The organism is Ancylobacter sonchi (genome assembly GCF_018390695.1).
Classification (GTDB): domain Bacteria; phylum Pseudomonadota; class Alphaproteobacteria; order Rhizobiales; family Xanthobacteraceae; genus Ancylobacter; species Ancylobacter sonchi.
This window is the reverse complement of sequence record NZ_JAHBGF010000031.1, coordinates 1-49,745: the sequence shown is the minus strand read 5'-3', so window position 1 is coordinate 49,745 and position 49,745 is coordinate 1. Positions and strand designations below refer to the sequence as shown.

The window sequence follows — 49,745 nt, the reverse complement described above, 5'->3', positions numbered from 1 at the left end:
CGGCTCATGATCGCCGCGCCGCCGTCCGCCAGCCGAAAACCTCCTCCGGCCCAAACTCCGCCCGGTCATAGCCCGACGCACAGAACGTCCCACCCTGATAACGCGCCGAGACTTCGTCGGTCTCTGCCGCCCCCGGCACTACCGCGTCGGCATAGGGCTCGGCATCGTCGAGAGGTGCCCCACCCATCGCCTCGTCATGGCGTACCCACCATGAGCGCGCGTTCGCCGATACGCCCCACGCAATCCGGCACCCGAGCGCAGCAGTCGACAACCCCGCTTCAACCAACCGAACCAAATCCCCATAACTCTGCCACGTCGACAAATGCCGGATATCCGTCGGCCGCTCGATGCAGCTGCCGATACGGATCGACAGGCTTTCCAGCCCGTGCTTGTCCCAGTAGAGCCGGGCCAGCAACTCGCCATAGGCCTTGCTCAATCCGTAATAGCCGTCCGGGCGCAGGTCGCAGTCCTCGTCGAGCATTTCACCTCGGCGATGAAAGCCGATGGCGTGGTTCGAGGAGGCGAAGATTACCCGCGCCCGGCTGGCACGGGCGAGGTCGAAAATGTGATGCGGACCGAGGATGTTAGGTCCGAGGATGTCCTCGAAATCCCGCTCGGTCGATGCCGCGCCGAAATGCAGCACCGCGGAAAAATCCGCGCCGAGCCGGATGACCGCTGCGCGATCGGCGAGGTCGGCGGCGATGAAGCGCGTATTCTCCGGTAAATCATAAGCCGGCTCGATAATATCGCTGAGCACCAGCGGGCGGTCGGGTCGTGCCAGCTTCCCGGCGAGCATGCGGCCAAGCGCGCCGGCGGCACCGGTAAGGAGCAAGGGACGGGCGTCGGCGGGCTCGGTCATCATGCGTCCTCGAACAGGCCGACGGGCACGCCGGCAACTGGGAATTCCAGCGCCAGCACGCCGCCGGAAGCGGGCGCGGCGGCCAGCTTCTCTGCCGGAAGGCCCTTGCGTAAGCTGGTGAGATATAGCGTCGTCAATCCCGCGCCGGCAAAGCAGGGCATGGTGGGCGCCGGCAGCGGCAGCGCGATCTTGCGCACCAGCCGGCCGTCGCCGTCGAAGCCGTTCAGGCAACCGGCGGAGACGCCGCAGCTCCAATAGAGCCCGGCGATGTCGCAGGCGCCGCCATCCGGCCTTCCTTCCGCTTCCGACAGATAGCGCAGGCGGCGGCGGCCGGACAACGCGCCGGTTGAGGGATCGAAGTCCCAGCGGTCGATCCACGGGCCGCGCGAATCGGTATGGAACAGCGTGCGCCCGTCCGCCGTCCAGGCGAGGCCGTTGGACACTTTCAGGCCGTCGATCTTGCGGTCGACCCGCCCATCGGCATTCACCCGGTAGAGCGATGCCTCCGGCCGCTGTTCGCTCGGCGCGACGTCATGCATCGAGCCGACCCAGAAGGCACCGTCCGGTCCGACCTTGCCGTCGTTCAGCCGGAACTCCGGGAAGCGTGGCTCCACCGTCGCAAGTCGCTGCCGCGCATCGGTGTCGACGTCCAGCAGGATCACGTCGCCGCCGACCGCTACCAGGAACCGCCCCGACCGGGCGAGGCCGAGGCTGCCGACGGGCGCGTCGAACTGCCAGCTGCGGGTCGCGCCGGTCGTGACATCCAGCCGGAACACCGTGCCGGCGGGAATGTCGACGCAGTACAGCGCCTGCCGCGCGGCATCCCACAGTGGGGATTCGCCGATCTCGCAGCGACTATCGATCACCAGCCGGGCCTGCATCTCGTTATCCTCGGCCATTCTCAGCGCGCCAGCCAGCCGCCGTCCACCGGCACCACCGTTCCCGTCACATAGGAGGAGGCGGGGGCGGCGAGGAACAGTATGGCGGTCTTCAGATCGTCGGGAACCCCCCAGCGCCCGGCCGGGATACGCTCAAGTATTTGCCGGCTACGCACCGGATCGGCGCGCAGCGCCTCGGTGTTGTCGGTCTCGATATAGCCGGGGGCGATGGCATTGACGGTAATGTGCTTGCCGGCCAGTTCGTTGGCCATCAGCCGGGTGAGGCCGACCACGCCGTGCTTGCTGGCGGTATAGGACGGCACGCGGATGCCGCCCTGGAAGGAGAGCAGCGAGGCGATGTTGACGATGCGCCCCTCGACGCCGTGGGCGATCCAGCTGCGCGCCACCGCCTGCGAGAGGAAGAACAGGCTCTTGAGGTTGATCGTCATCACCGTGTCCCAGTCCGCTTCGGTGAAGTCGACGAAATCGGCGCGGCGGATGATGCCGGCATTGTTGACGAGGATGTCCGGAGCGCCGAAGTCCCCGGCGATCTCGGCGAGCATCGCGGCGAAGTCGCCGCCCTGTTCGAGGTCGCGGATCACCTCGTGAAAGCGCACGCCCTTCTCTTCCACCGCCCGCCGGGTTTCCGGCATGGCGCGCGAGCCGAGGCCGATAACGTCGGCACCGGCCTCGGCCAGCGTCTCGGCGAGGGCGCGGCCGATACCGGTGCGCGCGCCGGTGACGAGGGCGATGCGCTCGTGCAGGTCGAACAGCGACGCCACGCTCACTTCAGCTCTCCCATCGGCACGAAGTCCATGTCGGCGAAGGACTGGTTGTCGCCGGCCATCGCCCAGATGAAGGCATAGGAGCCGGTGCCGGCGCCGGAATGGATCGACCAGGGCGGCGAGAGCACAGCCTGCTCGTTGCGCACCACCAGGTGGCGGGTTTCCTCCGGCCGGCCCATCAGATGCAGCACGAAGCTGTCCTGGGGCACCTCGAAGTAGAAATAGGATTCCATGCGCCGGTCATGGGTGTGGGCCGGCATGGTGTTCCACACGCTGCCACCTTCCAGCCGGGTCAGGCCCATGACGATCTGGCAGGTGGGCAGCACGCCGGGGTGCAGATATTTGAAGATGGTGCGCTTGTTCGAGGTCTCCAGCGCGCCGAGCGGCTGCGGCGAGGCCTCGGCCTGGCGCACCACCCGGCTGGGGTGGCGCTGATGCGCCGGGGCGGAATTGGCGTAGAGGCGTCCGGGCCGCGCCGGATCGAGGTTCTCGAACTTCACCTCCCGGTAGCCCATGCCGAGATAGAGCGCCTCCTGCGGCGCGACGACGAAGCTCTCGCCGTCGGCGACCACCTTCAGCGGCCCGGTGCCAACATTGATGCCGCCGAGCTCCCGCCGCTCAAGGAAATGCTCGCTGCCGGCCACCTTGGCGAGTGTGGCGTCGAAGGCGAGCGCTGCGCCCGCCGGTGCGATGCCGAGCACGATCATCCGATCATAATGGGTATAGGTGGCGCGCATCCTGCCCGCCTCGAATACGGTGTCGATCAGGAAATGCCGGCGCAGGCCGGTCGTGTCGAGGGCTTCGGCCTGATCCGGATGGATGGCGTGGCGAAGATCCATGGCTCTCTCCCTGGCGTGGTCGGGCCGTTGGCCGGCCCTGTCGGAATGGGTCAGATGAACAGGTCGGAATGGGCGGCGCGCACCTGCGGCAGGGCCTTGAGGATCTCCGACAGATGCGCCTTCAGTTCCGCCTCGGCGCGGTCGGGCGCGCGGGCGTCGATGGCGGCGAGGATGGCGCGGTGCTGGTCGACCAGCTGCGGCAGCGCCGTCGCCGAGGGGAGGGTGAGGTGGCACACCCGATCCATATGCGCCTTGATGTCGTCGATCACCGACCAGGCGGTCGGGCAGCCCGCCCCCTCGGCGAGCGCGGCGTGGAAACGCTCGTCGGCGCGCTGGAACTCGTAGTGCCGGCCGGCCTCGGCGGCGACCTGCTGTGCGTCGAGATAGAAGTCGATGCGGGTGCGGATGCGGGCGTCGAAGCGCTCGCAGGCGCGGCGCACGATGCCGGCCTCCAGCGTCTCGCGGATGAAGCGGGCCTCCAGCATGCGGTCGAGCGAGATCTTCACCACGAAAGTGCCGCGGCGCGGCAGGATCTCGACCAGTCCGGCGCGGGCCAGCGCGATGAAGGCCTCGCGCACCGGCTGGCGCGAGACCTGATAGCGCTCGGCGATCTCCTGCTCGGACAGCGGCGCGCCGGGCAGGATGTCCAGTGTGATGATCGCCTTGCGAATCTCGCGCTCGATGCGCCGCGCGCTCGATTCCGCGACCTCGCCGGTCTCCACGTTCACCTTGGGCTACTCCTGGCTGCGGGGGTCGATTGCTGCTTGACGTTCTACCATACTAGAGGCAGTATCTACCATACCAAAAACGATGCAAGCGTCTTGGGGAGCTTTAAATGCCCAGCACGGCAGAGGAATTTGTCGCGGCACGGCGCGAGGCGCGCGCGCTGGCGGGGTTTCCGGGCGAGCTGCCCGCCAGCCTCTCCGCGGCCTATGCGGTGCAGGAAGAGGTGCTGCGGCTGACCCCGCGCCGCCTCGCCGGCTGGAAGGTGGCGGGCATCGCGCCGGGCTTTCGCGAGCGCTACGACGCGCCGCGCCTCGTCGGGCCGGTGTTCACCGATGCGGTGCAGGAAGTGCCCGACGGCGGCAGCGTCGACGTGTTCGTCTATGCCGGCGGCTTCAAGGCCATCGAGGCGGAATTCGTGGTGCGGCTCACCGCCGATGCGCCGGAAGGGCCGGTCTCGGCCGCGGACATTGCCGGTTTCGCCACGCTGCATGCCGGCTCGGAGATCGCCTCCAGCCCGCTCGCCAGCATCAACGATCTCGGGCCGGGGGCGGTGATCGCCGATCACGGCAACAATGCCGGCGCCCTCATCGGTCCGGCGATCCCACCGGGGACGGCCGGCGACTGGGAGCGCCTCGTCTCCCGCACGCTGATCGGCGGCGTGCTGGCGGGGGAAGGGAACGCGGCGCGCGTCGCCGGCGGTCCCTATGAATCCGTCGCCTTCCTCATCGCCCAGCTCGCTTCGCGCGGCCGCTCCCTCAAGGCCGGCGACATCGTGCTCACCGGCATGACCACCGGGGTGCATGACGTGCGCATCGGCGAGGAGGCCCGCATCGAGTTTCCCGGAGTCGGCGGCTTCGATCTGCGTGTTGTCGCTTGGGAGCCGCAAACCATCGCGGGGGACCAGTCGGTCCTCGTGTGAGGACCAGCCTTGGGGTTCCCGCCTACCCGCAGACCAGTGCGGTGACATACGATGAGGCTCGTCGCGAACTCGTTGCAGTGGGTCTCCGGCAGGGATGTGCATGCATCCGGGATGCAGAGTTTCGATAGATCAATAGCTCTTCAAGACCACTGTTTCCGGCAATTGACACCACTAATGCATTAGCGCTTTAGTTCGATACCAACGACGTCGCCAGCCCCGCAAAAAAGCGGGCGGCGGCGGTGCAGGCCGCCTCGAGCGGCGGGCATCGTCGACCGTACGAGCGATCTCACAAGGAGGAAACCTGATGAATACGCCACGCATTCTGGGGCTGGCTGCAGCTCTGGCCCTGTCCTGCTCCGTCGCCACCGCGAGCGCCCAGACGGTGCTGCGCTCCGCCGACATCCATCCTGACGGCTACCCGACCGTCGAGGCGGTCATCTACATGGGCAAGCTGGTGAAGGAGCGCACCAACGGGCGGCTCGACGTTCAGGTGTTCAACAACGCCTCGCTCGGCAGCGAGAAGGACACCATCGAGCAGACCCGCTTCGGCGTCATCGACATGAACCGCGTCAACACCGCGCCGTTCAACAATCTGGTGCCGCAGACCCAGGTGCTCGGCCTGCCGTTCCTGTTCCGCTCGGTCGATCACATGCACAAGGTGGTGGACGGGCCGATCGGCGACGAGATCCTGGCCGCCTTCGAGCCGCACGGTCTCGTCGGTCTCGCCTTCTACGATTCCGGCGCGCGCAGCTTCTACACCACCAAGAAGCCGGTGAAGTCGGTGGCCGACCTCAAGGGCATGAAGATCCGCGTGCAGCAGTCGGATCTGTGGATCGCGATGATGAAGGCCTTCGGTGCCAATGCGACGCCGATGCCGTTCGGCGAGGTTTATTCCTCGCTGGAGACCGGCGTGGTTGACGGCGCCGAGAACAACTGGCCGTCCTACGAATCCTCGCGGCATTTCGAGGTGGCGAAGAACTACACCCTCACCGAACACTCGCTGGCCCCCGAGGCGCTGGTGATCTCCAAGGTGAGCTGGGACAAGCTGTCGCCGGAAGACCAGAAGATCGTCCGCCAGGCGGCGAGGGAATCCGTGGCCAAGATGCGCGAGCTGTGGCTGGCGCGCGAGAAGGCGTCGGAGGAGAAGGTCCGCAATGCCGGCGTGAAGGTGTTCACCGTCGACAAGACGCCGTTCATCGAAGCGATGAAGCCGGTCTATGACAGCTTTGTCACCGATCCGAAGATGAAGGATCTGGTGACCCGCATCCAGGCCGTCCAATGAGCGCGCCGCTCTCGCCGGCGAAGGCCGGCTGGCCCGCCCCCGCCAATGGCGCGGTGCGGGCCGGAGCGCCCGCAAGCGAACCGGAGGCCGGAGGCACGATGCAGGCTCTTCGCGTGGTTCGCCGGGTGCTCGGCGTCTTGTCCACGGTGTCGCTGTGGATCTCGGGCACCCTCCTGGTCATCATGACCGCCGTGGTCGGCTGGCAGGTGTTCGGCCGCTACATACTGAACGACACGCCCAATTGGGCGGAGCCGCTGTCGCTGCAGTTCATGAGCTGGTTCATCCTGCTCGGCGCCGCCGTCGGCGTGCGCGACAGCGTGCATCTCGGGCTCGACCTATTCCATCACATCTCGCCGCCCTGGGCGCAGCGGACGATGGACCTGGTCAACCTCGCCTTGGTGGCGGCCTTCGGCATCGCCATGGCCTGGTACGGCGCCAAGCTCGCCATCGGCACCTGGACCGCGACCATCCCGGTGCTCGGCTGGCCGGGCGGCGTGGACTTCTTCCCGCTGGTGCTCGGCGGCATCCTCATCGCGCTGTTCGCCGCCGAACGGCTGGTCGACACGCTGCTCGGCGTCGAGATCGCCGCCGATACCGCGACCCCGGAGGTGGTGTGATGGCGCATTTCGTCCTGTTCGGCTCGTTCGTCGCGCTGATGGCGATCGGTACCCCCATCGCCTTCTGCCTCGGCATCTCCTCGCTGGCGACCGTGCTCTATCTCGGCCTGCCGCCCATCGTGGTGTTCCAGCAGCTGAATTCCGGCATCAACGTCTTCGCGATGATGGCGATCCCGTTCTTCATCTTCGCCGGCGATCTGATGGTGCGCGGCGGCATCGCGCTGCGACTGATCCGCTTCGCCGCCGGCCTGGTCGGCCATCTGCGCGGCGGGCTCGGCCAGGTGAACATCGTCGCCTCGACGCTGTTCGGCGGCATTTCCGGCTCGGCGGTGGCGGATGCCTCGGCGGTGGGCGGGCTGATGATCCCGCAAATGGCCAAGCGCGGCTACGACCGCGACTACGCGGTGAACGTCACGGTGAACGCGGCGATCATCGCGCTGCTGATCCCGCCCTCGCACAACATGATCCTCTATTCGATCGCCGCGGGCGGCAATGTCTCGGTGGCGGACCTGTTCACCGCCGGCGTGGTGCCGGGCCTGCTGCTGGCGCTGTCGCTGATGGTCACCGCCTGGTGGGTGGCGAAGCGCCGCGGCTATCCTTCCGAGCCGTTCCCCGGCTTCGGCAAGCTGGGCTTCTACCTCCTGTCCTCGATACCGGGGCTCTTGCTCATCGCCATCATCTTCGGTGGCGTGCGCTCGGGCGTGTTCACCGCGACGGAGAGCTCCTGCATCGCGGTGCTCTATGCGCTGCTGGTGGCGGTGCTGGTCTATCGCGAACTCGACTGGTCGGGCTTCGTCGAGGCGACGCTGGGCGCGGTGCGCACCACGGCGATGGTGCTCTTGGTGATCGGCGCGGCGGCGTCGTTCGGCTGGCTGATGGCCTATCTCCAGGTGCAGCAATCCACCATCGCGCTGATCCGCTCGGTTTCCGAAGACCCGATCATGGTGCTGCTGCTGATCAATATCGTGCTGCTGTTCCTCGGCACCTTCATGGACATGGCGCCGATGATCATCATCTGCACGCCGGTGCTGCTGCCGGTGGTGAAGGCGTTCGGCATCGACCCGGTGCATTTCGGCGTGGTGATGATCCTCAACGCCGGCATCGGGCTGAACACGCCGCCGGTCGGGACGGTGCTGTTCGTCGGCTGCGCGGTCGGCGGCATCAGCATACGCGAGGCGATGCGCACCATCTGGCCGTTCTTCGGGGCGAGCGTGTTCGTGCTGCTGCTGGTCACCTATGTGCCGGCGCTGTCGCTCTGGCTGCCGGCGATGTTCCGCTGAGGCGGCGCCGGCTCATCGAAGAGATCGAGGGGCCGCCTATTCGGCGGCCTCTCCCGTTTGAACGCAGGCCTTGGCGGTGCCGTGCTCCTCGATCACATGCCGGCGCAGCGAATCGCGCACCGAGGCGAGGATCTCCTCGGAAAGCGCCTGGTCGGTCGAGGACAGGCCGCGCGCCAGAGTGATGGCGCCGACCATCGAGGCCATCAGCGTGATCGAATCGGCGTGCCGCTCTTCCGGCGTGCCGCCGGGAGGCAGCAACTCGGCGATCCGCCCGAGCTGATGGCGCAGCCCGTCGGCATATTGGCTCTGCACATGTTCCGGCTGCCGGGCGATCTCGGCGCCGAAGGCCGACATCGGGCAACCCTTGGACGGGGCGTCGCGGTGGAGGATCGAGACATAGCGCTCGATGATCGACCACAGGCTGGGCACCGCGCTCCATTCGGCGCGGCTCTTCAGGAAGGCGTCGCGGCAGGCTTCCTCAGCCAGATGCGCCTTGGAGCGAAAATGGCCATAGAAGGCGCCGTGGGTCAGGCCGCTTGCCTGCATGATCTCGGCAACCCCGACATCGCCGAAGCCGCGCTCCCGAAACAGCCGCGAGGCGGTATCGAGGATTGCGCGCCGATGCTCGGCGACCTTTTCCCGGGTAACACGCAATTTAACTTCACCTCCGTCGGGTGTGCCGACCCCGCTGGCTCCGCCCGCTCTCTGTAAACACCATTTTTTATTCATGATGCAAATCAGAGATAGCCGGGCCGGACCATCGGGGCGGCGCGCTGCCCGCCGAAGCGTTGCCGTGACTGGTCTCACACCGCCTGCGCGGCGGTCGCGTCGGCACGCCGGTCGAGCACACCACTCCATATGGTGAGCCCGAGCGCCACCGCCACCAGCCCGGCGCCGACAAACGGCGTTGCCTCCAGGCCGAAGGGCGAGGCGACCACCCGCCCGCCGACCCAGGCGCCGATGGCGATGCCGAGGTTGAAGGCGGCGATGTTCAGCGCCGAGGCGACGTCGACGGCACCGGGCCGGTACAGCCGGGAGAGCTCGACGACATAGATCTGCAGGCCGGGCACATTGGCGAAGGACAGGAAGCCGAGCGCGACGAGGGTCGCCAGCGCCGCCAGCGGCGCCGACATGGTGAAGCCGAACAGCGCCAGCACCACCGCCTGCGCCGCGAACAGCCCGGTCAGCGCCTTGACCGGATCGCGGTCGGCGATGCGCCCGCCGATCAGGTTGCCGGCGGCGATGGCGGCGCCGTACAGCACCAGGATCAGGCTGACCGCGCCGGCATCGAAGCCGGTGACGGTCTCGAGGATCACTGCCAGATAGGTGAAGGCGACGAAGGTGCCGCCATAGCCGAGCGCGGTCATGGCGAAGACGATGAGCAGGCGCCCGCTCGCCAGCACCTTGAACTGGTCGGCAAGCCTGGCCGGCTCCGGCCGGGACAGCTTGGACGGCAGCAGCACGGCAATGGCGAGGAAGGCCACCGCGCCGAGCACCGCGACGCCGGCGAAGGTGGCGCGCCAGCCGAAACTCTGGCCGATGAAGGTACCGAGCGGCACGCCGGTGACGATGGCGACCGTCAGTCCCATGAACATCATGGCGATGGCCGAGGCGCGGCGATTGGGAGCGACGAGGTCGGCGGCGATGGTGGCGCCGACCGAGAAGAACACGCCATGGGCGAAGGCGGAGATCACCCGCGCCACCAGCAGGCTGGCATAGTCAGGGCTCAGCGCCGCGCCGGCATTGCCGGCGATGAACAGCGCCATCAGGCCGAGCAGCAGCGCCTTGCGCGGCGCGCGGCCGGTCAGCGCGGTGAGCACCGGCGCGCCGAAGGTGACGCCAAGCGCGTAGACGGAGACGATCAGGCCGGCGAGCGGCAGGTCGATATGAAGGTCGGCGGCGACGGTCGGCAGCAGGCCGACAATGACGAATTCCGTGGTGCCGATGGCATAGGCCGCCACGGTAAGGGCGAAGAGGGCGATGGGCATGGAACAGCTCCGGGTGCGTCCGCCGGGCGGCGCGCGAAAGGGTCGATGACGTTGCCGGAACTATGGGGTCTGCATTCCCTCTTATTTATTCCAAGATCATGATCAGGATCTGTGAAGCTGTTTCATGAGTGGGAGGGGCGCCATGGATAATCGCGCCGGCGAGATGCAGGTGCTGGTCGAGGTCGCCGATCGCGGCAGCTTCTCCGCCGCGGGGCGGTCGCTCAGGCTGTCGCCCTCGGCGGTGTCGAAGATCGTCGCCCGCATCGAGGCGCGGCTCGGCGTGCGGCTGCTGGTGCGCTCCACCCGGGCGCTGGTGCTCACCGCCGAGGGCGAGGCCTATGTGGCGCGCGCCCGCGCCATCCTCGCCAGCATCGAGGAGGCGGAGCGCCAGGTGGCGGGCGGTGCCGCCGCCGAGCCGCGCGGGCGGCTGCGGGTGTCCGCCTCGGTGGCGTTCGGCGAGCATTATCTGGTGCCACTGGTGCCGCAGTTCCTGGCGCTCTATCCGCGGGTCTCGCTCGACCTGTCGCTGACCGATAGCGTCATCGACCTGCTCGGCGAGCGCACCGATCTCGCCATCCGCATCGGGCCGCTGCGCGATTCCACCCTGAAGGCGCGGCGGCTCGCTGAAAGCCGGCGGATGATCGTCGCCGCGCCGGCCTATCTTGAGCGCCACGGCGTGCCGGCGACGCCGGCGGATCTCGACCGTCACAATTGCCTGCGCTTCAATTTTCGCCGCAGCCTCGACGACTGGCCGTTCCGTGACCCGGCCACAGGCGCCTGGTTCACCCGGCCGGTCGGCGGCAATTTCGAGGGCAATAGCGGCGCCACGGTGCGGCGGCTGGCGCTGGAGGGGCTGGGGCTGGCCCGCATCGGCGCGTTCCACATCCGCTCCGATATCGCGGCCGGCCTGCTGGTACCGGTGCTGGAGGAGTACAATGCCGGCGATGTCGAGCAGATGAGCGCGGTTTATGTCGGCCACGCCCATCTCGACGCCCGTATCCGTGCCTTCGTCGATTTCCTCGCCGAGCGGATCAGGGCCTGAGCGGCGGGCCGAGGAACTCGACTCCCCATTTCTCGCCGAAGCCGGCGAGGGCGGCCCGGTCCGCCATGCCGTGGCGCATCACCTCGGCAAGGCCGGTGAAGAAGCCGACGGCATCGAGGCCGGGCAGGATGAGGATGAATTGCCGCGCCGGCGCTTCGCCAATGTTGACGAAGCCATGGGCGCTGCCGCCGGGAATGGTCACGACGTCACCCGCGACCGCCTCGAAGCGGTGCCCGTCGCATTCGTAGAGATAGCGGCCTTCCAGCACCCGGAAAATCTCGGTTTCGCGGTGGCGATGCAGCGGCGGGCCGAAGCCCGGGGCATTGACGGTCTCAATGGCGGTGACGCTGCCGTCGCTCGAGGTCGGCGGCAGCGGCACGCGCAGGCTCAAGCCGATCGCGGGAATATCGATCGGCGCCTGGTCGGCGGAGGCGTGCAGAAAGGCAAAGCTCATCGGCGGGAACTCCGGTGTTCCCGGTAGTCCAGCCCGAGCTCGGCCTTTCCGCAAGCACGGATCAGGCGAACGCCTTGAGATAGGCGCGCGCGCTGGTCGAGGGACGGCCAGCCAGCAGCGCGACGTCGCCGGAGGTGGCGGCATATTCGCCGGCGCCGAGCGCGGCATAGAAGCTGCCCACCCCGGTCGCCACCCATTCCGGCAGGCCCATGGCGCGGAACTGGTCCTCGAAGGCGGAGACGGGCACGTCGAGCGCCTTGATCTCCTTGCCGGTCAGCTCGGAGAGCAGGGCGGCGAGCTCGACCGCGCTCCAGGCCTCGCCGCCGGCGATCTCATAGACCTTGCCGGCGTGGCCGGTGCCGGTCACCGCGCCGACGATCGAATCCGCCACGTCCTCGTGCGAGACATAGGCGACCTTGGCATCGATGCCGGGGAAGGGCAGCACGCCGCTCGCCTTGGCATTGGCGAAGAGCGGGTCGTTGTTCGAGAAATAGGAATTGTCGCGCAGGATGGTCCAGGCGAGGCCGGAGGCCTTCAGCTCGGCCTCGGTCGCCTCATGTGCCTTCGCCCAGTCGAAGAGGCTGGCGCTCACCGGGTTGGTGGCGCTGGTATAGACGATGCGCGTCACCCCAGCCGCCTTGGCGGCCTCGATGACGTGGTGATGCTGCACGGTGCGGATGTCGTTGGTGCCCGCGCCGGAGATGAGCACCACGGTTTCCGCGCCGGCGAAGGCGGCCTTCAGGCTGGCCGGGTCGTCATAGTCGGCGGCGACCACCTCGAAGCCCTCGGCCTTGCGGGCGGCCAGCTTGTCCGGCGAACGGACGGCGAGCCGCACCTGTCCGGCGAGGCCCTTGGCCTTGAAGGCATCGGCGAGCGCGGTGCCGAGCTTGCCGCTGGCGGCGGTGATGACGATCATGATGCGTAGTCCCTGCATGGACGCCAGAGGGCGATGACGCCGACGGGCTGTCCTTGGTTACGGAATGAGAGTAACATGCCCTTCTGCATCGAAGGCGCAAGAAGGCATCTTGCCGTGCCTCGGTATGCCGGCAGTAACCAATGGCGCGGGCCTCGCTCGCCGAAGGGAGCAGGTGATGGCTGGAATGATGAAGGCGGAATGGCTGGCACTCGGTGATGCCTGCCCGGTGCGGCTGCTGCTCGACCGCATCGGCGATCGCTGGAGCGTGCTGGTGCTGACCGAGCTGGACCCCGGCGTGCGGCGGTTTTCCGAACTGCGCCGGTCGATCCCGGACATCTCGCAGCGCATGCTGACCCAGACGCTGCGCTCGCTGGAGACCGACGGCTTCATCTCACGCACGGTGTTCCCCACCGTGCCGCCGCGCGTCGACTACGAGCTGACCGATCTCGGCCGTTCGCTGATGGTGCCGCTCGGTGGCCTCATCGACTGGGTGAAGGCCAATGACACCACGGTGCGGGGCGCGCGGCGTCAGCCGACGACGATGCCGGGCGAACCCGCCTCCAGCCGGCCGACGATGGCCGCCGCCGGATAGCCGGCGGCGCGGATCTCGGTGAGGAGCGCCTCGGCCGCTTCCGGCGCCACCGCCACCAGCAGGCCGCCGGAGGTCTGCGGGTCGGTGAGCAGGTGCCGCCGCCAGTCGGGAAAGCCCTCCGGCAGGGTGACGCCGTCGCCATAGCTCGCCCAGTTGCGGTGCGAGGCGCCGGTGACAAAGCCCTGCTGCGCCAGCGCCTCGGCCTCCTTCAGCGCCGGCAGCGCGTCGGCATCGAGGCGCAGCGTGAGGTTGGAGCCGCGCGCGACTTCCAGCCCGTGGCCGAGAATGCCGAAGCCGGTGACGTCGGTGATGGCATGCACCGCGCTTCGCTTGCCGAGCTCGGCGCCGATGCGGTTGAGCCTGGTCATCGAGGCGACCATCTCGGCATAGCCGGCCGGCGAGAGCGCCTCCTTCTTGAACGCCGCCGAATACAGGCCGACGCCGAGCGCCTTGGTGAGGATCAGCACGTCGCCGGCCCGCGCGGTGCTGTTGCGGCGGATCTGTTCCGGCCGGGCGGTGCCGATCACCGCGAGGCCGTAGATCGGCTCGGGGCTGTCGATGGAATGGCCGCCGGCCACCGGGATGCCGGCCTCGGCGGCGATGGCCTGCCCGCCGCGCAGGATGTCCCGCACCATCGGGGTCGGCAGCTTGCCGAGCGGCATGCCGAGAATGGCCAGCGCCAGCAAGGGCTTGCCGCCCATGGCGTAGACATCGGAAATCGCGTTGGTGGCGGCGATGCGGCCGAATTCGTAGGGGTCGTCCACCATCGGCATGAAGAAGTCGGTGGTGGCGATCAGGCAGGTCTCGTCGTCAAGCTGGTAGACCGCGGCGTCGTCGCCGGTCTCGGTGCCGACCAGCAGCTTCTCGAACGGCCCACCCGGCGCCTGCTCGGACAGGAGCTCGCGCAGCACCGAGGGGGCGAGCTTGCAGCCGCAGCCGCCGCCATGGGCGAGGCTGGTGAGGCGGAAGGGGGCGGTATCGTTCGGCGTGTCGAGCATGGTCGAGAGTCCCTTTCTCAACCTTTCCCCAACGGGAGAGGGAGTTACCGGGTTGATCTGCAATCTCTACCCCGGAAAGGCGTTTGATCCGGGCAGGCAAACGTTTGGACAGGGGCGATCCCGGCCTTGCGCTGAGCCAAGGCCGGGACCTCTGTGTCAGGCCGAGATCTCGCTGGCCTTGATGGTGTAGGTGAAGGCGTCCGGGTCGAGGCAGTCGTGGCGCAGGCTGGCCACCTCCGCCTGCGGGTACATCAGGAAGCCGAGCTTGGGGCCGTTCGAGCCGGGCAGCGCGATGTCGTGGCCGTCATTATAGGCGAGCCAGTTGCCTTCCCAGGCGCCGAACAGCGCCTTGCGGGCAGCGACCACCTTGGCGTCGTCGAGGGCGTTCTTCCCCGGCGGCTCCTCCAGGACGACCTTGCGCACGTCCGCGGGATCGACGCCGACCCAGCCGAAGCCCTCCAGCCACACCTCGGCGCGGCAGTGCTGCGCCTTGGAAATCACCGGGGAATTGGCGCCGAGGCTCTTGTAGCCGAAGGCCGAGGGCGCGACGCGGATGCCGTAGAGGTCGCGCGCCGGGATGCCGGCGGCACGGGAAAGTCCGACGAACAGCGCGTTGAGGTCGGCGCATTTGCCGCCGAGATTGCCGCTCGCCAGCAGCGAGGCGATGTCGCCGGTGCCGCAGCCACGGGTGGCGGCGTTGCGATAGGTGTTCTCCACCACCCATTCATAGATGGCGCGGGCCTTCTCGACGTCGGTGGTCTTGCCGGCGACGATCTTGTCCGAGGTCTGCTTGACGAGCCCGTCGGTCGGGATGAGGTCGGTCGCCTTGAGGAACAGCGCCCGGTCCTGCGCGGAGAGCGGCGCGGCGCTGCCGGGCTTGGAAAGGTCGGCGGCGCGGTCGCGGGTGGCGAATTTCGAGGTGATCTCCACCTGCGGCTTGTCCTCGCCCTCGGCCCAGGTGAGGTGCAGCAGCTTGGCCCCGTAGTGCGGATCCTGCACCACTTCGGCGGTCTTGGCATTGGTCTTCCAGGTGCTCTCGCCGGGCTTGAACCAGTCCTCGGCGGCGTAGGAGGGCAGCGGCACCCAGGCCTGCGCCGGCCCGGCCTTGCCTTCCACCGGCGCGACGTTCAGCGTCGTCACCACCTCGAAGTTGCGCCAGCTGCCGGGCTTCGGGGCGAAGGTCGCAGCCGCGGGGGCGGCAGCGGTGGCGGCGGCCTGGGCGAAGGCGGAATGGGGAAGGGCGGCGGCGGCCGCGAAGGCGGCGCCGGCTTTCAACAGATCGCGACGGTTTGTCATTGTTGCTTGCTCCCGGAGTTTTCAGGCAAGGCGGGCAGAGTGAGGGTGGGCAGGTCGAGGGCCGCGCGCGGCGGCGCCTCGGCGAGAAGGCTGTCGAGCACCGCGAGGGCACGCGCGTCGGTCCAGTCGACCGGGCCGGCGGCCTCGGCACGCACCGCGTGGCCGGCGTCGAGCACATAGCTGGTGGGCAGGAACGCGACCTTCCAGGCCTTCATGGCGGCGCGATCCTCGTCGATCAGGATCGGGAAGGGCGGTGGCCGGTCGGCGAATTCGCGGGCGAGGAAGCGGCGGACACGGGTGGCGGGCTCACCGACATCGACGGCGAGAATCACCGGACGCGACTGCTGCGGCAGCTCGGCGAGGCGCTCGGCGAGCTGGCCGAGCCCGGTCATCTCCTCCCGGCACGGCTCGCACCATGTCGCAAAGAAGTGAACGACGACCGGGCGTCCCCGCAGCGCGGCAAGGTCCTGCGGACCGTGATCGAGCGAGTTCAGTACCAGCGGCGGTATCGGGGTGCCCGGCGCAAAAGCCGGCTCAGCCCGCAATTGCGCACTCGCGTCCAGTGAAAGTGACGCAAGGGCAATCAGCGTGGCTGGCAAAAGCGAGGATGCGAAGCCCCGACACGCGGGAGCCGAATGATCGAGCACGCCACAATCCTGCCGACAGTCGGGCTGCCGCGTCAATCGTCCGCCTGTGGAGGGTGGGCGGATTGTGCGCCGCAGCAGTGCAATTGCGAAATCGCACGACGGAAGCGTCTGGAAAAACAGTCTTTTTCGCCACGGGTCGACTTTAGGTGATTTGACATTGGACAAGCTAAAAAATAGCGTCACCCAATTGGATTACCCTATCGAGGGATAGGGAGAACGACGGCACCCCAAGCCGGGAGAACATTGCGATGAACATGGAGCTCTCGCGTCGCGCATTCTTGCGCACGTCGGGTGCGGGACTGGCGGGCTCGACGCTCGGGGCCTTCGGCTTCGGCGAGGCGGAAGCGGCAGTGGCCGCCTACGTCAAGCCGTTCCACCTGGCCAACACCGTCGAGGCCCGCAACACCTGCACCTATTGTTCGGTGGCCTGCGGCATCATCATCTTTTCCAAGGGCGACCTCCGGAAGGGTGAGAAGGCCGACATCGTCCATATCGAGGGCGATGCCGATCACCCGACCAATCGCGGCACGCTGTGCCCGAAGGGCGCGGCGCTCAAGGACATCGTGAAGTCCGAGACGCGCCTGACCCAGCCGATGGTGCGCAAGCCGGGCTCCGACAAGTTCGAGCCGATCGCCTGGGACGCGGCGCTCGACAAGATCGCCCGCGCCATGAAGGACGATCGCGATGCCAACTTCATCGCGAAGAACAAGGACGGCGTCACCGTCAACCGCTGGCTGACCACCGGCTTCCTGGCGGCATCGGCGACCACCAACGAAACCGCGTTCGCCACCTACAAGGTGGTGCGCTCGACCGGCATGCTCGGGTTCGACAACCAGGCACGCGTCTGACACGGCCCGACGGTGGCGAGTCTCGCCCCAACATTTGGCCGTGGCGCAATGACGAATTCCTGGACCGACATCCGGAATACCGATCTCGTCGTCATCATGGGCGGCAATGCCGCCGAAGCCCATCCGTGCGGATTCAAGTGGGTCACTGAGGCGAAAGCCAACCGTGGCGCCAAGCTGATCGTCGTCGACCCGCGCTTCAACCGCTCGGCGTCGGTCGCGGACTATTATGCGCCGATCCGCCAGGGATCGGACATCGCCTTCCTGCTCGGCCTGATCAACTGGTGCATCCAGAACGACAAGGTGCAGTGGGCCTATACCAAGGCGTTCACCAACGCGTCCTTCATCGTGAAGGAGGGCTTCACCTATCAGGACGGCCTGTTCACCGGCTATGACGAGGAAAAGCGCGACTACAACCGCGACAGCTGGGACTACGAAGTCGGCCCGGACGGCTATGCGGTGGTCGACGAGACGCTGCAGCATCCGCGCTGCGTGTGGAACCTCCTGAAGCAGCACGTCTCCGTCTACACGCCGGAGATGGTGGAGCGCATCTGCGGTACGCCGAAGGAGAAGTTCCTGCACATCGCCGAGATGATCGGCGAGTGCTCGTCGCCGACCAAGACCATGACCTCGATGTATGCGCTCGGCTGGACCCAGCATTCCAAGGGCGCGCAGAACATTCGCGGCATGGCGATGCTGCAGCTCATCCTCGGCAATATCGGGGTGCGCGGCGGTGGCATGAACGCGCTGCGCGGCCACTCCAACATCCAGGGGCTGACCGATATCGGGCTGTTGTCCAACATGCTGCCCGGCTATCTCAACCTGCCGATCGAGAAGGAAGCCGACTTCGCCACCTACATGTCGACGCGCGGCTTCAAGCCGCTGCGGCCGAACCAGATGAGCTACTGGCAGAACTACAAGAAGTTCTTCGTCAGCTTCATGAAGTCGATGTATGGCGACGCCGCGACGGCGCAGAACGACTGGGCCTATGATTACCTGCCCAAGCTCGACGTGCCGAACTACGACATCCTGCGGATGTTCGAGCGGATGAAGAAGGGCGAGGTGAACCTCTATTTCTGCCAGGGGTTCAATCCGCTGCAGGCCTTCCCCAACCGGGCGAAGCTTGCCGAGGGACTTTCCAAGCTCAAGATGCTCGTGATCATGGACCCGCTCCAGACCGAGACCGCGCGCTTCTGGGAGAACCACGGCGTCTTCAACGATGCCGACACCGCCAGCATCAAGACCGAGGTGATCCAGCTTCCCACCACCTGCTTCGCGGAGGATGAGGGCTCGCTGGTGAATTCCGGCCGCTGGCTGCAATGGCATTGGCCCGGCGGCTCGCCTCCGGGCGAGGCGCGCACCGATGCCTGGATCATGGCGCAGATCCATCTGCGGCTGAAGGAAATGTATCGCAAGGAGGGCGGCGCCTTCCCGGATCCGATCGTCAATCTCAACTGGTCCTACAAGAACCCGGAGGACCCGTCGCCGGAGGAGCTGGCGAAGGAGATGAACGGTTCGGCGCTGGTGGACGTGTTCGACCCCAATGATCCGACCAAGAAGATCCTGGAGGCGGGCAAGCAGCTGTCCGGCTTCGGCCTGTATCGCGACGACGGCACCACGGCCGGCGGCTGCTGGATCTATGCCGGCAGCTGGACCGAGGCGGGCAACATGATGGCGCGCCGGGACAATTCCGACCCGGACGAGACCGGCGCCTATCTGAAGTGGTCGTTCGCCTGGCCGGCCAACCGGCGCATCATCTACAACCGCGCCTCCGCCGACCTCGACGGCAAGCCATGGGATCCCTCGCGCAAGCTGATCGAGTGGGACGGCACGAAATGGACCGGCTACGACGTGCCGGACATCGCGCCCACCGCCAAGCCGGGCGATGTCGGTCCGTTCATCATGAACCCGGAAGGCACGGGACGCCTCTTCGTGCGCAAGATGATGCGCGACGGGCCGTTCCCGGTGCATTACGAGCCGTTCGAGAGCCCGGTCGCCAACGTGATCGCGCCCAAGGTGCGCGGCAATCCGGTGTCGCGCGTCTTCGCCGACGACTGGAAGCAGTTCGCCGATATCGGCGATCCCAACTTCCCCTATGCCGGCACCTCCTACCGGCTCACCGAGCATTTCCACTACTGGACCAAGAACAACCACGTGAATTCGGTGCTGCAACCGCAGCAGTTCGTGGAGATCTCGGAGGAGCTCGCCAGGGAGAAGGGCATCGTCAAGGGCGGCTGGGTGCGGGTGTGGTCGAAGCGCGGCGAGATCTTCGCCATCGCGGTGGTCACCAAGCGCATCAAGCCGATGACGGTCGACGGCAAGACGGTGCATGTGGTCGGCGTGCCCATTCACTGGGGCTTCGTCGGCGCCGCCCGCAAGGGCTTCCCGGCGAACGTGCTCACCCCGTTCGTCGGCGACGCCAATATCGAGACGCCGGAGTTCAAGGCATTCATGGTCAACATCGAGCCCTCGACCGGGCCGGTGGCGTAGGGAGGCGGCGCGATGTTTCCCCCAATTCCCAACCCGTCCGTCGACCCGTCCGCGGTCACCCCGCGCTTCGGCGAGAAGGACATCGTGCGCCGCTCGGCCTCCACGGTGGAGCCGCCGGCGCAGCGGCTCACCGAGGTCGCCAAGCTGATCGACGTGACCAAGTGCATCGGCTGCAAGGCCTGCCAGGCCGCGTGCCTGGAGTGGAACCAGCTGACCGAGGAGATCGGCATCAACCACGGGGTCTACGACAACCCCATGGACCTGACCGAGAACACCTTCACGCTGATGCGCTTCACCGAGTGGGAGAACCCCGAGACCGAGAATCTCGAATGGCTCATCCGCAAGGACGGCTGCATGCATTGCGAGGATCCGGGCTGCCTCAAGGCCTGCCCGTCTCCCGGCGCCATCGTGCAGTACTCGAACGGCATCGTCGACTTCCAGCACGCCAACTGCATCGGCTGCGGCTACTGCATCAAGGGCTGCCCGTTCAACATCCCGCGTATCTCCAAGGTCGATCACACCGCCTACAAGTGCACGCTGTGCTCGGACCGGGTCGCGGTCGGCCAGGGCCCGGCCTGCCAGAAGGCGTGCCCGACCCAGGCCATCGTGTTCGGCACCAAGGAGGAGATGAAGGGCTGGGCGGATTTCCGCATCAAGGACCTGAAGTCGCGCGGCTTCGAGAATGCCGGTCTCTATGACCCGCAGGGCGTGGGCGGCACCCATGTCATGTATGTGCTGCACCACGCCGACAAGCCGTCCATCTATGCCGGCCTGCCCGACAATCCGCGCATCTCGCCGATCGTGGAAACCTGGAAGGGCATCACCAAATATATGGGCATGGCCCTGATGGGCGTGGCGGCGGCCGCCGGCGTGCTGCACTACCTGGTCGCCGGGCCCAACAAGGTCACGGAGGAGGACGAGGAGAACGCCGAGAAGCTGACCAGCGGCGCCGCGGTGCCGCCTCCGGCCGGCCCGGCGGGCAATGAGGGGAGGCCGACATGAGCGCGCACGACCCGAACTCTCCGGTGCCGACGCCGGCCGATGACGTGCAGTCCGGCGACGCGGTGCATCCCGGCCACCCGGTGACGGTGGACCGCTACACCCTCGCCGCGCGCATCAACCACTGGATCACCGCCGTCAGCCTGGTGCTGCTGGCGTTGTCGGGCCTCGCCTTGTTCACGCCGCGGCTGTTCTTCCTCACCGGCCTGTTCGGCGGCGGGCAGAATACGCGGATCCTGCATCCGTGGATCGGCGTGGTGCTGTTCTGCTCCTTCGCGCTGCTGTTCATCCGCTTCTGGCGGGCGAACCTGCCCAAGCGCGTCGACGCGGAATGGCTCGCGCGTTCCGGCGACATGCTGGCCGGGCGCGAGGAGAAGATGCCGGAGGTCGGCAAGTACAATGCCGGCCAGAAATTCGTGTTCTGGTCGATGTCGGCGCTGATCCTTGTGCTGATCACGTCGGGCATCGTGATGTGGGACCAGTATTTCTACCCCTACACCACCATCGAGCAGAAGCGCATCGCCATCCTCGTGCATTCGGCGACGGCGATCTTCGCCATCTGCGTGTGGATCGTGCATGTCTATGCGGCGATCTGGGTGAAGGGCACCTTCAGCGCTATGACGCGCGGGCGTGTCACCGGCGGCTGGGCGTGGCGCCATCACCGCAAATGGCTGCGCGAGCTGGTCGGCAAGCCGACGACGACGCCGACCAGTCGCGGCACCGGCACGCCGGCGGAATAGCCGTCGCGTCGCCCGATGCCTGTCTCGACAGCCCCGCCGAGGTGCGCCACCGGCGGGGCGTCTCGCAAGCCACCCCGCAGGGGCGTGCTATCCTTCATCCGGCTCAAGGCGCTGCCGGCGAGTTCTTTGCCGGACCTCCGTTCGGGCCGCTGTCCGAAACGTGTTGCTGAGCCCGTTGCCTGAGCGTGCCGGTTTTACATAACCACGTGGCCCGTGCGGTTCGTGAGGAATCCTATGTCGACTGATCTCCATCCTGATCCCACCGTCATCGGCGCCGTCTCGACACCGCCCTTCGCGGTGGTTCCCGATCCCGCGACGCTGTTCCCGATCCGCGCCAAGCGCCTGCGGGCCTATGCGGCGGTGAGCCCGGCCAAGCTCTATCTCGATTTCGTCGCCGGCATCGTCGACGCGCAGGCCGAGACGGTGGCGTTGGCCCCGGCGCCCGCACCGATCCCGGCGGAGCAGGTGGCGCGGGCGAGCGAGTTCGGCATGCCGCCGCTGGACCGTTCGGCGCTTGCCGCCGACCCCGCCTTCCAGCCGACGCTCGACATCTTGTTCGACGCCATCGCCAAACGGCCCATGCCGGAGCCGGCCGCCGCCGCGCTGGCGCGGGTGCGGCAGGCGGGTGGCGCGGAGCGCGCCGAGATCGCCGCCAATGTGCTGGCGCACGCCATTCCGATGGAGGCGCTGGCCGAGCATGCCTTCGTCGCCGCGGGGCTGGAGGTGCTCGCCACCCGGCTCGCCGCCACGCTCGATGCCAAGGCCTTGCGGCCGGTGAGCGAGACAGCGGTGTGCCCGGGCTGCGGCGGCCCGCCGGTCGCCTCGCTGATCGTCGAATGGCCGACCGCGCATGGCAACCGCTTCTGCGCTTGCGAGCTGTGCGCCACGCTGTGGAACTATGTGCGCATCAAATGCGTGTCCTGCGGCTCCACCAAGGGCATCGGCTATCAGGAGGTCGAGGGCGGCCCCGGCACGGTGAAGGCGGAGACCTGCGACGAGTGCCGCACCTATGTGAAGGTGCTGTACCAGAACAAGGACGTGTCGATGGAGGCGCTGGCGGACGACATCGGCTCGCTCCCCCTCGACATCATGATGCGCGACGGCCCATATCGCCGTGCCGCCTACAACCCGTTCCTGATCGGCTACTGAGGAGGCGCGCCATGGATGCGGAATCCCGTCCGTCGCTGCGCGACCTGCCGTCGGTCGACCAGGTATTGAAGACGCCGGCCGCGCTGGAGGCCGCCGGCCGCTTCGGCCGCGCGCCGCTCACCGCCGCCATCCGCGCCGCGCTGGAGGAGGTGCGGGCCTGCGTGCTTGCCGGCCAGCTTGCCAGCCTGCCCTCGTCGGATCACGTGGCGCTGGCGGCGGCCGAGCAACTGGCGCTCGCCTCCCGTTCCTCGCTGCGACCGGTGTTCAATCTCACCGGCACGGTGCTGCACACCAATCTTGGCCGCGCGGTTCTCGCCGAGGTGGCGGTGGAGGCGGCGAGCGCCGCCATGCGCTCGGCCGTCGCGCTCGAATACGATCTCGATACCGGCAAGCGCGGCGAGCGCGACGACCATGTCCGTGCCCTGCTCATCGAGCTGACCGGCGCCGAGGACGCCACCGTCGTCAACAACAACGCCGCCGCCGTGCTGCTCTGCCTGAACACGCTCGGCGCCGGCAAGGGCGCCATCGTCTCGCGCGGCGAGCTGATCGAGATCGGCGGTGCCTTCCGCATGCCGGACATCATGGCCCGCGCCGGCGCCCGCCTCGTCGAGGTCGGCACCACCAACCGCACCCACGCCAAGGACTATCTCGCCGCCCTCGACGCGGAGACCGGGCTGATCCTCAAGGTGCACACCTCGAATTACCGCATCGAGGGCTTCACCAAGGAAGTGTCGGCGCGCGAGCTGGCACAGATCGCCCGCGCGCACAGCGTGCCGCTCATACATGATCTCGGCTCCGGCACGCTCGCCGACCTCGCGCGGCTCGGCGTCGGACGCGAGCCCACGGTGCGCGAGACGGTGGCGGATGGCGCCGACCTCGTCACCTTCTCCGGCGACAAGCTGCTCGGCGGCCCGCAGACCGGCTTCATCGTCGGCCGGGCCGACCTTATCGCCGCGATCAACCGCAATCCGATGAAGCGGGCGCTCCGGGTCGACAAGATCCGCCTCGCGGCGCTGGAGGCCACGCTTCGGCTCTATCGCGACCCGGACACGCTGGCGGCCCGCCTGCCGACGCTGCGCCTGCTGGCGCGCCCGGCCGAGGAGATCCGCGCGCTGGCCGAGGCATTGGTGATGCCGGTCGCCACGCTGCTCGGCGATGGCTGGCTCGTCACGGTGGTGGATTGCGCCAGCCAGATCGGCTCCGGCGCGCTGCCGCAGGAGACGCTGGCGAGCGCCGGCCTCGCGCTGCGGTCCGCCGACGCCTCGGGTGGCGCATTGGCGGAGCTGGCCTCCGCGCTGCGCCGGCTGGAGCGGCCGGTGATCGGCCGTATCGCCGATGGCGCGCTGCTTCTCGACCTGCGCTGCCTCGAGGATCCGCAGGGCCTGCTCGACAGCCTCGCCGGATTGCCGGAATGATCATCGGCACCGCCGGCCATATCGACCACGGCAAGACGGCGCTGATCGGCGCCCTCACCGGCGTCGATACCGACCGGTTGAAGGAGGAGAAAGCGCGCGGCATCTCCATCGATCTCGGCTTCGCCTATCTGCCGACCGAGGCCGGTATTCTCGGCTTCATCGACGTGCCCGGCCATGAGCGCTTCATCCACACCATGCTGGCCGGCGCCAGCGGCATCGATTTCGCGTTGGTGGTGGTGGCCGCCGATGATGGGGTGATGCCGCAGACCCGCGAGCACCTCGCCATTCTCGACCTGCTCGGCGTCTCCCACGGCATCGTCGCCCTCGCCAAGGCGGATCTCGCCGATCCGGCCCGCCGCGCGGCGGTGTCGGCCGGGATCGCCGCGGCGCTGGCCGGCACGGCGCTGGAGGGCGCGCCGATCCTCGCCGTCTCCGCCCGCACCGGCGAGGGCATCGCCGAGCTGCGCGCCGCCCTCGTCGCGGCGGCAGCGTCCTTCGCGGCGGAGCGGCAGAGCGGTCGCTTCCGCCTGTCGGTCGATCGCTCCTTCGCGCTGTCGGGTGCCGGCACCGTCGTCACCGGCACGGTGGTGTCCGGCGCGGTGGCGGTGGGCGACCGGGTGACGGTCAGCCCCTCCGGCCTTGCCGCCCGCGTGCGCTCCATCCATGCGCAGAACCGCCCGGCCGAGCGCGGCAGCGCCGGCGACCGCTGCGCGCTCAATCTCGCCGGCGACGGAGTCAGCGCGCAGGCGATCGCGCGCGGCGACGTGGTGCTCGATCCCTCCCTGCACGCCCCGACCGACCGCATCGACGCCTCGCTGCGGGTGCTGGCCACCGAGACGAAGCCGCTCGGCACCTGGTTCCCGGCCCGGCTGCATCATGGCGCGGTCGAGGTCGGCGCCCGCGTGGTGCCGCTCGATGCCGAGGCGCTGCTGCCCGGCGCGGAAGGCCGGGTGCAACTGGTGCTGGAGCGGCCGATCGCGGCGGCGGTGCGCGACCGCTTCGTGCTGCGCGACACCTCGGCCCGGCGCACCATCGGCGGGGGGCGCTTCATCGATCTGCGCGCGCCCGCCCGCAAGCGCCGGACGCCGGAGCGGCTGGCCGTCATCGACGCGGCGGCCGAGGCCGATCCCGTCGCTGCGCTTGCCGGGCTCGTCGAGTTGCCGCCCTATCATCTCGATCTCGACGCCTTCGCCCGCGACCGCGCGCTCGCCGCCGAGGCGCCGGCGGCGCTGGCTTCGGCGCTCGGCCTCGTCACGCTGGCGGCCGGCGGTATCACCTTCGCCCTCTCCGCCGCCCGCTGGACCGCCCTGCGGGCGGAGATCGTCGACAGGCTCGCCGCCTATCACGCGGCCAATCCCGATCTCGCCGGCCTCGGCGTCGAGAAGCTGCGCATGGAACTCGCTGTACGGCTGCCCAAGCCGGCCTTCCTGGTGGCGCTGGCCCGGCTGGCGCAGGAGGGCGTGCTGGCGGTGGAGGGCGCCTGGGTGCGGCTCGCCGGTCACGAGGTGCGGCTGGCCGAGCGCGACGAGCGATTGTGGGAAGTCGTCGCGCCGATGCTCGCCGGTCCCGAGCGCTTCCGCCCGCCGCGGGTGCGCGACATCGCCGGCCGCCTCGGCGAGCCGGAGGCCGATATCCGCCGGCTGTTCAAGCTGCTGTCGCGGCTGGGGAAAGTCGACGAGGTGGCGCATGACCACTTCTTTCTCCGCCCGGTGGTATCGGCTATGGTCGGCTATGCCGAGGCTCTGGCATCGGGCGGGGAGTTCAGCGCCGCCGCCTTCCGCGATCGCATCGAGGGGGAGGCAGGGACGGGGGAACATGCCGTCGGCCGCAAGGTGGCGATCCAGATCCTCGAATTCTTCGACCGCCACGGGGTGACGCTCCGGCGCGGCGATCTGCGCCGGATCAACCGGCACCGGCTCGATCTGTTCGGCCCCGCCGAGCGGTCGGCGTCGGACGAAGGCGCTGCAAAGATTACCGCCCCTTCCGAGGGGCGGGATGCGGAAGAGAGTTATCTCCGGTGAGGTAGCTGGTCTTCAAAACCAGAGGGGGCCGCGCGACGGTCCTTGGTGGGTTCGACTCCCACTCTCTTCCGCCAACATCTTGTATTATCTATTTGAATTTATTGAGAATATTTACAGTCGACATGCGTCGCCCCAACGATCACCCCACCAGCTTGCACTGGTAGGCTGCCTGGAGAGGCCGTCTGTCGGATAGAACACGCCTATCCGGCCCGGCAGCCAGGCGTCGACGGATGATGGTGTGGTGGACTCGAAGAAGCGCACCGCCATCCGCGAAAAGTGGCACATGCCGTCAGAGGCGGTGGCTGATCGGGCGGGTGTCCCTTTCCACGTTAGTCGCGATGGAACAAGGTGCCCGGCCTGTCGAGAGCCGGCCCCTGCTCGCCCTCGGGAAGACCAGCATCATCGGTGTCTGGCGAAACCGGATGCAAGCATGTTGGTACCCGAGGTTCGGCGGGCTTTGGCTCGCCCGGCATGGGCGGCTCCACCATTTGATGGGTGGATTGATTACATGAGAACTAAGTGGAACGAGACCGGCCCCGGTCGGCCAGGTGGCGGCGGGATGTCCAACACGTACGGTAAGGGTAGAGGAGAGGCGATATCCTCTATTTAGAGGAGTTGAACGGGAGTGCTAATGCAACAAACACTACGCCAACAGGTTTAGCGCTGGGATTTCCGCAGGGGGCGGGGTGCGACCTGTTGGAGGGGGTTTCATTGGCTACATTCGTCAGCGTAGGAGTTGCGCCGCTCACACCGCTTGGTGGAGGGAGCTACGCGCTAGCCGGGCCATTGAGCCCCCTTCAATATTCGACTACCGATGGAAATGCAGCTGACGACGCCTTCACCGTCAATGAACCGCTGGTCGCTTCAAATTCAGTAAACGGCGATTTTGGCTTCACTTACCTTTCTTTCTATAAGAATGGCTGGATCGGTGAGATCGATGGCAGCTATTTCTTTTTCACCAATGACAGTTACGTATCCGGGGATACGATAACTCCCACAGCGGCAAGTTTTGTCGTGTGCTTTCTCGCGGGCACAATGATCGCGACACCCTCGGGCGAGGTCGCCATCGAGGCGCTCAAGTCCGGCGATCTTGTGCTCACCACTTCCGGTGAAGCCCGTCCGGTGCGTTGGCTGGCGCGCCAAACTGTTTCGACGGTGTTCTTCAATCGGCTGACGGTGCTGCCCATCCGTGTTTGCGCCGGCGCTCTCGCCGAAAACCAGCCCGTTCGAGACCTCTTCGTTTCGGCCGATCACGCGCTCGAACTCGATGGCATCCTTATCCAGGCCGGCGCATTGGTGAACGGCACGACGATCCTGCGGCACACCGACGTGCCGCAGACCTTCGTTTACTACCACATTGAGCTTGAGGACCACTCGCTGATCCTTGCCGAGGGCGTGCCGGCCGAGACCTTCGTGGACAATGTCACGCGCCGCCGTTTTGACAACTGGCACGAAGCTCCCCAGGCGCCGATCGCTGAAATGGATCGGCCGCGTATCAAGTCCGCCCGCCAGATGCCGGCGGCAATCCGCGCGCGTCTCGACGTGCACGCGGAAGAACTGTCCTCCGTCGCAGCCTGATCTCGAAACTGTTGCATCTCCGCTTTCCGGGAGCAGGGCGAGCCACGTCTTTCGCACTATCGAGAGAGTACTATGAAAAGGCTGTTGCTCGCCGTCGCCGTGCTCGTCGCCGCATCGCTCACGGCACGCGCGCAGGACAACACCATCAGGATCGGCGTGCTCAATGACCAGAGCTCGTCTTTCTCGGCTATCGGCGGCATCGAGGTCGTGCGTGCTGTCGAACTGGCGATCAAGGATCACGGAGGCAAGGCCGCAGGGATTCCGATCGAGCTCGTCATAGGCGATCATCAGAACAAGCCAGAGGTTGGCCTCGCCATTGCCAATGAATGGCTGGCACGGGACCAGGTCGACGTCATCGCCGACATGACCAATTCGGCCATTGCGCTGCCGGTCAACAAGCTGATCGGCGCCCAGGGCAAGGTCGGCCTGTTCGTGTCGCCGCTGACCGACCGTCCGACCGAGGAAGACTGCAACGGGCATGTCGTGGCCTGGGCCTATGACGCGGATTCGACCATCCGCGCCACCATCAAGGCGCTGTTGGCGCAGGGGCACTCATCCTTCTTCATCCTGTCGCCCGACACCGAGGCCGGCGCCATTCAGGAGGACGCGGTCGCGACCGCCGTGACGGCGCATGGCGGTGTGGTGAAGGGAAAGCGGCGCGCTCCGCTCGGCACGACGGATTTCTCGTCCCAGTTGGCCGAGGCCAAGGCGTCCGGTGCCGAAATCGTCATGATGAACATTTCAGGCGCCGAGCTCGTCAAGGCGATGAAGCAGGCGCAAAGCGTCGGCCTGCGCGACAAGGGCGTGAAGATCGCCGTCACCTTCATGCATCAGGCCGATGTGCGCTCCATCGGCGTGGAGGCGCTACAGGGCGTCCGCTTCGCGGTTCCGTGGTTCTGGGGCAAGGACGAGGCCTCGCGGCAATGGGGGCGGCGCATGATGGCGATCACCGGTCACGCGCCGGGCTGGATCGCCGCCGGCACCTATTCCGCGGTGACCAACTATCTGAACGCGATCGACAAGGCCGGCACTGATGATTCCGCCAAGGTGCTGGACGCCCTGGATACCCTGAACGTCGCTGACTTCTTCATCGCCAATGGCGATCTTTATCCCAATGGCCGCATGATCCACGACATGTATCTCGTCGAGGTAAAGACGCCGGCCGAGGTCACCGAGCAGGAAGACTTCCTGAAGCTCGTCGAGACCGTTCCGGCGAAACAGGCCTTCCGTCCGTTATCGGAATCGGACTGCAAGCTCCGATAATCCCGATCCCGGCACTGCCTCTCCGATAAAATTCGTTCAATTCCATCCGCCTTCGTAATCAAACAAATAGACATCAAACCGGATTTCAATCGATGGCAACCTATTCCACATCCTACCTGTACAACGTATCCTTCGATACATCTACATTCACCTATAGCATCACTGGATCAGCCATTATATCGGAGACGCTGACCAGCACGACCAGCGAGGAATATTTTTACATAGATGACAACATAACCATCGATGGCGTCAATCAGTACATCTATCAGGGCTTCCATGGAAATGGCGTACTGGTGCTGTTTCATGGGAATTACATGCTGTTCTCGAATGACAGCGACCTGTCCGGTCCCGTGACCATCGAGACGACGCGCTTTGTGACCTGCTTTGCCGCCGGAGTACGACTTGCCACGCCGAATGGCGAGCGCGCCGTGGAGGATCTCGCCATCGGAGATCTGGTCCTGACCGCTTCGGGCGAGATGCGGAGCATAAGGTGGATCGGACGACAGACGATCGTGCCGGTCTTCGCCGATCCTCTGACGGTCTATCCCATCCGCATTGCCGCCGGGTCCCTCGACGGCGTTCTGCCGGTCCGCGACCTTGTCCTGTCGCCCGATCATGCCCTGTTCCTCGACGGCGTGCTGGTGCATGCGGCGGCGCTGGTGAACGGCACCACGATTGTCCGCGTCAAGCCGGAGGAGGGCTTCACCTACTACCATGTCGAGGTGGAGGACCACGCGCTGGTGCTGGCCGAAGGCGTCGCGGCGGAGACCTTCGTCGACAACGTCACCCGCCGCCGCTTCGACAATTATTCGGAGTTCGAGGCGCTTTACGGCGTTCCGGCCGAGTCCATCCGCGAGATGGACCTGCCCCGCGTAAAGTCCGCCCGACAGCTGCCGGCGACGATGCGAGCGAGGTTGGAGGCTCGATCGACCGCAGCAGTTGATGTCGCGGCATAGGCGCCTTTAGCCTCTGTCTGTCCAGAAAGTCGGCCAACCACAAATCGGGCTGGCCGAAACCTTCCGGCTGACCGCTGGCGGCGATCCCTGTGCCGCCTCCCCAACAGTGGCGCGTGGCTGCGGGGAAAAGACGGCCGAAAACCCGGGAAGCAGCCGCCGTCGCGATGCCTCCATCCTCCCCCACGTGCCGATGAGACGTCTCGATCAATTTCACATCTATTTACCGGGTGGCACGCCAGTTGATGGCGGGCGCTTGCCTCTTCGGGGGAAGTGGCATTTGCTCTGCCGATGACCTTTCCTGCGAGCCTCATCGACCTGGCCGGCTTTATCGCGCTGCTGCTGTGGGGAACCCACATGGTGCAGACCGGCGTGCAGCGCGCCTTCGGGCCGCGCCTGAAATCGATCCTCGGTGCGGCGCTTGGGGATCGATTTCGTGCCTTCATCGCCGGACTGGGGGTGACGACCCTTCTGCAGAGCAGCACGGCCACCGGATTGATGGTGACCGGCTTTGCGGCGGGAGGACTCGTCGAACTGGTTCCCGCGCTTGCCGTGATGCTCGGCGCCAATGTCGGCACGACGTTGATCGTGCAATTGCTGTCCTTCGATATCGCGGTGGTCGCGCCCGCTTTCATTTTGATCGGCGTGTTGATGTTCCGGCGGGATTCCTCGTCGCAGACGCATGATCTCGGCCGCGTGCTGATCGGCCTCGGCCTGATGCTGATGGCGCTCGACAATCTCCTGGATCTCATGCGCGACTATGAGGACGCGCCGAGCCTGCGCCTGTTGCTCGGTGCCATCTCCACCGTGCCGCTTCTCGACGTGTTGCTGGCGGCGTGCCTGACCTGGGCGGCGCATTCGAGCGTCGCCGTGGTCCTGCTGGTGATGTCGCTCGCCGCCAATGGCGCGGTTCCGCCCAATGCGGCCTTCGCGCTCGTGCTCGGTGCCAATATCGGCACGGCGATCAATCCGCTGCTGGAGGGAGCGGTCGGCAACGACCCGGCCGCCAAGCGGGTGCCGCTAGGCAATTTGCTGACCCGCCTCATCGGCGTTGCCGTTTGCCTGGTCGCTCTGGAGCCCATCGGACGCTTCATGGTCACGCTCCAGCCGGTCGACGCCCGGGCGGTGGCTGATTTCCACACCCTGTTCAATGTCGTGGTGGCGGTCGTCTTCCTGCCGCTCCTCGGGCCATTTGCGCGACTGTTGACGCGAATGCTGCCGACGCGCACCGGCAGGGCCGACCCATCGCTGCCGCTCTATCTCGACCCCGCGGCTCGCGAGACGCCGATTGTGGCGCTGGGCGGGGCAGCACGCGAAGCGCTGCGATTGGCTGATGTGCTGGAGACCATGCTGACCGGAGCGCGCGATGGTCTGAAGAGCGGAGATCGCCGGCTCATTGCCGAGACGCGACGGCAGGACGACGTCATCGATCAGCTCAACACCGCCATCAAGCGGTACCTTACGTCCATCGATCCCGATGAACTGGGGCCGCACGATCATCGCCGCCTGCAGGAGGTCCTCGGCTTCACGATGAATCTCGAGCAGGCCGGTGACGTGGTGGATCGCTACCTGCTGCCTCACACATCCAAGGGACTGAAGCGAGGCCTCGCTTTGCCCAAGGAGCGGCAGGCGGAATTGATTTCGCTGATGGACCGCCTGGTCAGCAATCTGAGAACGGCGGCGTCGCTCTTCATGACCGAAGATCCTCGTGCCGCCCGGCTGCTGGCCGACGAGAAAATGGCCTTCCGCGACGCCGAGTCACGCGCCACGTTGCAGCATTTCGAGCGGCTGCGTGAGAGTGAATTGTCCACGGCACAGGCCAGCGCTCTCTATCTGGATCTGCTGCGCGACATGAAGCTCATCAACAGCCACATCGTTGCGGCGGCCGCCTATCCGATCCTGGAACGCAGTGGCGAACTGTTGCCGAGCCGTCTTGCGCGCAACTGATCGCCTTGCGCCGCGGCCCGTCAAGCTGCCGGCTCCGCCTCGCTGACCAATGCTCTTCAGTGCCGGAAATCCGCCTGCCTTCCTGCGCTTGTCGGCTCCGGCGCCATGTTCATCCTGGCAGCGAGCTTTGCCGTCCCGTGTGTCGGCGCAGCCACCAACTTGGCGGCCGCTGAGCCGCCGGTGAACATGCGGATGTGGTCAGGGTGGTCGGCCTTCATTTCCGATCCCCCTGGCCCGTGCGAGGGAAGGGCGACGCCGTTTGGATCGCCGTCACGACCGACCATGTCGAGGCGCCGGGGCCTCCTCATCGTCGCGGAGCAGCGCGGCCTTGAGATGATCGCGAAGGCATTCAGCCTATTGGAAAGGCCCTGCCGGCCTTGTGAAGAAGGCCGGCAGGAGCAATGACGAAGAGGGCAGGCTAAGTCACCGAAGCGCCGGCCTGTTCGCAGTGGAAGGCCAGCACCCCGGCGACATGGGAGCCGAGCGTTCGCGCGTTGGTGGACGAGTTGTCGATCACCAACGCCACGGTGTCGCCCCAGCGGGGGAAGTCTCCGGCGCCAGCCCTGCTACTCGCGCTTGTACAGCCGGCGGGCGAACTCGATCTCCGAGACGCCGTTCATGGCGTCGGTGTTGCCCTGCGCCGCCAGCGCCCGGAAGATGCGCTCGGCGGATTGGTAGTCGCGGATGTTGAAGTAGCTCCAGCCGCGCAGCATCATCAGGTCCTGCTGCTCGGGGGTGATGCGGGCGCGCTCGTCGAGCGAGATGAGCGCCTCGACATAGCGCTGGTCCTTGTAGAACTCGTAGGCGCGCTGGGCGAGGATGTCGGCGGTCAGCTGCATGGCGCGGCGCGGCGACTGCGGCGCCTCGATGGCGGCGACCTGCGCCTGGTTCGTCATGCCCTTGCGCATATAGGCCAGCGCCTTGCCGTAGGCGGCCTCCTCGGCGACCTTGCCGCTGCCGGTGCGCAGCGCCTCGTCGAAGGCGGTGACCGCCTCGATGGGCCGGTTGAGCTCCATCAGCCGCCAGCCGCGCGACAGCGCGGCGGCACCGCCGCCCCCCCGGCTCGCGCCGCCGCTGGAGGCGGCGCGCGGACGCGGGGCAGGGGCCGCCCCCTGGTAGTTTACCGGCTGCGCATAGTTTCGTCCGGCCGGCTGCGCCGGCGCGGTCTGCACGAGGATCGGCTGCGCCGGCCGCGCCGGGGCCAGCTGCGTCGGGGCCGCCTGCGTCGGCACCGGCTGGAACTGCGGGGCGGTCGCGCTCTGGGTCGGCACCGGCTGGAATTGCTGCGGCGCCGCGGTCTGCGCCGGGATCGGCTGGAACTGGTGCGTGGCCGCCGGCTGTCCCGGCATCGGCTGCACGCCGGCCTGCGCCGGCACCGGGGCGTAGCCGAGCCCGGCGGCCGGAAGGTTGCCATCGGCCGGCGGCGGGGTGACGCGCAGCGCGGCAGCGACCAGCGGATTGGTGGAGCGGTTGATCTGGCCTTGCAGGTTGCGGGCCTCCAGCGTGGCACGCAGCTGCGGGTCGACCAGCGCGACGATGCGCTCGGAGCGGCCACGCCAGTTCTGCACCAGCGCATTGAGCCGTGCGGCGTCGTTCAGCCGCCAATAGGTGAGGGCGAGGCCGTAGGAGGACGGCTCGTCATTGGGATCCCAGGACAGCGCGGTCTGGAACCAGGCCTGCGACACCACCAGCTGCCCGGTATTGTAGGCGTACCAGCCGAGCGCCTGGGCGCCGGGGACGTATTTGTCGCGCATCACCACCGGGCTGAAGCGGCTCAGCACCGTTTCGGCCAGCACCGGCGGCGGCGAGGCGGTGAGCAGGCTGATGACGACGTCGAGATAGGCCTTGCCGTTCTCCGGCGCGGCGTCGCGCCATTCGAAGGCGATCGGCTCGGCCTCCAGCGCCCGCCCCAGCGAGTTCAGCGCCAGCACATAGCCTTCCGCCGCCTTGGCCCCGCCCTTGCGGTCGAGCGCCAGCTTGAACCAGTCGAGCGCGCGGGAGGATTCGTCGTGGCGGAACAGGTACCAGCCGAGCAGCAGCGGGTCGCCCGGCGTGTCGCCGGCGCGGGCCAGCGCCTCCATGCGGGTGAGGTCGTCGGGGGCGACGACATATTCCGGGTTCTCGGCCGCCCGTCCCATGCGCCGGCGGATCAGCTCGTCGCGGATGGGGGCGAATTCCGGCTGGCCCTGCGGATCCTTGCGCTCCAGCGCCAGCAGCTGCTTCAGCTGCGCGTCGTCGAGCATCGGCATCGCCTTCTGCACGGTGGCGAGGCGCTCGGCGGCATCGTTGCAGTTGGTCAAGAGGTAGGTGTAGGCGTCGAGGGCGCGCTGCACCTGGTTGGTCTTGCCGAACGCCTCGGCGACGCGCCAGAGGATGTCGACGTTGGAACAGGTGAGGAGGCCCGGCGTCTCCGTCGCCATCCGCAGCACCGTGCTCCATTGCTGGGCGTCGGAGGCGTTGATCAGCCGGCGGCGGTTCTCGCTCTCGGTGACACGGGCGATCAGCTCGGGCGGCGGCTGCCAGGAGGGGTCGGACGCCTGGCGGGCGGCGATGGCGCTGCGCACGTCGGAAAGCTTGCCGTCGGCATAGAGCTTCCACATGCGCTCAAGATCGGGATCGGTTTGCGGACCGAACAGGTCGGCCGGCGGCGACCAGTCGGGATAGAGCGCGCGCAGCCGGGCGATCTCGGCCTCAAGGCGGCGGGTGTCGCCCTGCGAGGCGAAGTAGCGCAACGCGCTCTCGTCGACTTTGGGGCGGACGGGGGCATCGGCGGAGGTCTTGTCGGCGGCCGGCGGGGTGCCGACCGGGAGCGTGATCTGCTGGGCGATGGCGGGGACGATGGCGCCCCCCAAGAGCAGCAACAGAGCGGCTCGCTTCAGAGACATCGCGGATATTTCTCCACCAGCAGGGCCCAACTCAGCAGGAACAGCGTCGACGGGTAGTAGAGCGTCGGCTCGAAATGCCTCAGCTCTTGCGGAATGGCCGTTCCCTCCAGCGCACAGGCAAGAGACGCGCCGAGGATTCGGTAACCCGGCTCGGTTAGCTGGTTTACCACGCGGCCTGTTGGAATGTCGACGATGGCAGGGCCTCCACCGCCGTCGGCACGCCAGTTGCGCTGGAAATTTCCCAGTATCTGGGCGTCGGCGATACCCGCTCGCAACAGGTAAAGAGATATCCTTAACGAATTGTAACCGAAGACCGGGGGGAAGCCCTCGGCGATGGTCACCGGGCCGCGGGCGGGAGCGGCGATCCAGTCGGGCGGCAATTGCGCCGGCCCGAGCCGGGCGATGGTCAGGAGTTCGAGGCCGCTGACGCCGAGCTTGGTCCAGTCGGTCTCCGGCGCCAGCTGGGAAAGAACGGGAAAAGCCTCGAAGATCCAGTAGGATAGATTGAGGATTGGCCCATCTTTGCGGTCGTCGGCGGAAAAGCCCTGCACGCCCGGCAGCAGCACCAGCCGGTCGCCGGACTTCACCACCAGCTTGCTGCCGAGCGCCCGGGCGATCTTGCGCGCCGCCTCGGTGTAGCCGGGGTTGTTCCAGGCGGCGCCGGCGCGGCCCAGCGCGTAGGAAATTAATATGTCGCCATCGCTGGCGGCGTTGACGTCGGTAACATGAGGGGTGGCGTTGGGGTCCCAGCGCCAGGCCGCCAGCCCGTCGTCGCGAATCATCAGCTCGGTGCGGGTGAAGCTCCAGATGCGCTCGAAATTGCCGCGGTCGCCGGCGAGGAAGGCCAGCAGCATCCCGTAGCCCTGGCCCTCGCTGTGGCTGATGTCGCCATTGGCGGTGTCGATCACCCGGCCATTCTCGGCGACGAACCGGCTCATATAGGCGTTCCACGCCTCCATCGGCACCGGGTTGGCCATGGGCTGCGCCTTCAGCGGCGGTTGGGCGCCCGCCCCGAGGAGGAGCGTGGCGGCGAGGGCGAGGAGGCCTGCGAAACGCCCCGGCCTCACGAGGGGCGTCCCATGCGGCGCAAAAGCAGGAAGGTGGCGATGCCGAGCACCAGCGAGGCGATCATCAGCATCAGCGCGTAGGGCACGATGTTGGTCGACAGCCAGTTGGCGCTGATCATGCGGATATTGGCGAAGCTGAGCGGCGTGGTGACGATGAAGCGGTGGCTGGTCACGTCATGCCGCTCGACCTCGCCGGTGCCGCTCTGCAGCGCGATCGCCTGTCCGCCGATGCGGTTCCAGGAGGCGTCGGAGACGAGGCGCGTCGTGCCGCTCGCCAGCGTGTCGGCGGTGCGCGCGGTCACCAGCGTCCACACGCCGGCTTCGTTGGGGCTGTTGCCCTGTGCCATCAGGATCGAGGTGCGCGGCGGCGGCTCGTAGAGGGTGCGCTGGCCCTGGTTGATGCGCAGCGATTCGAAGCTGATGTTGAAGGTGCGCTTCAGCCAGCCCTCGAAGCTGTCGGCCAGCGCCCGCAGGGCGCCGGTGTTCTGCACCGCGTTGCGCCAGCGCTGGTAGACCTCCGAGGTGTTGTCGTCGGCCGGCGTGGCCGGCGTCGCGGCGCCGTTGCCGCCGGACTGGCGGTCGCGGAAGCGCTGCAGCACGCTGTCATAGCTGTCGGCATTGTCGGCGCCGGCGGCGTCCTCGGCCGAGACCACCCAGTTGGAGCGGGTGGATTCGGAGATGCCGACCTGGTCGAGCACGCTGGCCGGGATATGGTCGATGTCGCCGATGAACAGTGCGTTGCGCTCGCCGAGCGTCGCCATGGAGGGCGAGGCGTCGAGGGCGAGCGCCCGGCCATGCCCGCGCGCCAGCCGGGCGAGCAGCGTCGCCGCCGCGCCGAGCGTGGTAGCGTCCTGCCGCGCCAGCACCACCGCCGTCGGACCTTCAAGGCCATAGGGGAAGGCGCTGGCGGTGAGGGCGGCGAGATTGGGGACGGTACCGATCCGGGCGAAGTTCTCCATCGAGAATTCGGTGGAATCGAACAGCACGAACCGGCTGTCCGAGGGCAGGGTCGCACCGGGCAGGCAGCGCGTGTCGGCGTCGGTGTCGAGCACGACTTCCAGCCATAGCTGGTTGATGCCGGGGCGAAAATTGCGCAGTGGGATCTGCATCGGCTGGTGCTGCATCAGCCCGCCGCCGCGCGTGGTGATCGGCAGGTTGGAGGCGATCTGGCCGTTCACGTAGACGTCGACATGGCTGCCCGGCCGCACCGCGGCGGTGAAGGCGACGTCGAGCAGCAGCTGCGCGTTGCCGTAGAACTCGGCGAAGAAATCCGCCGGCAGGGCGATCTGGAACTCGGCGCGCAGGCGGCGGCCGGAAAATTCCTGCGTGGTCACGCCGAGTTCGGCGAGCCGCAGCGAGCGCGCGCCGGTGAACAGCGGGGCGTTCGGCGCGAAGCTGGTCGCGGTGGGGATGCTGTCGCCCTGGTTGAGCACGAAGTCGTTGAGCCGGTCGATGGCGCGGTCGACATCGTTCGCCGTCGGGCCGGAGAGCACCAGGGTCGGCGCGCCCAGCCGGGCATCGTCGACGAGGTTGGCGACCGGGCGCTGGCGTGCCTCGGCCATCGGGTTGGCCATCAGCCGCGCCAGCTCGGGCGCCGCGCCGATCACCAGGTTGAGCGTGCCGGGCGCCGCCGGGCCGGAGGCGCCGTCGGTGATGCTGACCGACGGGTTGGGGAACAGGCCGCGCAAAGCGAGGCCCTGAATGGCGCGCAGCACCCGCGGGGCGTTGGTGTCGATCGAGCCGGCGGTGATGACGCGGATATTGGTCGCGCCGCCCACATCGACGCCAACGGCGGCGAGGTCGTCGAGGCCGCCGGTGATCTTCGGCCGCCCGCCGGCATAGGCGATGCCGGTGCCCTCGTTGTTGATCTCGGTCCACAATTCGTAGGTGGCGGTAACCGCGCAGTCGGTGCGGTGGCGTTGCACCACCTCGATGCGGACCAGATTGGCGCCAGCGCGCAGCGTGCCGCGCGGGATCGGCGCGCTGATGCGGGCCGGTTCCTGCGAGGAGGCGATGGGCGATTCGACGATGGCCTGGCCGTTGATGCTGACGCGGATGCGTGAGCTCTCCGGCATCACCACCACCGCGTTGAGGTAGCTGAGCAGGAAGGTGGCCTGGCGCGCCGCCTCTTCCGGCGTGGCGTAGATGACGAAGGCGCGCGAGGCGAGCTCGCCGGCGAACACCATCCGTGCCTGCGGGATGATGAAGCGGTCCGGCCGTTGCGGCCCCGCGGGCTGCCGCGCCATCGGCGCGACGACGGCCGGCGCCGGCTGGCCGGGCACCATCTGGAACGGCGCGGCGTCCGGGGCGGCGTTGCCGTCGGCGGGAGCGGGCTGAGCGGGAGCAGGCTGCGCCGGCGTATCGGCGGGCGACGGCATCTGGGCGATGGCGGAGGGCGTGCCGGGCGCGAAGGCGCCGGGGGCGGTCATCGGCACCGACAGCGGCGGGGCGGCGTTGCCGGCCGGACGGGCCGCACCGCCGCCGAGCGGCGGGGTCATCTGGAACTGGCTGGTGCCCTGGCCGGCGGCGGATTGCTGGGCGGAGGCGGGGCCCCCGAGCAGCGCGACGCCGAGGGCGAGGATCGCGGCGAGAGGCCCGGCCGAGGTTCGGAGGGCGGCTCGGCGGGCGGCGGGCGGGCGCATCGTCACGACTCCCGCTTGGCAGTGGCGAGCTGGGGCGCGCGGCGGCGTTCGCGCCACAGCCGTTGCAGGTGCATCAAATAGGAGAGGCCGCGGCCGGTGTGGTAGAGCGCCTGCCGGATGAAGCGCAGCGTGCCGAACAGCACGCCGGGGTTGCGCCGCCGCGATTCCTGGAATTTCCGCCATTCGTCCGCATTGGCGAAGATCAGGTCGGCGACCAGGCGGTAATGCATCGGCGTCTGCGGTTCGAACTGGCAGCCGAACACGATGCCCTGCTTGTCTTCCTCGATGTTGCGGATCGTCAGCGGCAGCGTCTCCGAGCCGAGATCGGCATGCGGGGTGAAGCGCAGCTGCGCCGACTGCCCGCGCTCGAATTCCGGTCCCTTGGTCCCCTCGGCGAGGCGGATGCGGGCGCCGCCGGTGGAGCCGTCCTCCACGCTGGCCGGATAGGTGATGCCGTCGATGATCATCTCGCAGCGGCGCAGCAGGTTGACGCGGTGGGTGCGCCGGCGGTTGCGCCGCTCCGACACCACGCCGAGCGCGCAGCCGGCGATCAGCAGGTTGAGCACGTTCCAGCCGCCGACGACGATGATGACGTCGGCGTTGAACGGCTCGGTGATCGCCCGGTAGATCGAGACCAGCAGCGCCGCGATCAGCACGCCGAAGATGATGAAGAACGGCCGGCCGATCTCCGAGACGCGGCTCTCGGCCATGTTCTCGCCCTTGGAGGTCACGTTGAAGGTCGGCTTTCGCGGATTGGCGATCACCGAGAGAATGGCCGGCAGGAGATAGATCGCCTGGATGTATTCGTAGATCTCCGAGATCCACGGCCAGCGATACTTGCCGTACAGATAGTTCTGCATCAGCAGGTTCACCAGCATGTAGGTCGAGGTGTAGGCGAGGAACTCGGCGCCCGAGGCGTTGAACACTTCCAGCGAGAAGAACAGGTAGAACAGCGGCGAGATGAGGAACATCAGCCGGGGATAGGGGAACAGCCAGAACAGCATGCTCGACATGTAGCAGAGCCGCTGGGCCATGGTCAGGCCGCGCTTGAAGAACGGCATGTGGAAGATGAGGATCTGCATCATCCCCTGCGCCCAGCGCGAGCGCTGGCCGATGAAGCTGGCGAAGCTTTCCGGCTGCAGGCCGGCGATCAGCGGCTTCTCGACATAGATCGAGCGCCAGCCGCGCGAGTGCAGGCCGAGCGCGGTCTCGCAGTCCTCGGTGATGGTGACGCCGGAGAAGCCGTTGGTCTCCTTCAGCGCGGTGCGGCGCAGCACCGCCGCCGAGCCGCAGAAGAACGAGGCGTCCCATTTGTCGAGGCCGCGCTGGATGATGCCGTAGAACATCTCGTTTTCGGAGGGCATCTCGTCGAAGGTGTCGAGGTTGCGCTCCAGCGGGTCGGGATTGATGAAGAAGTGCGGCGTCTGCACCAGGAACAGCTTCGGGTCCTGGGCGAAGTGGCCGACCGTCTCCTTCAGGAAGGTCCGGGCGGGCGCGTGGTCGGCGTCGAACACCACGACGAGGTCGCCGGTGGAGTGTTCGAGGCCGTTGTTCATGTTGCCGGCCTTGGCGTGCTCATTGCGCGCGCGGGTGAGGTAGCGCGCCCCGAGCCCGTCGCACAGCTGCTGCAGCTCGCGCCGGCGCTCCTGCGCCTCCTGCGCCTTGGCGGCGTTGTCCTGGTTGCACTTCGCGTCGGTGCCGCCGTCGTCGAGCAGCCACACCGTCAGCTTGTCCTGCGGGTAGTCCATGCCGCGCGCCGCTGCCACGGTGTTGGCGAGCAGCGCGTATTCCTCGTTATAGGTCGGGATGAACACGTCGACGCTCGGCGCGTTGTCGGGCACCGGCGGCGTCGGGCGCGGCGGCACCGGCGAGGACACCACGAACAGGCTGAGGAACAGCATGAACACGCTGTACATCTCGGCGAGATACAGCATGAAGCCGGGGATGAAGTCCTCGATCTGGTTGATCGGCGGCAGCGTCGAGGTGGAGCGCCAATAGACGTAGCGCAGCACGATGGCGGTGCCGAGCGCCAGCGCGATCACCCGGAACACCCCGGTGGGCGGGCCGAAGGTCTTCAGGAGGATCATGGCGAGCACCACGATCGAGCCGACGATCAGGTGCGCCTGCAGACTGATCGGCAGCGTGATGAGGAACACCACGATCAGCGAGGAGATTATCCAAAGGAGGGAGACCCAGGCCCTACGCATCGTCTCTCATGCCTCGCTCAGATCCAGTGTCGCAGGGCGGTGGAACTATGTCTCTTAGCGTCGAGTGGTTGAGGAAGTCTATCTGTCCGAGATGGTAAAATACGGCGACCGATTCCACCTGTTTCTCCCGCAGGTTAAAGTCCAACTTAGCAGGTGATTCGGCGGCTTCCAGCGTGGTATTCGTGAAGTGCGCCACTGAGCGGTTGCATGGACGGCGTCTCGAGCCCGTGAAGGACCCATGAACGGACGTACCATGAACCCGGTTGCCCTACGGGCTGTTGCCATTTCCTTTGTCCTCCTGCTGGGTGCCTGCACGTCTCCCTACCCGTCCTATTTCGAGCGTGGCGTCCGCGTCGCGGGGGAGACCGTCGAGGTCAACACCAGCGAAGCCCTGGTGCTGCCGGAGCCGGGCGCCGCGCCGCGGGTGCTCTCGGTGCTGCAGACGGCCTATTCCAACGCGATTTCGCAGGAAATTATCCTGGAGACGAACTCCTCGGCGCGCGGACAGAACGCCTTCCACGTCACCTTCTTCGGGCCGGTCGAGCATGTGCGCGCCGGCGGCTATTCGCGCAGCGACGATTTCCTCAACGAGGAAGCGCTCGAGGAGGAGATGGAAAAGCAGCTGCCCGGCGTGAACATGCACACCTCCAACTATTTCGTGCAGAACCGCTACGGGCCGTTCAACTACGCCATGGGCCGCGGCGGCGCGGGCGAGATCTGCATGTATGCCTGGCAGCGCATCCAGTCGCGGGTGCCGGTCTATCGGCTGGTGCGCGACCGCGGCGTGCTGTCGGTGCGGCTGCGCCTGTGCCAGAAGGGCGCCACCGAGCAGGACCTGCTGCGGGTAATGTACCGCTATTCGATCAACGGCTACTTCCTGCCGCGCGGCTGGCAGCCCTATGGCCGGCCGATGGGCGAGCCGGAGGGCATCGGCCGCATCGGCGGGCCGCTCGCCTATCCCACCGGCGTGCAGGGCAACGGCACGGTGCTGGACGGCTGGATGGGGCCGGAGCCGGCGGCGGCCGCCTCTCCGCGTCCGGCGCGCCGCTATGGCAGCCGGGTGGAGCAGCCCGAGCCGGTGGAGCAGCCCTCCGCCTATGATCCGGTGACCGACGGCTACACGCCGGCGGCCGGCTATCCGGTGGTGCCGCCGCCGGATGCGTCCGGTGCCGCCGCGCCGGCTACGCCGCGTCCGGCCTCGTCCACGACAGGGGCGTCGGGTACGGGAGCCTCCAGTTCGTCGGGCGCTGCGAGCCGTTCCTCGACCAGCCCGTCCTACGCGCCGGCGCCGATGCCGTCCGCCAGCGGCGCGACGTCGGGCAATGCGGTGCGCGTCGTGCCGGGCACCTCGAGCTACCCGACCACGACCTACCCGACCTCCACCTATCCGGCCACCACCACCGGCCAATAGGCGCCGTTCCGCCATTGTGCGCCCTTCCGCCGGAGCGCGGGATGGCTTAGACCCGCGCCAACATTCGGCACATTCGGCAGCGCGCGGGTTTCCATGATTCGTCTCGACAGCATCGGCAAGCAGAACGGACGGCAGATCGTCTTCATCGAGGCCTCCGCCACGCTGCTCAAGGGCGAGAAGATCGGCCTCGTCGGGCCCAACGGCGCCGGCAAGACCACGCTGTTCCGGCTGATCACCGGGCAGGAGCCGCCCGACGAGGGGCAGGTCTCCGTCGATCGCGGCATCACCATCGGCTATTTCAGCCAGGATGTCGGCGAGGCCGCCGGCCGCTCGGTGCTGGCCGAGGTGATGGACGGCGCCGGTCCGGTGAGCGAGGTCGCCGCCGAGCTCGCCGAGCTCGAGACTGCCATGGCCGATCCCGAGCGCATGGACGAGATGGACGCCATCATCGAGCGCTATGGCGAGGTGCAGGCGCGCTTCCTCGATCTCGACGGCTATTCGCTGGAGGGCCGCGCCTCGGAAGTGCTGGCCGGCCTCGGTTTCTCGCAGGAGATGATCGCCGGCGACGTCGGCGCGCTGTCGGGCGGCTGGAAGATGCGCGTCGCGCTGGCCCGCATCCTGTTGATGCGCCCGGACGTGATGCTGCTCGACGAGCCGTCGAACCATCTCGATATCGAGAGCCTGATCTGGCTGGAGAGCTTCCTCAAGGGCTATGACGGCGCCCTGATGATGACCTCGCACGACCGGGCCTTCATGAACCGGATCGTCAACAAGATCGTCGAGATCGACGCCGGCGCGCTCACCTCCTATTCCGGCGACTACGAGTTCTACGCCGCCCAGCGGGTGCTGGCCGACAAGCAGCAGCAGGCGCAGTTCGAGCGCCAGCAGGCGATGCTCGCCAAGGAGATCGCCTTCATCGAGCGCTTCAAGGCCCGCGCCTCGCATGCGGCGCAGGTGCAGAGCCGGGTGAAGAAGCTGGAGAAGATCGACCGCGTCGAGCCGCCGCGCCGCCGCCAGACCGTCGCCTTCGAGTTCCAGCCGGCGCCGCGCTCGGGCGAGGACGTCGCCAGCCTCAGGGGCGTCGACAAGAGCTATGGCGCCCGCACCATCTATGACGGGCTCGACTTCGCCATCCGCCGGCGCGAACGCTGGTGCGTGATGGGGGTGAACGGCGCCGGCAAGTCGACGCTGCTCAAGCTGATCACCGGCACCACCGAGCCCGATGCCGGCACGGTCAATGTCGGCGGCAGCGTCAAGCTCGGCTATTTCGCCCAGCACGCGATGGAACTGCTCGATCCCGACCGCACGGTGTTCGAGGCGCTGGAGGATGCCTTCCCGCAAGCGGCGCAGGGCTCGCTTCGCTCGCTCGCCGGCTGCTTCGGCTTTTCCGGCGACGACGTCGAGAAGAAGTGCCGCGTGCTGTCGGGCGGCGAGAAGGCCCGCCTCGTCATGGCGAAGATGCTCTACGACCCGCCGAACTTCCTGGTGCTCGACGAGCCGACCAACCATCTCGACATCGGCACCAAGGAAATGCTGATCGAGGCGCTGTCGAGCTATGAGGGCACCATGCTGTTCGTCTCGCATGACCGCCATTTCCTGGCCGCGCTGTCGAACCGGGTGCTGGAGCTGACCCCCGAAGGCGTGCACCAGTATGGCGGCGGCTACACCGAATACGTCGCCCGCACCGGTCAGGAAGCGCCGGGGCTGAGGGACTGAGGCGCGTCGCCCTCACGTCACGCCCACGTCCCCGCTCCCCAGTCGCTCACCACGTGCCCGCCTTGCGCACGAAATCGACGAAGGCGCGCAGCGGTCCCGGCAAATAGCGCCGGCCGGGATAATAGAGGAACGGCCCGGGAAAGCTCGGCCACCACTCCTGTAGGATCGGCTCAAGCGCCCCGCTCGCCAGATGCGGCGCCAGCCAGTCCTCGAACAGGCTGACGACGCCGAGCCCGCCGCGGGCGGCGTCGATCATCAGGTCGGCGGCGAGGCTCGGCCGGGTCAAAAGCGGCCCGGTCGGGTCGAGGCGCACGATCTCGCCGTCACGCTCGAATTCCCAGGTCGGCACGGTGCCGCCGGCGAAGCGCCCGCGCAGGCAGGCATGGGCGAGCAGGTCGCGCGGATGTGCGGGCCGGCCATACAGGTCGAGATAGGCGGGAGCGGCGGCGGTGGCGAAGCGCTGCATGCGCGGGCCGATCGGCAGCGCGATCATGTCCTGCGCGAGGCGCTCGTCATAGCGGATGCCGGCGTCGAAGCCGCCCGCCACGATGTCGATGAAGCCGTCCTCCACCGTCACCTCCAGCTGGATGTCGGGGTAGGCCTTGAGGAACGGCACGATGAACGCCGGCAGTACGGTGCGCGCGACATTAGCCGGCACATTGAGCTTCAGCGTGCCGGCGGGGCGGTCGCGGAAGGCGTTCACCGCGTCGAGCGAGGCGTCGACCTCCGCCAGCGCCGGGGCGAGCCGCTCGAACAGCCGCTGCCCGGCCTCGGTCGGGGTGACGGCGCGCGTGGTGCGGTGGAGCAGGCGCACGCCGAGCCGCGCCTCCAGCCGGCGCACCGCGTCGCTCAGGCTGGAGGCCGAGGCGTTGCCGGCCCGGGCGGCATCGCGAAAGCCGCCGGCGCGCACCACGGCGACGAAGATCGCCAGTTCGTCGAGCTCCATGGTCCGGTTTCTCCGCTATTGTACGAATGACCGCACAGTCTGTCCCGATTGTGTCAGATTATCGGATGCGGCCTGCGGGTCCATATCGGCGTCGACCACCGCTTCGACCGCGAAACCGGGAGACACCTTCATGAGCGATACCGCCACCTCCACCTTCCTGCTCGGCGACCGCCGGGTGAACCGCATGGGCTATGGCGCCATGCAGCTGGCCGGGCCCGGCGTATTCGGCCCGCCCAGGGATCCCGATGCCGCCCGCGCCGTGCTGCGCGCGGCGGTGGCCGGCGGGGTGAACCACATCGACACCAGCGATTTCTATGGGCCGCACGTCACCAACCGGCTGATCCGCGAGGCGCTGCATCCCTATCGCGACGATCTCACCATCGTCACCAAGCTCGGCGCGGTGCGCGGCGCCGACGCCTCGTGGATCATGACCCGCACCCCGGACAGCCTGATCCAGGGCGTGCACGACAATCTCGCCAATCTCGGCCTCGACGTGCTCGATGTGGTGAACCTTCGGGTCGGCGGCCTGCACGAGCCGAAGGAGGAATCCATCGAGGAGCCGTTCACCGTGCTGGCCGAGCTCCAGCGCAAGGGGCTGATCCGCCATCTCGGCCTCAGCAACGTCACCGCCGCGCAGGTCGCGCAGGCGCGCGCGATTGCTCCGGTGGTGTGCGTGCAGAATTACTACAACGTCGCCTTTCGCCATGACGACGCGCTGATCGATGGGCTGCGGCAGGCCGGCACCGCCTATGTGCCGTTCTTCCCGCTCGGCGGTTTCTCGCCGTTGCAGTCCTCGACCCTGTCGGAGGTTGCCGCCGGGCTCGGCGCCACGCCGATGCAGGTGGCGCTGGCCTGGCTGCTGCGGCGCGCGCCCAACATCCTGCTTATCCCCGGCACCTCGTCGCTGGCGCATCTCGAGGAGAATCTGGCGGCGGCCTTCCTCGTGCTGCCGCCGGAAGCCGCCGCGATCCTCGATGGCATCGCCGGGGCGGCCGGCAACGTGCCGGACGGGGCGCACTGACACGGGTACCCGCGCGCCGGTACGTCCTTCCGCCTGCGGCGCCGCACCGCATCGCAAACGGTAAAATAGTCTTGTCGAGGGCATTGCTGCGCTGCGACATTCGGTCGAAAATATTTTCTTTTCCCACCGGATTCGTCGTTGCGCAGCATGAGCCCCGAAAGTCAGGAGCGGATCCATCGTCTCTGGGACGAGGTGTCGGATGTCGATGCCGGTCACTGGACGCAGGCGGTCGCGCATCTGATGGCGGAACTGGCAGCGGATGTCGGGGCGTGGAACGCCACCTGGGCAGGCGCCATCCGCGTCGATGGCGGGGCGGCCGACGATCCGCTGCAGGGGTGGCGGGTGGCGGCGGTGCAGGCGCTGCGGCCGGTCGAGCCACTGCCGGAGGAGGGGCATTTCAAGGAGATCCTGAAGATCTGGGACCGGCGCGAAATCGATCCCTCCTTCCTGCTGCCGCTGAAGGATGTCGGCAGCTTCCGCACCTATTCGCTGCGGCAGGGTTTGCCGCCCGCCTGGTTCGAGACGCCGTTCTTCCAGCGCCATTACGGGTCGGTCGGCACGCAGGATGCGGTCTTCGTCGCCTTCCCGCTCAATCGGGACTGCGAATCGCATTTCGGCTTCTATGCGGCGCAGACCTTCACCGAGGAGCAGATCGCGCGGCTCGCCTATGCGCTGCGCGGTATCAAGTGGTTCCACCGCCAGCTCCTGCTCGGCAACGGCCTGCTGCTGGCCTCCTCGCCGCTGACGCCGACCGAGCGCCGGGTGCTGCAATTGCTGCTCACCAAGGCGTCGGAGAAGGACATCGCCCGCCAGATCGATACCGCCGTCTCGACGGCGCACCAGCATGTCACGCGCGTCTTCCGCAAGTTCGGCGTGCGAAGCCGCGCCGAACTGATGAGCCTGTGGCTGCGGCGGGCCGGCTGATCCCTCCGGCGGTGCCCGCATCCCTCTCTGCTCGCCCATCCTCCATCTAGAGGACATGAGCCGCGAATCTATCCTCGATATCGTTGCAATTTCGTAGCGTCTTCGCGTGAGGCGATGTGGGCGCTTGTTCGGTTGCGCGAGCCCTATGGCGGAGGAGATGGATGGCGGATTTCGAAAGTCGGCTCTTTTCGGGAACCTATAGCGACGGGGTCTTCACCCCCAATGGCGGATCCTCTCCCGCCGGGGCGACCTATGTGGTTGCCGAAGGCACCTATGCGATCGGCAGCACGGTCCCGGTCGCCCGCTATGACAACGGCGCCTACAACTACACCGACAATTACTACAAGCTGGTCGGCACGGCGGCCAATGGCTGGATCGCTGAGAGGTTTGGCGCCTACTATTATTTCGCCGTCGGGCCGAACCCGACGAGCTCCGTCGCGGTCGATACGACGGCCGCTTTCGTCGCCTGCTTCCTGGCCGGGACGCTGATCGCTACCCCGTCCGGCGCCGTCGCCATCGAGACGCTGGCGGCGGGCGATCTCGTGCTCACCAACATCGGCGAGGCGCGGCCGGTGCGCTGGCTGGCGCGGCGGACGGTGAGCCGGCTGTTCGCCGATCCCGCGCAGGTGCTGCCGGTCCGCATCCGCGCCGGTGCGCTGGGCGAGGGGCTGCCGGCGCGCGATCTTTTCCTGTCGCCCGACCATGCGTTGCTCGTCGACGGGCTGCTGGTTCAGGCGGGCGCGCTGGTGAACGGCACCAGCATCGTCCGGCACGCCGACATGCCGCTCAGCTTCGTCTACTACCATGTCGAGCTCGACGGCCACGCACTGGTGCTGGCCGAGGGCGTGCCGGCGGAGACCTTCGTCGACAATGTCAGCCGCCGCCGCTTCGACAACCATGCCGACTATGCGGCGCTGTATGGCGAGGAGCCCACGCCGCTGGTCGAGATCGACCGGCCGCGCGTGAAGTCGGTGCGCCAGCTCCCGCCGGCGATCCGTGCCCGGCTCGCGGCGCGGGCGGTGGCGCTGGGCGTGGACGTGAAGGATGTGGCCGGCGGGCGGGCGGCTTGATCCTTCTCATGCCGAGCGGAACAGCGCGGCGGCCCGGCTGCCGCGCTGGCACAAAAGGAAAGGCCCGCCGCGTTGTCGCGACGGGCCTTGTTTCTTTCGGGGTCGGCTAAGGCCTGCCGGCCTCAGCGCGAGGCCGGGCGTCCGGCCGCCGGCTTGCGCGGTGCCGGCTTCAGCTCGGCGCTCTTGCGGGTCGCCTCGGAGGCGCCGGACGCGCCGACTTCCACGCCCTTGGCGCGCGGGCGCGGCGCCGGCTGCGGGCTGCCCGGCTTGCGGTCCACCATGCCCTTGTCGATGGTGACGAGGCGCAGCACGTTGGTGGTGCCGGGCTGGGCAAAGGGCACGCCGGCGGTGATGGCGAGGCGGTCGCCCTCGCTGGCGAAGCCGTAGTCGATCGCCATCTGCGTCGCCTTGGTCGCCATCTCGCCGAAGGTGTGGATCTCCTCCGGCGCGTAGATCACATGCACGCCGTAGCTCATCACCAGCTGGCGCGCGGTGGCGAGCTTGGAGGCGATGCCGAGCACCGGAACGCGCGGCCGCTCGCGTGCGGCGTGCAGCGTGGTGGTGCCGGACAGCGTGTAGGTGACGATGGCGGCGGCATCGACCGCGTTGGCGGCGCTGTAGGCGGCCTGGGTGATGGCGTCGGCGACGCTGGTGCCTTCTTCCGGCCGCTGCGAATCGATGATCTTGCGGTAGCCGGGGTCGCGTTCGACGTTCTTGATGATCTGGTCCATCATCGCGACCGCCTCGACCGGGTACTGGCCGGCGGCGCTTTCCGCCGACAGCATCACCGCGTCGGCGCCGTCATAGACGGCGGTGGCGACGTCGGAGACTTCGGCGCGGGTCGGCACCGGGGCGCTGATCATCGATTCCAGCATCTGGGTGGCGACGATCACCGGCCGGCCGAAGCGGCGGGATTCGCGGATGATGAGCTTCTGCAGCGCCGGGATCTCCGGCAGCGACAGCTCGACGCCGAGGTCGCCGCGCGCCACCATGATGCTGTCCGACAGCTCGGTGAGGCGGGTGAGGTGCTCGATCGCCGCCGGCTTCTCCAGCTTCAGGTTGATGCGGGCGCGGTCCTGGATCAGCTCGCGCGCCTCGATCACGTCCTCCGGCCGCTGCACGAAGGACAGCGCGATCCACTCGACGCCGAGGTCGAGCGCGAAGAACAGGTCGGCGCGGTCCTTCTCGGTCAGCGGTGACACCGGCAGGATCACGTCAGGGACGTTGAAGCCCTTATTGTTCGACAGCCTGTTGCCGGCGATCACCTCGGCCTCGATGAAGCCGGGGCCCTTGTGCACCACCTTCACCCGCACCTTGCCGTCGTCGAGCAGCACGGTGGAGCCGATATGCAGCGCCTCGAGGATCTCGGGGTGCGGGATTGGCACGCGCTTGGCGTTGCCCGGCGTCAGGTCGGTGTCGAAGCGCAGCGTGGTGCCGGCGGTAACGGTGATGGCGCCGTCCTCGAACTTGCCGAGGCGCAGCTTCGGGCCCTGCAGGTCGGCGAGCACGCCGATCGGCCGCCCCACCTCGCGCTCGAGCTCGCGCACGATGCCGAGCACACGCCCGTGGTCGGCCTGGGTCCCGTGGCTGAAGTTCAGCCGGAACACGTCGACGCCGGCGGCGTACAGAGCCTTGATCTTCTCCGCGCTCGACGAGGCCGGGCCGAGGGTCGCCACGATCTTCGTCGCGCGTTCCCGCCTGCTGTACATGGATTCCTCCGTTTAAACACTTGTTCCGGCTCGCTTTGCCGGGTGCTCTTCTATGGACCAAAAGCCGCAGGCTGTCTTGTCTTGCTTATTTTGCAGTGCAACGTGTCATTTGCGCGACGCGGTAGGACTATGTGCTGGCTACATGACCTTTGGTCAGCCGATTTCCTCGGCGGAAAAGCACGAAATCTCCTTGCTGGCATTCGGAATTCTGTATACCAATACAAGGCCGTCTTCCGTTCTGCGGTGGGGCCGGCGGGCGGGTTTCCGGCGCGGGCGCTGCGGGATCGGCCCCCAAGGGTGCGGTGTCACGCCGCAGTCGGGACGGGAAAAGATTTCGAGAGGTCCGGGCCGGACGGTCGACGCCAACGACCGCGCATCGGCCGGCCTCCGAGCCGTGACAGTGCCGGCCGTGCCGCGGGGCAGGGTCGGAAAAGACCAACAAACGACCTTTCGGGAGGAAGGCGCATGCGTATAGCGGTATTTTCCGAGCCCACGCTCGAGCCCCGTGTATCGGGGTCTGTTGACACGGTTAAGCGCCTGACGGGTCTTGGCGGGGAGGTCGTCGTGGCTTCCGGGGCCGGGCTGGCGTCGGGTGTGTCGGACGCGGAGTACGAGGCGGCGGGGGCCTC

At 67.6% G+C, this 49,745-nt stretch carries 39 protein-coding genes, 1 tRNA gene and 1 pseudogene; 23 read left to right on the top strand and 18 right to left on the bottom strand.

What is annotated here, in order from left to right:
- Window positions 1–4: 4 nt before the first annotated feature.
- From KHC28_RS19495 to KHC28_RS19475, 5 genes are read right to left on the bottom strand one after another with little or no spacing between them, the layout of a single operon-like run.
- Complete coding sequence (locus KHC28_RS19495; protein WP_214010050.1) at window positions 5–859, bottom strand: NAD-dependent epimerase/dehydratase family protein; 855 nt, start codon at window positions 857–859, stop codon at window positions 5–7.
- A complete protein-coding gene (locus KHC28_RS19490) occupies window positions 859–1,758 on the bottom strand; it encodes an SMP-30/gluconolactonase/LRE family protein (protein ID WP_246565030.1) in 900 nt (299 codons plus the stop codon). Before KHC28_RS19490 ends, KHC28_RS19495 begins: the two co-directional genes overlap by 1 nt.
- Before the next feature lie 2 nt (window positions 1,759–1,760).
- Window positions 1,761–2,525: a 2-dehydro-3-deoxy-D-gluconate 5-dehydrogenase KduD gene (gene kduD, locus KHC28_RS19485; protein ID WP_214010049.1), complete on the bottom strand. Its 765-nt coding sequence runs from the start codon at window positions 2,523–2,525 to the stop codon at window positions 1,761–1,763.
- Complete coding sequence (gene kduI / locus KHC28_RS19480) at window positions 2,522–3,361, bottom strand: 5-dehydro-4-deoxy-D-glucuronate isomerase (RefSeq protein WP_214010048.1); 840 nt, start codon at window positions 3,359–3,361, stop codon at window positions 2,522–2,524. The genes kduD and kduI overlap by 4 nt, the downstream gene beginning before the upstream one ends.
- Before the next feature lie 50 nt (window positions 3,362–3,411).
- On the bottom strand, window positions 3,412–4,089 hold the full coding sequence (locus KHC28_RS19475; protein ID WP_214010047.1) for a GntR family transcriptional regulator: 678 nt from the start codon (window positions 4,087–4,089) through the stop codon (window positions 3,412–3,414).
- 107 nt (window positions 4,090–4,196) lie between these two features.
- On the opposite strand from KHC28_RS19475, the gene KHC28_RS19470 reads away from it, so the two are divergent.
- The 4 genes from KHC28_RS19470 (at window position 4,197) to KHC28_RS19455 (ending at window position 8,185) form a co-directional block, all read left to right on the top strand.
- Window positions 4,197–5,006: a 2-keto-4-pentenoate hydratase gene (locus KHC28_RS19470; protein WP_214010046.1), complete on the top strand. Its 810-nt coding sequence runs from the start codon at window positions 4,197–4,199 to the stop codon at window positions 5,004–5,006.
- A 304-nt stretch (window positions 5,007–5,310) separates the two neighbouring features.
- Window positions 5,311–6,288 carry a TRAP transporter substrate-binding protein gene (locus KHC28_RS19465; RefSeq protein WP_214010045.1) on the top strand — a complete coding sequence of 326 codons (978 nt, stop codon included), beginning with the start codon at window positions 5,311–5,313 and terminating at the stop codon, window positions 6,286–6,288.
- Window positions 6,289–6,386: 98 nt separating this feature from the next.
- Window positions 6,387–6,905: a TRAP transporter small permease gene (locus KHC28_RS19460; RefSeq protein WP_230364675.1), complete on the top strand. Its 519-nt coding sequence runs from the start codon at window positions 6,387–6,389 to the stop codon at window positions 6,903–6,905.
- The gene (locus KHC28_RS19455; protein WP_214010043.1) at window positions 6,905–8,185 is read left to right on the top strand and encodes a TRAP transporter large permease; all 1,281 of its coding nucleotides are present in this window, start codon (window positions 6,905–6,907) and stop codon (window positions 8,183–8,185) included. The genes KHC28_RS19460 and KHC28_RS19455 overlap by 1 nt, the downstream gene beginning before the upstream one ends.
- Before the next feature lie 36 nt (window positions 8,186–8,221).
- On the opposite strand, the gene KHC28_RS19450 is transcribed toward KHC28_RS19455, so the two are convergent.
- Both KHC28_RS19450 and KHC28_RS19445 read right to left on the bottom strand, forming a co-directional pair.
- Complete coding sequence (locus KHC28_RS19450; protein ID WP_214010042.1) at window positions 8,222–8,839, bottom strand: TetR/AcrR family transcriptional regulator; 618 nt, start codon at window positions 8,837–8,839, stop codon at window positions 8,222–8,224.
- 149 nt (window positions 8,840–8,988) lie between these two features.
- On the bottom strand, window positions 8,989–10,173 hold the full coding sequence (locus KHC28_RS19445) for an MFS transporter (RefSeq protein WP_214010041.1): 1,185 nt from the start codon (window positions 10,171–10,173) through the stop codon (window positions 8,989–8,991).
- 142 nt (window positions 10,174–10,315) lie between these two features.
- Here KHC28_RS19445 and KHC28_RS19440 point away from each other — a divergent pair, with 142 nt between their 5' ends.
- Entirely contained in the window at window positions 10,316–11,215 is a 900-nt protein-coding gene (locus tag KHC28_RS19440; RefSeq protein ID WP_214010040.1) for a LysR family transcriptional regulator, read from the top strand.
- Here the strand turns inward: KHC28_RS19440 and KHC28_RS19435 are convergent.
- Window positions 11,205–11,669, bottom strand: a complete 465-nt coding sequence (locus KHC28_RS19435) for a cupin domain-containing protein (protein WP_214010039.1) — start codon at window positions 11,667–11,669, stop codon at window positions 11,205–11,207. The two genes, KHC28_RS19440 and KHC28_RS19435, sit on opposite strands and share 11 nt — an antisense overlap.
- Window positions 11,670–11,730: 61 nt before the next feature.
- Window positions 11,731–12,585: an SDR family oxidoreductase gene (locus KHC28_RS19430; RefSeq protein ID WP_214010038.1), complete on the bottom strand. Its 855-nt coding sequence runs from the start codon at window positions 12,583–12,585 to the stop codon at window positions 11,731–11,733.
- Between the two features lie 175 nt (window positions 12,586–12,760).
- On the opposite strand from KHC28_RS19430, the gene KHC28_RS19425 reads away from it, so the two are divergent.
- Window positions 12,761–13,177 (top strand): winged helix-turn-helix transcriptional regulator, encoded by a 417-nt coding sequence (locus KHC28_RS19425; protein WP_214010037.1) that lies wholly within the window; start codon window positions 12,761–12,763, stop codon window positions 13,175–13,177.
- On the opposite strand, the gene selD is transcribed toward KHC28_RS19425, so the two are convergent.
- From selD to KHC28_RS19410, 3 genes are all read right to left on the bottom strand, one after another.
- On the bottom strand, window positions 13,114–14,175 hold the full coding sequence (gene selD / locus KHC28_RS19420) for a selenide, water dikinase SelD (protein WP_214010036.1): 1,062 nt from the start codon (window positions 14,173–14,175) through the stop codon (window positions 13,114–13,116). The two genes, KHC28_RS19425 and selD, sit on opposite strands and share 64 nt — an antisense overlap.
- A gap of 156 nt (window positions 14,176–14,331) precedes the next feature.
- Window positions 14,332–15,471, bottom strand: a complete 1,140-nt coding sequence (locus tag KHC28_RS19415) for a transglutaminase-like domain-containing protein (RefSeq protein WP_214010035.1) — start codon at window positions 15,469–15,471, stop codon at window positions 14,332–14,334.
- Complete coding sequence (locus tag KHC28_RS19410) at window positions 15,468–16,118, bottom strand: TlpA family protein disulfide reductase (protein WP_312893276.1); 651 nt, start codon at window positions 16,116–16,118, stop codon at window positions 15,468–15,470. The genes KHC28_RS19415 and KHC28_RS19410 overlap by 4 nt, the downstream gene beginning before the upstream one ends.
- A 248-nt stretch (window positions 16,119–16,366) precedes the next feature.
- Here KHC28_RS19410 and fdnG point away from each other — a divergent pair, with 248 nt between their 5' ends.
- The 11 genes from fdnG to KHC28_RS19355 all read left to right on the top strand — a co-directional run bounded on the left by fdnG (window position 16,367) and on the right by KHC28_RS19355 (window position 31,518).
- Window positions 16,367–19,453, top strand: a complete 3,087-nt coding sequence (gene fdnG, locus KHC28_RS19405; RefSeq protein ID WP_214010034.1) for a formate dehydrogenase-N subunit alpha — start codon at window positions 16,367–16,369, stop codon at window positions 19,451–19,453.
- A gap of 12 nt (window positions 19,454–19,465) precedes the next feature.
- Window positions 19,466–20,455 (top strand): formate dehydrogenase subunit beta, encoded by a 990-nt coding sequence (gene fdxH, locus KHC28_RS19400; RefSeq protein WP_214010033.1) that lies wholly within the window; start codon window positions 19,466–19,468, stop codon window positions 20,453–20,455.
- Window positions 20,452–21,192, top strand: coding sequence for a formate dehydrogenase subunit gamma (locus KHC28_RS19395; RefSeq protein ID WP_214010032.1), 741 nt, complete (start codon window positions 20,452–20,454; stop codon window positions 21,190–21,192). Before fdxH ends, KHC28_RS19395 begins: the two co-directional genes overlap by 4 nt.
- Before the next feature lie 234 nt (window positions 21,193–21,426).
- Complete coding sequence (fdhE, locus tag KHC28_RS19390; RefSeq protein WP_214010031.1) at window positions 21,427–22,341, top strand: formate dehydrogenase accessory protein FdhE; 915 nt, start codon at window positions 21,427–21,429, stop codon at window positions 22,339–22,341.
- An 11-nt stretch (window positions 22,342–22,352) separates the two neighbouring features.
- A complete protein-coding gene (selA, locus tag KHC28_RS19385) occupies window positions 22,353–23,756 on the top strand; it encodes an L-seryl-tRNA(Sec) selenium transferase (RefSeq protein WP_214010030.1) in 1,404 nt (467 codons plus the stop codon).
- A complete protein-coding gene (gene selB / locus KHC28_RS19380; protein WP_214010029.1) occupies window positions 23,753–25,777 on the top strand; it encodes a selenocysteine-specific translation elongation factor in 2,025 nt (674 codons plus the stop codon). The genes selA and selB overlap by 4 nt, the downstream gene beginning before the upstream one ends.
- Window positions 25,756–25,851 (top strand) — tRNA-Sec (locus KHC28_RS19375). The genes selB and KHC28_RS19375 overlap by 22 nt, the downstream gene beginning before the upstream one ends.
- A 637-nt stretch (window positions 25,852–26,488) precedes the next feature.
- Complete coding sequence (locus tag KHC28_RS19370; protein WP_246565029.1) at window positions 26,489–27,355, top strand: Hint domain-containing protein; 867 nt, start codon at window positions 26,489–26,491, stop codon at window positions 27,353–27,355.
- Window positions 27,356–27,427: 72 nt separating this feature from the next.
- Window positions 27,428–28,618, top strand: a complete 1,191-nt coding sequence (locus KHC28_RS19365) for an ABC transporter substrate-binding protein (RefSeq protein WP_214010028.1) — start codon at window positions 27,428–27,430, stop codon at window positions 28,616–28,618.
- A 92-nt stretch (window positions 28,619–28,710) separates the two neighbouring features.
- Window positions 28,711–29,574: a Hint domain-containing protein gene (locus KHC28_RS19360; protein ID WP_214010027.1), complete on the top strand. Its 864-nt coding sequence runs from the start codon at window positions 28,711–28,713 to the stop codon at window positions 29,572–29,574.
- 288 nt (window positions 29,575–29,862) lie between these two features.
- Window positions 29,863–31,518, top strand: coding sequence for a Na/Pi cotransporter family protein (locus tag KHC28_RS19355; protein ID WP_214010026.1), 1,656 nt, complete (start codon window positions 29,863–29,865; stop codon window positions 31,516–31,518).
- A 566-nt stretch (window positions 31,519–32,084) separates the two neighbouring features.
- Here KHC28_RS19355 and KHC28_RS19350 read toward each other — a convergent pair.
- The 4 genes from KHC28_RS19350 to bcsA are packed head-to-tail and all read right to left on the bottom strand — an operon-like array spanning window position 32,085 to window position 40,319.
- Window positions 32,085–34,403, bottom strand: a complete 2,319-nt coding sequence (locus KHC28_RS19350) for a tetratricopeptide repeat protein (RefSeq protein WP_214010025.1) — start codon at window positions 34,401–34,403, stop codon at window positions 32,085–32,087.
- The gene (locus KHC28_RS19345; RefSeq protein WP_312893275.1) at window positions 34,394–35,470 is read right to left on the bottom strand and encodes a family 8 glycosyl hydrolase; all 1,077 of its coding nucleotides are present in this window, start codon (window positions 35,468–35,470) and stop codon (window positions 34,394–34,396) included. The genes KHC28_RS19350 and KHC28_RS19345 overlap by 10 nt, the downstream gene beginning before the upstream one ends.
- Window positions 35,467–38,112: a cellulose biosynthesis cyclic di-GMP-binding regulatory protein BcsB gene (locus KHC28_RS19340; RefSeq protein WP_214010024.1), complete on the bottom strand. Its 2,646-nt coding sequence runs from the start codon at window positions 38,110–38,112 to the stop codon at window positions 35,467–35,469. Before KHC28_RS19340 ends, KHC28_RS19345 begins: the two co-directional genes overlap by 4 nt.
- 2 nt (window positions 38,113–38,114) lie before the next feature.
- The gene (gene bcsA / locus KHC28_RS19335; protein ID WP_214010023.1) at window positions 38,115–40,319 is read right to left on the bottom strand and encodes a UDP-forming cellulose synthase catalytic subunit; all 2,205 of its coding nucleotides are present in this window, start codon (window positions 40,317–40,319) and stop codon (window positions 38,115–38,117) included.
- 238 nt (window positions 40,320–40,557) lie between these two features.
- On the opposite strand from bcsA, the gene bcsN reads away from it, so the two are divergent.
- Window positions 40,558–41,730 carry a cellulose biosynthesis protein BcsN gene (gene bcsN / locus KHC28_RS19330; protein WP_246565028.1) on the top strand — a complete coding sequence of 391 codons (1,173 nt, stop codon included), beginning with the start codon at window positions 40,558–40,560 and terminating at the stop codon, window positions 41,728–41,730.
- Between the two features lie 93 nt (window positions 41,731–41,823).
- Window positions 41,824–43,446: an ABC-F family ATP-binding cassette domain-containing protein gene (locus KHC28_RS19325; RefSeq protein WP_214010022.1), complete on the top strand. Its 1,623-nt coding sequence runs from the start codon at window positions 41,824–41,826 to the stop codon at window positions 43,444–43,446.
- A gap of 46 nt (window positions 43,447–43,492) precedes the next feature.
- On the opposite strand, the gene KHC28_RS19320 is transcribed toward KHC28_RS19325, so the two are convergent.
- A complete protein-coding gene (locus tag KHC28_RS19320; protein ID WP_214010021.1) occupies window positions 43,493–44,392 on the bottom strand; it encodes a LysR family transcriptional regulator in 900 nt (299 codons plus the stop codon).
- A gap of 130 nt (window positions 44,393–44,522) precedes the next feature.
- Between KHC28_RS19320 and KHC28_RS19315 the strand changes: the two genes are divergently transcribed.
- The 3 genes from KHC28_RS19315 (at window position 44,523) to KHC28_RS19305 (ending at window position 47,407) form a co-directional block, all read left to right on the top strand.
- Entirely contained in the window at window positions 44,523–45,413 is an 891-nt protein-coding gene (locus KHC28_RS19315) for an aldo/keto reductase family oxidoreductase (RefSeq protein ID WP_214010020.1), read from the top strand.
- Between the two features lie 147 nt (window positions 45,414–45,560).
- Window positions 45,561–46,337: a response regulator transcription factor gene (locus tag KHC28_RS19310; protein ID WP_214010019.1), complete on the top strand. Its 777-nt coding sequence runs from the start codon at window positions 45,561–45,563 to the stop codon at window positions 46,335–46,337.
- 161 nt (window positions 46,338–46,498) lie between these two features.
- Entirely contained in the window at window positions 46,499–47,407 is a 909-nt protein-coding gene (locus KHC28_RS19305; RefSeq protein ID WP_214010018.1) for a Hint domain-containing protein, read from the top strand.
- Window positions 47,408–47,529: 122 nt separating this feature from the next.
- Here KHC28_RS19305 and pyk read toward each other — a convergent pair whose 3' ends face one another.
- Window positions 47,530–49,116, bottom strand: coding sequence for a pyruvate kinase (gene pyk, locus KHC28_RS19300; RefSeq protein WP_214010017.1), 1,587 nt, complete (start codon window positions 49,114–49,116; stop codon window positions 47,530–47,532).
- 129 nt (window positions 49,117–49,245) lie between these two features.
- Between pyk and KHC28_RS28035 the strand changes: the two are divergent.
- Window positions 49,246–49,745, top strand: a pseudogene (locus KHC28_RS28035) (hypothetical protein); the annotation flags it as partial.

Coding starts and splice junctions, on each gene's coding strand:
- KHC28_RS19495 (WP_214010050.1), bottom strand. CDS start 859: ATGACCGAGCCCGCCGACGCCCGTCCCTTGCTCCTTACCGGTGCCGCC.
- KHC28_RS19490 (WP_246565030.1), bottom strand. CDS start 1,758: ATGGCCGAGGATAACGAGATGCAGGCCCGGCTGGTGATCGATAGTCGC.
- kduI (WP_214010048.1), bottom strand. CDS start 3,361: ATGGATCTTCGCCACGCCATCCATCCGGATCAGGCCGAAGCCCTCGAC.
- KHC28_RS19470 (WP_214010046.1), top strand. CDS start 4,197: ATGCCCAGCACGGCAGAGGAATTTGTCGCGGCACGGCGCGAGGCGCGC.
- KHC28_RS19465 (WP_214010045.1), top strand. CDS start 5,311: ATGAATACGCCACGCATTCTGGGGCTGGCTGCAGCTCTGGCCCTGTCC.
- KHC28_RS19460 (WP_230364675.1), top strand. CDS start 6,387: ATGCAGGCTCTTCGCGTGGTTCGCCGGGTGCTCGGCGTCTTGTCCACG.
- KHC28_RS19455 (WP_214010043.1), top strand. CDS start 6,905: ATGGCGCATTTCGTCCTGTTCGGCTCGTTCGTCGCGCTGATGGCGATC.
- KHC28_RS19445 (WP_214010041.1), bottom strand. CDS start 10,173: ATGCCCATCGCCCTCTTCGCCCTTACCGTGGCGGCCTATGCCATCGGC.
- KHC28_RS19440 (WP_214010040.1), top strand. CDS start 10,316: ATGGATAATCGCGCCGGCGAGATGCAGGTGCTGGTCGAGGTCGCCGAT.
- KHC28_RS19435 (WP_214010039.1), bottom strand. CDS start 11,669: ATGAGCTTTGCCTTTCTGCACGCCTCCGCCGACCAGGCGCCGATCGAT.
- KHC28_RS19430 (WP_214010038.1), bottom strand. CDS start 12,585: ATGATCGTCATCACCGCCGCCAGCGGCAAGCTCGGCACCGCGCTCGCC.
- KHC28_RS19425 (WP_214010037.1), top strand. CDS start 12,761: ATGGCTGGAATGATGAAGGCGGAATGGCTGGCACTCGGTGATGCCTGC.
- selD (WP_214010036.1), bottom strand. CDS start 14,175: ATGCTCGACACGCCGAACGATACCGCCCCCTTCCGCCTCACCAGCCTC.
- KHC28_RS19415 (WP_214010035.1), bottom strand. CDS start 15,471: ATGACAAACCGTCGCGATCTGTTGAAAGCCGGCGCCGCCTTCGCGGCC.
- fdxH (WP_214010033.1), top strand. CDS start 19,466: ATGTTTCCCCCAATTCCCAACCCGTCCGTCGACCCGTCCGCGGTCACC.
- KHC28_RS19395 (WP_214010032.1), top strand. CDS start 20,452: ATGAGCGCGCACGACCCGAACTCTCCGGTGCCGACGCCGGCCGATGAC.
- fdhE (WP_214010031.1), top strand. CDS start 21,427: ATGTCGACTGATCTCCATCCTGATCCCACCGTCATCGGCGCCGTCTCG.
- selA (WP_214010030.1), top strand. CDS start 22,353: ATGGATGCGGAATCCCGTCCGTCGCTGCGCGACCTGCCGTCGGTCGAC.
- selB (WP_214010029.1), top strand. CDS start 23,753: ATGATCATCGGCACCGCCGGCCATATCGACCACGGCAAGACGGCGCTG.
- KHC28_RS19365 (WP_214010028.1), top strand. CDS start 27,428: ATGAAAAGGCTGTTGCTCGCCGTCGCCGTGCTCGTCGCCGCATCGCTC.
- KHC28_RS19360 (WP_214010027.1), top strand. CDS start 28,711: ATGGCAACCTATTCCACATCCTACCTGTACAACGTATCCTTCGATACA.
- KHC28_RS19355 (WP_214010026.1), top strand. CDS start 29,863: ATGACCTTTCCTGCGAGCCTCATCGACCTGGCCGGCTTTATCGCGCTG.
- KHC28_RS19350 (WP_214010025.1), bottom strand. CDS start 34,403: ATGTCTCTGAAGCGAGCCGCTCTGTTGCTGCTCTTGGGGGGCGCCATC.
- KHC28_RS19340 (WP_214010024.1), bottom strand. CDS start 38,112: ATGCGCCCGCCCGCCGCCCGCCGAGCCGCCCTCCGAACCTCGGCCGGG.
- bcsA (WP_214010023.1), bottom strand. CDS start 40,319: ATGCGTAGGGCCTGGGTCTCCCTCCTTTGGATAATCTCCTCGCTGATC.
- bcsN (WP_246565028.1), top strand. CDS start 40,558: ATGAACGGACGTACCATGAACCCGGTTGCCCTACGGGCTGTTGCCATT.
- KHC28_RS19325 (WP_214010022.1), top strand. CDS start 41,824: ATGATTCGTCTCGACAGCATCGGCAAGCAGAACGGACGGCAGATCGTC.
- KHC28_RS19320 (WP_214010021.1), bottom strand. CDS start 44,392: ATGGAGCTCGACGAACTGGCGATCTTCGTCGCCGTGGTGCGCGCCGGC.
- KHC28_RS19315 (WP_214010020.1), top strand. CDS start 44,523: ATGAGCGATACCGCCACCTCCACCTTCCTGCTCGGCGACCGCCGGGTG.
- KHC28_RS19310 (WP_214010019.1), top strand. CDS start 45,561: ATGAGCCCCGAAAGTCAGGAGCGGATCCATCGTCTCTGGGACGAGGTG.
- KHC28_RS19305 (WP_214010018.1), top strand. CDS start 46,499: ATGGCGGATTTCGAAAGTCGGCTCTTTTCGGGAACCTATAGCGACGGG.
- pyk (WP_214010017.1), bottom strand. CDS start 49,116: ATGTACAGCAGGCGGGAACGCGCGACGAAGATCGTGGCGACCCTCGGC.